Below are 57671 nucleotides of genomic sequence, written 5' to 3'. Positions count from 1 at the left end.
GGCTGAATTGCGCCGGTGGTTCGTTGCGCGAGCAGCGCGGCCGGGTCGTGGCGCTGGCCTTCGTCAACGGCGCCTCGCTGTGGTGCCGGCAACGCCTGCTCGAACTCGAGCATTGGCGCGTGCGCCACGCCGGGCGCCTGCAGCCGATCGCGGTCCACGTGCCGCGTTTCGATTGCGAGCGGGAACCCGAATTCGTGCTGAAGCTGCTGCGCCGCCACGGCATCTCGATGCCGGCGGCGCTGGACCGCGACTGGGTCGCGTGGCAGCAGTTCGGCATCCGCTCGTGGCCGACCGTGCTGCTGATCGACGCCGAAGGGCGTCCGCAGGCCGAAGCGGTGGGGCAGGACGGCATCGCCGAAATGGAGAAGGCCGCGGCCCTGCTGTGCGATGCGCTGCCGCCGCCGAACGAGGACGACCTGCGCGCGCCGGCGGAAACCCGGCCGGAGCCGCGCCTGCCGTTGCGCTTCCCGGTCGGGCTGGCGGTCGGCGGCGACCGCCTCTTCGTCGCCGACAGCGGCAACCACCGCGTCCTCGAATGCACCCGCGCAGGCCGGGTGCTGCGCCAGTTCGGCACGGGCGCGGCCGATTTCATCGACGGCGAAGGCGAACTTGCCGCGTTCCGCCACCCGCACGGGCTGGCGCTGGCGCGCGAGTCGCTGTACGTGGCCGACACCGGCAACCACGCATTGCGCCGGATCAACCTGCGCAGCGGCCACGTCGACACCTTGTGCGGCAACGGCCGCGCCGGCCAGCCGGTCGAAGGCGTGGTGCGCGCACCGCGCGACGTGGCCCTGAACCAGCCGGCCGCGGTGGCCGCCACCGACAAGCAGCTGTTCCTGGCGCTGGCCGGCGACAACCGCATCTGGGGCTTCGACCCGGGCAAGCACAAGCTGGAAGCGCTGGGCGGTTCGGGCCAGCTCGACCTGCGCGACGGCACCGGCGCGATGGCGGCGTTCGCGCAACCGGCGTCGCTGGCGGTGGTGCAGCAGACGCTGTACGTCTGCGATGCGCTGGGTTCGGCGGTGCGTTCGCTGCAGGTGCGCTCCGGGCTGGTGCAGACGCTGGTGGGGCAGGGGCTGTGGGAATCCGGCGATGCCGACGGTCCGCGCGAGCGGGCGAGACTGCAGTATCCGCAGGCGATCGCGCTGGACGCGGCGGGTTCGCCGCTGCTGTGGATCGCCGATACCGGCAATGGCCGCCTGCGCACGCTGCGCCTCGGCGGCGGCGAGGTCGCGACGGTGGAGCTGCCGCGCCCGCTGAACGGCCCCGCCGGACTGGCGGTGGCCGACGGCAAGGTGTGGATCGCGGAAACCAATGCGCATGCGGTGCTGAAGTTCGATCCGGCGACGGGCGAACTGGAGCGCGTGGCGGTGGATGAGTGACGATTCCCCTCCCCGCAAGTAGGGGGAAGGATCGCGGGTTCGGTCGTGAGCAAGCCGCCACCGACTAGAATTCCGCCATGAGCCGTACCGATGCCCCGGCCTTCGACGGCAAGGCCTTCGCCGCCGAACTGAGCACCGCCCCCGGCGTGTACCGCATGTACGCCGCCGATGGCACGCTGCTGTACGTCGGCAAGGCCGGCGCGCTGAAGAAGCGCGTCGCCAGCTATTTCAACACCTCGCCGAAGGCGCCGCGCACGCTGGCGATGCTGGCCCAGGTCGCGCGGATGGAAGTCACGGTCACCCGCACCGAGGCCGAGGCGCTGCTGCTGGAGAACCAGCTGATCAAGTCGTTGGCGCCGCGCTACAACGTGCTGTTGCGCGACGACAAGAGCTATCCGTACGTGCTGCTGACCAGCGAACAATGGCCGCGGATCGCCGTGCACCGCGGCCCGCGTGCCGTGCCCGGCCGCTATTTCGGCCCGTATCCCGGCGTGACCGCGGTGCGCGAAACGCTGAACCTGATGCAGAAGCTGTTCAAGATCCGCAACTGCGAGGACAGCGTGTTCCGCAACCGCTCGCGGCCGTGCCTGCAGTACCAGATCGGCCGCTGCACCGCGCCGTGCGTCGGCCTGGTCGACGAAGCCGAGTACGCCGAGTCCGTGCGCCGCGCGTCGCTGTTCCTCGACGGCCGCAGCGACGAACTCACCGGCGAGCTCGGCGCGCAGATGGAGGCGGCCAGCGCGAAGCTGGAATTCGAGCAGGCCGCGCGCCTGCGCGACCTGATCGCGTCGATCCGCTCGCTGCAGGCGCGGCAGTACGTCGACGGCCATGCCGCCGACCTCGACGTGCTGGCCTGCGCGATGCAGGGCAGCGCCGCCTGCGTGGTGCTGCTGGCGTTCCGCGACGGCCGCAACCTCGGCACGCGCGCGTTCTTCCCCAGGACCAACGGCGAGGAAAACGCGGAAGAAGTGCTGGCCGCGTTCGTCTCGCAGTATTACGCCGAGCAGACCCCGCCGCGCGAGATCGTGCTCGACCGCGAAATCCCCGAAGCCGCGCTGATCGAAAGCGCACTCGGCGACTCGGCCGGGCGCAAGGTGCAGCTGAAGTGGAACGTGCGCAGCGAGCGCGCCGGCTACCTCGACCTGGCCAGGCGCAACGCCGAAATGACCCTGGCCACCGAACTGACCAGCCGCAACGCGCAGCAGGCGCGCAGCGAGGCCCTGCGCGACCTGCTCGGGCTGCCCGACGTGGCGAAGCGGATCGAATGCTTCGACATCAGCCACACGATGGGCGAGGCGACCGTCGCCAGCTGCGTGGTGTTCGACGCCGCCGGCCCGGTGCGCGCGCAGTACCGCCGCTTCAACATCGCCGGCATCGAACCCGGCGACGACTACGCGGCGATGCGCCAGGCCATCGAGCGCCGCTTCCGCCGCGCGGTGGAGGAGGGCGGCGTGCTGCCCGACGTGCTGCTGATCGACGGCGGCGCGGGGCAGCTGGCGCAGGCGCAATCGGCGCTCGCCGACCTCGGCGTGGACGGCGTGGTGCTGGTCGGCGTGGCCAAGGGCGAGGAACGCCGCCCCGGGCACGAGGCGCTGGTGTTGCCGGATGGCCGCGAATTGCGTCCCGGCGCCGCCTCGCCGGCATTGCAACTGGTCCAGCAGGTGCGTGACGAAGCGCACCGTTTCGCGATCACCGGGCATCGCGGCAAGCGGCAGAAGGCGCGCATGACTAGCAAGCTCGAGGACATCGCCGGCATCGGCCCGCGCCGCCGCGCCAGCCTGCTCAAGCATTTCGGCGGTTTGGCGGGGCTGAAAGCCGCAGGCGCCGACGAGATCGCCCGCGTGGAAGGCATCAATGCCGCGCTGGCCGAGCGAATCTACGCTAATCTTCACGGGTTGGAGCCGTCCGGCGCTTCCCCCACGTCCGGCAACGAATAGGTTCGATGAAGCTCACCATCCCTACCTGGCTGACCCTGCTGCGCATCGTGCTGATCCCGGTGCTGGTGGTGGTGTTCTACCTGCCGTACCGATGGACCAACTTCGCCGCGGTGATCGTGTTCGTGCTGGCCGCGGTGACCGACGCGCTCGACGGCTGGATCGCCCGCCGCTACAACCAGTCGTCGGCGTTCGGCGCCTTCCTCGACCCGGTCGCCGACAAGCTGATGGTGGCGGTGGCGCTGTTCCTGATCGTGCAGGGCCACCCGACGTCGTGGATGGCGTTCTGGGCGGCGGTGATCGTCGGCCGCGAGATCGCGGTGTCGGCGCTGCGCGAGTGGATGGCCGAGATCGGCCAGCGCGCCAAGGTCAAGGTCGCCACGATCGGCAAGGTCAAGACGATCGTGCAGATGGTGGCGCTGTCCTGCCTGCTGTACTCGGTAACGCCGGCGCACCAGCTGCGGCCGGGGACCGGCATATGGCTGGGCGGGCCGGTTTTCCACCTCGGCGACTGGCTGCTGGCGGGCGCGGCGCTGTTGACCCTGTGGTCGGGCGTGCAGTACCTGGTCGCGGCATGGCCCAGCCTGCGCGCCAATGAACGCGCAGCTGTTGACAGTGCCCGGCGGGATGCTAAAATTTCCTCTCTCTCGACGCGGGAATAGCTCAGTTGGTAGAGCACGACCTTGCCAAGGTCGGGGTCGCGAGTTCGAGTCTCGTTTCCCGCTCCAAATTATTTCCTCCGGGACTCCCGGAAGAAGCGAAGACGAAACCCCGGCAACGGGGTTTTACTTTGTCGGGCGCTTGAAATGCCGCCCGCTTTGCGCCAGTCTCGGCGCAGTCCACCGGCCTGGTGGCAGAGTGGTTATGCAGCGGACTGCAAATCCGCGTACGCCGGTTCAATTCCGACCCAGGCCTCCAACATCTGCAGGAAGTCGGCCCGCGAAAGCGGGCCTTTGCGTTTGCGCCTGGCTCCGGCCACGGGTCGCGGAAAAAGCGCCGTTCGGCTGCAGGCGGTTTGACCCGCAGTGGCGGCGCGACAGGCCCTGAACATGGGGCAGGGAAGGTAAAGGCGACGAAGTGATCCTGCGGCGCGTGTCGGGAATGCATGCGGGCGCAGGCGACTGGCGCCCGAACCGCTCCGCTCGAACCTGCATCGCCAAGCGTCTTCCGCAAGGCGAATGCGGCCGCGCCTGAACGTGCGTGCGCAGTCGTCCGCAGGGATGATTGCGAGAGGACATCGGTAAATCGCTGCACTTTCGCCAAGAGGAAAATATCGCCTCTTGATTGTGCCTTGCAGCATAAGTTTTCGTGTTCGAAGCCTTGCAATGAGGCATTCCACTGCTTTATGGTGCAATCGATTGCATCGAGGCGAATCTTCAAGGTTTCGTGCCGATTGGGAGGCCGTGGGATGGAGGGTTGTCTGTTCGATCGGATCGGCATGCCGCATCGGCGGCCGGCGTGTTCCACGTGGCGGGGGCGATGCCCCGACGATTCGCATGGGCCGCTTTCTTGCGTGGCATGAGGATGCCGCGATGAGCTTCCCGGATTCCAGGTTCACGAGGCGAAGCGCGCTGCGCGCCGCGGTGTTGGGCGGCATCGGGCTGGCTGCCGCCGGAGTGGCGCCCGGCTTCGCCACGGAAAAGCCGCTCGCGCTCAAGGGCAACCTGAAGCATTCCGTCTGCCGCTGGACGCTCTCGCAACAGTCGCTCGCGCAGCTATGCCGGACGGTGAAGGGGATTGGTTTTGCCGCCATCGACCTGGTCGGCCCGGAAGACTGGCCGACCCTGAAGGCGCATGGCGTGTACAGCTCGATGTGCAATGGCGCGGAGTTGGGCCTGACCAGGGGTTTCGCCGCCACCGAATTCCACGACCAGTTGGTCGAACGCTACACCCGCCACATCGACCTGGTCGCCGATGCCGGCTACCGCAACCTGATCTGCTTTTCCGGCAATCGCAACGGCATGGATCCCGCGGAGGGAATGGCCAACGCCGAGGCCGGGTTGAAGCGCATCCTGGGGCATGCCGAGAAGCGCGGCGTCGTGCTGGTGATGGAACTGCTGAATTCCAGGGTCGACCACCCCGACTATCTCTGCGACCGCTCCGCATGGGGCGTCGAGCTGTGCAGGCGGATCGGGTCGGACAACTTCGGCCTGCTGTTCGACATCTACCACATGCAGATCATGGAGGGCGACATCATCGCCACCATCCGCAAGCACCACGCCTGCTTCAGGCACTACCACACGGCGGGCGTGCCGGGCCGGCACGAGATCGGCGACAACCAGGAACTCAACTACCCCGCCATCTGCCGCGCGATCCGCGATACCGGCTTCGACGGCTACGTGGCGCAGGAGTTCGAGGCCGAAGCGGCGGATCCCGTCGGTTCGCTGCGCGAGGCGATACGCCTCTGCGACGTCTGAAACACACATCCACCCAGGTGAAGAAACCCATGGCAGACAATCACTACGACGCGATCGTCGTCGGCTCGGGGATCAGCGGCGGATGGGCTGCCAAGGAGCTGACCGAGAAGGGGCTCAAGGTCCTGATGCTGGAACGCGGCCGCAACATCGAGCACGTCAAGGATTACGTCAACGCGATGAAGGAGTCGTGGGATTACCCGCATCGTGGCCGGCCGACCCAGGCGATGAAGGCGGATTATCCGGTGCTGAGCCGGGACTACGGCCTGTCCGAAGAAACGTTCGGGATGTGGGCCAACGAAAAGGACTGCCCCTACACGGAGACCAAGCGGTTCGACTGGTACCGCGGCTACCACGTCGGCGGCCGCTCGCTGATGTGGGGCCGGCAGAGCTATCGCCTGTCGGACCTGGATTTCGAGGCGAACCTCAAGGAAGGCATCGCCACCGACTGGCCGATCCGCTATGCCGACATCGCGCCCTGGTACGACCACGTGGAGAAGTTCGCGGGCATCGCCGGCACGCGGGAAGGGCTGGACGTCCTGCCGGACGGCGAATTCCTGCCGCCCATTCCGCTGAACATCGTCGAAAAGGACGTGGCTGCGCGGATCAAGCAGGCATTCGGCGGCACGCGCCACCTGATCCACTCGCGTACCGCGAACATCACCCAGCCCAAGCCCGAGCAGGGCCGGGTCAATTGCCAGTACCGGAACAAGTGCATCCTGGGTTGTCCCTACGGCGCCTATTTCTCGACCCAGTCGGCGACGCTGCCGGCGGCCATGAAGACGGGCAACCTGACGCTGCGCCCGTTCTCGATCGTCAAGGAAGTGCTCTACGACAAGGACCGCAAGCGCGCGCGGGGGGTGGAGATCATCGACGCCGAGACCGGCCAGACCTACCAGTACACGGCCAGGGTCGTCTTCCTCAACGCATCGGCCTTCAACTCGACCTGGCTGCTGATGAATTCGGCCACCGATGTCTGGGAAGGCGGGCTGGGCTCTTCTTCCGGCGAGCTGGGGCACAACGTCATGGACCATCATTTCCGCGTCGGCGCGTCCGGCCGGGTCGATGGCTACGAAGACAAGTACTACTTCGGCCGCCGCCCCTGCGGTTTCTACATTCCGCGCTTCCGCAATGTCGGCGGCGACAAGCGCGGTTATGTCCGCGGATTCGGTTACCAGGGCGGGGCCAGCCGCTCCGGGTGGTCGCGCGAGATCGCCGAGCTCAACGTCGGCGCCGAACTGAAGGACGCGTTGACCCTGCCGGGCGACTGGTCCATCGGCATGACCGGTTTCGGCGAGATGCTGCCCTACCACGACAACCGGATCAGCCTGGATCCGCACCGCAAGGACAAGTGGGGGCTGCCGGTGCTGGCGATGGACGTGTCCATGCGCGAGAACGAGCGGGCCATGCGCAAGGACATGGGCGCGGACGCCGCCGAAATGCTGGAGGCCGCGGGCGTCAAGGACGTCAAGGTGCACGACAACGACTATGCGCCGGGCATGGGCATCCACGAAATGGGTACCGCGCGCATGGGGCGGGACCCGAAGAATTCGGTCCTGAACATGCACAACCAGGTCTGGGATGCGCCGAACGTCTACGTGACCGACGGCGCCTGCATGACTTCCAGCGGCTGCGTGAATCCGTCACTGACGTACATGGCGATGACGGCGCGGGCGGCGGACCACGCCGTGCGCGAACTCAAGGCGGGGAACCTGTGATGGAGCGTCGCGAACTTCTGAAGATGATCGCCGCCGCCACCGGCGCGGCCATGATCGGCATACCGGCCTTCGTCTACGGGCAGGAACCGGTTCCGGCCGCGAACAACGCCTTCTCCGGGGCCGATGTGGCTAAGCTGGACGAGATCGCGGAAACCATCCTGCCGCGGACCAGCACGCCGGGCGCGAAGGACGCGGGAGCAGGCCTGTTCATGGCGCAATTCGTCACCGACTGCTACGTCCCCGGGGATCAGGCGGTGTTCCGCGCAGGCCTGGCCGACATCGACAAGCGCGCGGGCGGCAGCTTCGTGGCGCTGGCGCCGCGGGACCGCATCGAACTGCTGCGCACCCTGGATGCCGAAGCCAGGAAGCAGGCCGGCGGCAACGACGGGAAGAAGCCGGAGAAGCCGCACTACTTCACGATGATCAAGCAACTCGCCATCTTCGGCTTCTTCACTTCGCAGACGGGGGCGACGGAGGCGCTGCGATACGTCGCCGTGCCGGGCCGCTACGACGGCGACATGGCCTACGTGCCGGGCACGCCTGCGTGGGCGACCAACTGATGGGCGCCAACGGTCCGCTCGCGCCCATGCCGCGCTTCCGGGAGACATGATGAACAAACCGATCCTGATGACGGCCTGCCTCGTGGTCGCGACCCCCGCGCTCGCGCAGACAGGCGGCGATCCCTCGCGCGATCCCGCCCGGACCGAAGTCTGGAAGCCGGTTCCGGCGGTCGTGGCCACGCCCCGGGATGCCGCGCCCTCCGACGCCGTGGTGCTGTTCGACGGCAAGGATCTCTCGGCTTGGGAAGGCGAGCAGGGCGGGGCGGCGCCCTGGGCCGTGGCCGATGGCGCGTTCACCGTGGTGCCGGGCAGCAAGGGCATCCGCACGAAGCGGCGCTTCTGCGACATCCAGCTGCATGTCGAGTGGCGCACGCCCACCGAAACGAAAGGCTTCGACGGCCAGCAGCGCGGCAACAGCGGCATCTTCCTGCAGGAGCTCTACGAGCTGCAGGTGCTCGACAGCTACGACAACCCGACTTATTCCAACGGCCAGGCCGCCTCGATCTACAAGCAGTCCATCCCGCTGGTGAATGCCTCGCGCGCGCCGGGCGAATGGCAGGCGTACGATATCGTCTGGAAGGCGCCGCGCTTCTCGGAAGGCGGCGGCCTGGTTTCGCCCGCCCGCATCACCGTGCTGCACAACGGCGTCCTGGTGCAGGACGACACCGTCCTGTCGGGCAAGACCGAATACATCGGCGCGCCCTCGTACTCGCCGCATGGCTGCGCGCCGATCTACCTGCAGGACCACGATTCCAGGGTCAGCTACCGCAACATCTGGGTACGCGAGCTGTAAGCGTCTTCCTGATCGTCGGGGCGACGCCCCAACAGATCGAGGAATGCAATGGCCAGCGACTTCAGCCGCCGCGATTTCATCAAATCCACTTCACTCTTCGGTATTTCCGTCGCCATGTCGGGACCCGCGAAAGCGCTCCTGTCGCGCGACGGCGTTTTCGCGATAAGGAACCGGTTCTTCACGGCCTCGTTCGACACGACATTGGGCACGTTCGATGTCCGCAGGATCGATGGCAAACCGCTGCTGACCGGCGGAACCTGCCGCATCAATTTCGATGTCGGCCCGGACGGCGCGAACGCGGCGCCGCGCATGCTCTCCGGAGGAGGTTTCCGCCATTCGGCCACGGTCGCGGCGTTCGAAGACCGGCTCGGCCGGGGCGAGCGGCTTACAGTGCGTTGCGTGGATGCCCGCGGATCGACCGACGTCGACGTTCACCTGTCGCTGTACAACGGCCGGCAGGCGATCGTGTTCGAGGCGGTGTGCACGAACGCATCGACGGGCGAAATCGCCATCCACAGCATCGAACCGGTGCGCGTGGCGAAAGCGGAAGGCGGGATCCTGCATGCGCCCGGCGTATCGAAGTGCCTGACCAATGGTGAAATGTATTACGACGCCGGTTCCGTCCACGTCTTCGGCAATCGCGAAGGGGCCGTCTCGTCCGCGAACCTGAAGGGAGTGACGCTCGCCAACGAGCCTTTCGCCGGCAGTGCCGAAACCATCCACAGCTGGTGGAACGCGGGCCTGTACAGCGGCCACGACCAGGAGGGAATCGCGCTGGGGTACCTGCAGAACGACCTTTGCCTGGGCAATCTGCTGATCTCCCGGGCAGCCGAAGGCGAGATTTCATTCATCGCCGAATCGGTCTACGCACCACGGCTGGTTCTTCCGCCCGGTCGCTCGATCAGTTCCAACCGGTTCATCCTCGGAATCGCGGAAACCCCCCACCGCGCACTGGAGCACTACGCCGCCGCGGCAGGCACGGCCAACAACGCACGGTCGAGCCAGTCGCTCGACGGCTGGTGCAGCTGGTTCTACACGCTGTCCCGCGTGTCGGCGGACGAGGTGATTGCGAACACCGAATTCGCCGCCAGACACCTCAGGCAATACGGGCTGGAATACATCCAGATCGACGAGGGCTTCCAGCGGTGGCACGGCGATTGGGAGGGCAACGAGCGGTTTCCGCAAGGCATGAAATGGCTTGCGGACCGCATCCGGAGCCATGGTTTCAAGGCGGGTATCTGGATCTCGCCCTATGTCATTTCCGAGTCCACCCGGCTATTCCAGGAGCACCCGGACTGGCTGGTGCGGCGGCGCGACGGAAGCCTGCAACGCATCGGCAACTGGCCCGCGGGTACCGAGCCGCCCGCCGACGAGAACCCGAAACGGTATTGCCTGGACATCACCCACCCGGAGGCGGCGGCGTGGCTGCATCGACTGATCGACACCATCGTCAACGACTGGGGCTACGAGATGATCAAGATCGACTTCGTCGCCTGGTCGATACTCGCCGCCGAGAGTTTCCGCGACCCCACCCGTTCGGCCGCCGACGTGTACCGCAAGGGCATGGAAATCATGCGCCGCGTGGCCGGGGAAAAGTGCCACATCCTCGACTGCGGGCCGGGCGCGATCACTACCGGCCTGATCGACAGCATGCGTATCGAAGCCGATGTGTACTACGGCTTCCGCGAAGCGGCGTGGGAGACGTATTTCACCCATCCGGCCAGCAGCGCCTCCGCCGCGGCGAAGCGCTACTACTTCCACAAGCGGACATGGGTGAATGACGTCGACCACCTGTGCATGGACCTGCTGAACCGCTCGCAATCCGAGGCCGCGGCCACGCTGATCGCATTGAGCGGCGGGAACACGATTTCCGGCGACCGACTCACGCAGCTGGACGATTCCGGTCTGGATATCCTGAAGAAGATCCTGCCATCGCTGGGCGAAGCGGCCGCTCCGGTGGATCTGTTCGACCAGGACCTGCAGCATGCTTTCGTCCTCGACGTGGAACGGCCGTTCGGCCGCTGGACGCTGCTTGCCGTGTTCAACCCGGACCTGGCCAGGGTCGTCACGCGGAAACTTCCGCTTCGAAGGCTGGGGCTTGATCCGGCGCGTACCTACGTCGCATTCGACTTCTGGAAGCGGCAACTGGTCGGCGAGGTGACGGGCGAACTGGAGGTCGTCGTGCAGCCGGGCAGCGTGACCCTGCTGACCCTGCATGAGCGGTCGGGCAAGCCGCAATTCGTTTCCACCGATCGCCACGTGTCGCAAGGCGCGGTGGAAATCGACGATATCGATTGGAACGACGCGACCGGGACGCTTTCCGGCACGTCAACCGGACCTTTGCATTCCGCCCACCAGGTCTTCGTGTACATGCCCGACGCGCTCGACTGGACCTGGGATGGCAGTGCGCTGTTCCGCGACCGCGATTCCTACAGCCTGAAGCTGGTGGACCGCCACCTGGTCCGCGTGCATGTCCGCTTCGATGCAGGCGACAAGGTGCGCTGGGAGATCCGGCGGGACGAGTTCCCCGGAAACCAAAGGGGGAAATGATCGGGCCGGCCGCCTCGGCGCCCTCCACGGGCGTCCTCTGCGGACGCCGTGGTCGTAAACGCCGTGGCGAGGAAACGCGGGGCCGCAGCCGGGACGGTTTTCAACATGGATTCCGCCGGGTATCAGCGATTCATGCTTGCAGGAAGGTGTTCGCGCAGGTAATCCGCGCCGGTCTTGATGGCCGCGGCCGGATCGAGCGGCTGGTCGTGCTCGATGATGTACCACTGCACGCCCGCCTTCGCGGCGGCGGGGAGGATCGCCTCCCAGTCCAGGACGCCCTGGCCCAGGGCGGCGAAACCGCCTTCGTCCCGGGCCTGGCCCTGCGGCGCATTGTCCTTGGCGTGTACCGCGAACACGCGTCCGCCGAACTTGCCGAGCATCGCCGCCGGGTCGTGGCCGCCCCGCGCCACCCAGGCCAGGTCGAGTTCGGTCTGGAGTTCGGGGCCGGCCGCTTCGAACAGGAGCTCGAGGCCGGTCTTGCCGTCGAAATCGACCAGCTCGAAGTCGTGGTTGTGGTAGGCCAGCGTCATGCCCCTGGCCTGGACCCGCCTCGCAAGCTCACCCAGTTCCTTGCCCAATGCAGTCCAGCCCGCGGCATCGGCCGGGCGATCCTTCTCGCTCAGGTAAGGCACCACCAGCGTGGCGTTGCCGATCGACTTGTTGAAGGCCACGACGCCATCGAGGTCGTTGCGCAGGTCGGCCAGTTGCGCGTGGGTCGAGATGGCCCTGATCGAATACTTTTCCAGCAGCCGCTTCAGTTCTTCGGCCGACACATCCTGCGTGCCGACCGTCTCCACGGCGTGGACGCCCGCATCGTGGACGATCTTCAATCGCTCATCGAGCGAGGCGATGTTGCGCAGCGTATACATCTGCACCGCGATGGGCCTGGCCTCGGCGTCGGTGTCTTTTGCGAAGCCGGGCAGGGCGGCGAAGAACAGAAGCGCGGCGGTCGCGATCTTGCGGGAGTGGGTGCTCATCGTGGTGTCCTCTCGTGATTCCGATGATTGCGAACGGGAGTGGAGCCGGGCGCGTCGCCCTTCGCTCAACCGATGGGGGTCCAGGCGCGGGTCCTGGCCGATGCGATGACGCGATCGACGATCAGCGCCGAGCGCAACCCATCGTCGAAGGTCGGCAGGCCTTCCGGCCGTTCGGCCCCGATGGCGCGATAGGTGTCCGCGACGAACGCCTCGAAGCAGTTGCCGTAGCCTTGCGCGTGGCCGACCGGCAATATCGAGAGCCGGCGCTGCTCGGCACTTCCCGCGCCCGGGCCGCGCACGAAGATCTCCTCGCGCTGGTCGGGCAATCCGATCCAGAGCCGTTCGCAATCTTCCTGGTCGAACGCCACGCTGGCCCTGGCGCCGTCGATCTCGAACCAGAGGCGATTCCTGCGCCCGGCCGACACCTGGCTGACGGTCAACGAAGCCAGGGTGCCGTTATCGGTCTTGAACAGGGCCGCGGCGACGTCTTCGCTGGACACCGCCTGCATCGCGGCCCCCGCCGCCGGCGTGGCGAAACTCTGGCCGGTCGCGGCGGCGCGCTCGGCGATCACCGTTTCGAAGGCGGCGCTGACGTCGACGAAGCGTTCGCCGCCGACCCACTCCACCAGGTCGCACCAGTGCGAACCGATGTCGGCGAACACGCGGGATGCGCCGCCCAGTGCCGGATCGACGCGCCAGTTGTTGCTGGCCGGATCCAGCAGCCAGTCCTGCAGGTAGCTGCCGTGGATCAGGCGCAGCGGTCCTAGCTCGCCCTGCGCGATGCGCGCGCGCGCTTCGCGTACGACCGGGTGGTAGCGGTAGACGAAGGGCACCGTGGCCACCCGCCCGCTGGACGCGGCCAGCGCCGCCAGGGCCCGGGCGTCTTCCAGCGTCGTGGCCAGCGGCTTTTCGCAGACCACGTGCTTGCCGGCCTCCAGCGCGGCCTGCGCCATCGGCCGGTGCAGGTGGTTCGGGGTGCACACGTGCACGACCTGCACCTGCGGATCGGCGATGACCTCTTCGATATCGCGATAGGCGCGCGGAACATTCCAGGCCTGCGCCACTTCGCGGGCGCGCTCCGGCGACGACGCGCTCACGCCGCGCACGACGGCGCCGGCCAGCAGCGCCGCGCGGCGATGCACGGCGCCGATCATTCCGGTGCCGACGATGGCGACCCCTAGCTTGCTCATCGGTCTGGACCCTCAGTGCGCGGACGACGCGGCGACGGCGGTCGGCCGCTCGCGGAACAGGAACAGGAAGGCGACCAGCACGACCAGCGCGACGCCCGCCGGGAACAGCCAGATCTGCCGCCAGTCGGGACCGGCCGCCGTGGTGTAGTGCTCCACGACCGCGCCGGACAGGAAGGTGCCGATCAGCATGCCGACGCCGTACGTCGCCAGGGTGATGAAGCCCTGCGCGCTGCTGCGCGCGTCGGGCCCGGCATGGGCATCGGTGTAGATCTGGCCGGTGACGAAGAAGAAGTCGTAGCAGATGCCGTGCAGCACGATGCCGATCACCAGCAACGCGAACCCGCTGCCGACATCACCATAGGCGAACATGCCGTAGCGCAGCACCCAGGCCGCCATGCCGACCGCCAGCATGGTCTTGACCCCCAGCCGCACGAACAGGAACGGCATGGCCAGCATCAGCAGCACTTCGGACGCCTGTCCGAGCGATTGCAGTCCGGCCGCGCCGCGCACGCCGAGGTCGTTGAGGAAGGGGTTGGTGAAGTTGTAGTAGAACGACAGCGGGACGCAGATCGCGATCGAGGCCAGGAAGAACACCAGGTAGGCACGCGATTTCAGCAGGCGCAGCGCGTCCAGTCCCAGGATCTGTCCCAGCGTCGCATTGCGTTGCTGCGCCAGCGGCGGCGTGTGCGGAAGGGTCAGCGCATACAGGCCGAGGGCCAGCGAGGCCGCCGCGGCCATGCGGAAGGTGAGCTCGAGCCGATGCGCCTGTTCCCAGCCCAGCCAGCCGATCAGCACGCCGGCGACGATCCAGCCGATGGTGCCGGCGACGCGCACGAACGGGAACTGCTTTTCCGGCGACTGCATGTGCCGCATCGCGATGCTGTTGACCAGCGCCAGCGTCGGCATGAACAGCAGCATGTAGGCCATGACGCAGGTCGCGAACGTGTTGAAGCCGCTGGCCGTGGAGGCGACCCACATCAGCGCCGCGCCGGCCAGGTGCAGCACCGCCAGGATGCGCTGCGCCGCGAAGTAGCGGTCCGCGACCAGGCCGACCAGGAACGGCGCGACGATGGCGCCGATGGACTGGCTGAGGTAGGCCGTTGCGACCTGGCTGGCGCTGGCCTGCAACGGCCCCTGCACCAGGTACGTGCCGAGGGTCACGAACCACGCGCCCCAGATGAAGAACTGCAGGAACATCATCGCGCCCAGGCGCGACATGGTGAACGTCATGACTTCCCCTCCCAGGTCGGTATCGGTTCAAATTCCCAGCATGCGGCGCAGCGTTTCCGGATCGGCGCCGCTGTCGGCGAAATCGTCGAAGGCGCGTTCGGTCACGCGGATGAGGTGGTCGCGGATGAAGGCGGCGCCCTCGCGCGCGCCGTCTTCCGGATGCTTCAGGCAGCACTCCCATTCCAGCACGGCCCAGCCGGGGAAGTCGTACTGGGCGAACTTGGAAAAGATCGCCTTGAAATCGATCTGGCCATCGCCCAGCGAACGGAACCTGCCGGGGCGATCGATCCAGTTCTCGTAGCCGCCATAGACGCCGCTGCGCGCACTGGCGCGGTACTCGGCGTCCTTGACGTGGAAGATGCCGATCCGGTCGTGGTAGCGGTCGATGAAGCCGAGGTAGTCCATCTGCTGCAACAGCAGGTGGCTGGGGTCGTACAGGATCTTGGCGCGCGGGTGGTGGTCGACGGCGTCGAGGAACCGCTCGAAGGTCGCACCGTCGTGCAGGTCTTCGCCCGGATGGATCTCGTAGCACAGGTCCACGCCGCAGGCGTCGAAGGCATCCAGGATCGGCCGCCAGCGACGGCCGAGCTCGGCGAAGGCCTCTTCCACCAGTCCCGGCGGCCGTTGCGGCCAGGGGTAGAAATACGGCCAGGCCAGCGCGCCGGAAAACGTGGCATGCGCCGTGAGCCCCAGGCGCTGGCTGGCCCTGGCCGCCAGCATCAGCTGCTCGACGGCCCAGGCCTGCCGGGCCGCCGGATTGCCGCGCTTGTCCGGCGGGGCAAAGCCGTCGAACAGGACGTCGTAGGCCGGGTGGACGGCAACCAGCTGCCCTTGCAGGTGGGTGGACAGTTCGCTGATCCGGATGCCGTGCCGCGCCAGCATGCCGGTGAGGTCGTCGCAGTAGGCCTGGCTCTGCGCGGCCTGGACCAGATCGAAAACGTGGGGCGTGCTCGTCGGCACTTGTACGCCAGAATAGCCAAGCCCGGCGGCCCATTCGGCCAATGTGTCCAGTCGATCGAACGGCGGCTTGTCACCGATGAACTGCGCGAGGAACAGCGCTGGACCCTTGAGCGTTTTCATGCCGATCCGTCTCGATGCAATCGATTGCATAATCTAGCATGGGAAAGCCGCGACAATCGTTGTGCAGCGCATCGAAGGAAGCCGGACCAAGCCATGCCCACCATCTACGACATCGCGAAGCAGGCCGGGGTCTCGGCAGGCACCGTGTCCCGCGCGCTTTCCCGGCCGGAGAAGGTCCTGCCGGCCACGCGCGAACGCATCGAGCGGGCCGTCGCCGAACTGGGCTATGTCCCCAACGTGGCGGCCAGGACGCTCAAGACCCAGCGAAGCGGCAAGATCCTGGTCACGGTGCCGGACATCGCCAATCCCTTCTTCGCCCAGATCCTGCAGGGGGCCGAGGAAGCCGCGCAGGCTGCCGGCTACGCCGTCCTGCTCGGCGATACCCAGCACCAGCCGGAGCGGGAGGAGCGTTACGCGCAGATGCTGCGGCGTAACGAGGCCGACGGCATGATCGTCCTGGGGCACCGTCTTCCGCCAACGGCGTGGAAGATCGTCAAGCAATTGGGCGCTGCCGCGCCGGTCGTCAACGGCTGCGAGTTCGACCCGACGCTGGGTATTCCCAGCGTCCACATCGACAACGCGGCTGCGGCACGCGCCGCGATGGAGCACCTGTATGGCCTGGGGCACGAGCGGATCGCCGTGGTGGGCGGCCCGCCCGACAATCCCTTGCACCAGCAGCGGCTGGAAGGGGCCAAGGCCGTTGCCAGGGCGCGGGGGCGCCTGCGCCTGCTGAGGATCGCGCCGGGCGACTTTTCGCTCGAATCCGGTTATGCGGCGGCGAGGAAGCTGTTGAGCGATGCGTCTGCGCCCACCGCCGCGTTCTGTTTCAGCGACCAGATGGCGCTGGGCGTTCTCGCCGCGTGCAGGGATTTGGGAATCCGCGTGCCGGAGGACTTTTCGGTCGTCGGCTTCGACGATCTGGCCTCGTCCCGCTATCTCAGTCCGCCGTTGACGACCATCAGCCAGCCCATGCGGCAGATCGGCATCCGCGCGGTCAACCTCCTGCTGGCCATCATCGAGACCGTGGAAGTGCCGCGCCAGCAGACGCTGGATTTCAGCCTGATGCTGCGCGGATCGACCGCAGCGCCTGCGCCGTAGGAAGCGCCGGGGCAGGTCCGCCCGATTGCGCCCGGTCCGGCTCCCGATGCGAAAAGGCCCGCTTGCGCGGGCTTTTTCGCTTCATCGCGGCGGGCGCCGGTTCAGAACCGCGGCAGTGCCTGCTTGTCGCACAGTCCCGACAGCGAATACAGCAACCGGCCGCCGGCGTCGGTCTTGTCCAGTTGCAGTTCGCCGGTATAGCGGTCGATGGTGGCCACGGTACGCGGCGTGGTGCTGTCCTGCTGCGCCGGCGCCAGGACGAAGGCGATGGTGCTGTCGCTGGTGGACAGCGTCGGGGTCAGCCCGCTTTGCGGGTCCGGCGTGTTCAGCTGCGCCCGTTCGACGATCTTGCGCATCGATTCCTGCCAGGTCGCAAGGCCGTCGAGGTAGCGCAGCTGCACGTACTTGCCGACGAAGGGCTTGGCCGACTTCGATGCTTCGTGCTCGGCGAGCAGGCGCTCGTTGTTGAGCGCGAACACGCGATCGACGCCGATGGTGCGCGAGTAGCGGGCCGACACCGTCTCGAGGATGGGCCTGAGCTCGGGCCGCGCGCGCACGGCGTCGTTGAAGCTGCGTTCGACGAAGCGGTCGAACTCGGTGACGCTGATGCTGCCGTTCTCGCGTTCGCGGCTCTTGTCGCGCAGCGATTTCTCGAACTGGTTGACCAGCTTGCGATCGTCGTCGCCGAGCCGCGCGCGCGCCGAGTCGGTACTGGAAACGAACGGCGGTGGCGACCAGTCCTCGATGTGGCAGACCAGCGAAAGGTCGTTGCCGGACGGCGTGGCGGCGGCGGTAGCCAGCGCCAGGGCGATCAGGCTCGATAGCATGGGGATTCCTGTTGCGGTTGCAGTGGCCGGACGCGATGCCCCTCCTGTCCGGTGCCGGAATCTTACCGGAGCGGCCGGCGCATTCGCCGCCCGTCGCGGACCGGGGTTCAAGCTAGGCTCAGGCCCGCGCCGCGCTGCCGTATCATTGCCGGTGCACGACCGCCCGGGTGGCGAAACTGGTAGACGCAAGGGACTTAAAATCCCTCACCCGAAAGGGAGTGTGGGTTCGATTCCCACCCCGGGCACCAGTCGATGCGACGCACGTCACGATTCGAAGCGAGGAACGGATGCAGCGCTACTTGGCCTATGCACTCAGCATCGCCCTGACCCTGGTTTCGCTGGCGCTGGCCACGCGCTGGCCCGGCTGGATCTGGGGCGTTGCCGGCTTCGGCCTGTTGACCACGCTGGGCACGCTGGACCTGGCGCAGCGACGCAGCACCCTGCGTCGCAACTACCCGATACTCGCGCACTTCCGCTACGGGCTGGAGGCGGTCGGCCCGGAGATGCGCCAGTACTTCATCGAAGGCGATACCGCCGAGGTGCCGTTCTCGCGCCAGCAGCGTTCGTTGGTCTACCAGCGCGCCAAGGGCGTGATGGACGTGGTGCCGTTCGGCAGCCAGCAGGACGCGTATGGCGTCGACTACGAATGGCTGAACCATTCTCTGGCGCCGGTCGAAATCGAATCGCACGACTTCCGCGTCGACGTCGGCACCGCAGGCGGCACCACACAGCCGTATTCGGCCAGCGTGCTGAACATCTCGGCGATGAGCTTCGGCGCGCTGTCGGCCAACGCGATCCGCGCGCTCAACGAAGGCGCGCGCCGCGGCCGTTTCTACCACGACACCGGCGAGGGCTCGATCTCGCCGTACCATCGCGAGAACGGCGGCGACATCGTCTGGCAGGTGGCGTCGGGCTATTTCGGCTGCCGCGACGACAAGGGCCGCTTCGACCCGGAGAAGTTCGCGAACAACGCGCGCGACCCGCAGGTGAAGATGATCGAGGTGAAGCTGTCGCAGGGCGCCAAGCCCGGCCACGGCGGGGTGCTGCCGGCGGCGAAGGTGAGCGCCGAGATCGCGGCCACGCGCGGCGTGCCGATGGGCGTGGACTGCGTGTCGCCGGCGAAGCACTCGGAGTTCTCCACGCCGCTGGGCCTGTTGCAGTTCGTCGCGCGGCTGCGCGATCTGTCCGGCGGCAAGCCGGTCGGTTTCAAGCTGGCGATCGGCCACCCATGGGAATGGTTCGGCATCGCCAAGGCGATGGGCGAAAGCGGGTTATTGCCGGACTTCATCGTCGTCGATGGCGCCGAGGGCGGTACCGGCGCGGCGCCGGCCGAGTTCATCGACCACGTCGGCGTGCCGATGCACGAAGCCTTGATGCTGGTGCACAACACCCTGGTCGGGCTGGACCTGCGCGAGCGCGTGCGCATCGGCGCGGCCGGGCGCATCACCAGCGCCTTCGACATTGCCCGCACGCTGTCGCTGGGCGCGGACTGGTGCAACGTCGCGCGCGGCTTCATGTTCGCCCTGGGCTGTATCCAGTCGCAGAGTTGCCACACCGACAAGTGCCCGACCGGCATCGCCACCCAGAACCCGCGCCGCTGGAAGCACCTCGACGTGGCGGACAAGGCCGCACGCGTGCACCTGTACCACCGGAACACGCTGAAGGCGCTGCGCGACCTGCTCGGCGCGGCCGGGCTGGAGCATCCATCGCAACTGGGTCCGGAGCACATCCTGCGCCGGGTCTCGCCCACCGAAGTGCGCTCGCTGGCGGCGCTGTACCGCTCCGTCGCCCCCGGCGAGCTGTTGGCCGGGATCCCGGACCATGCGGTGTTCCGCGACTTCTGGGCCGAGGCGCGCAGCGACAGTTTCGCGCCGCCGGCGCGGGCTGCGGCCCTGTGCGCCTCGAAGTCGATCTGAAGGCGGCCGGGCGGGTCCGGCCTGGCTGCGGGTTTGACCGGAAACGCCGCTGCCATTACCATTTGCGCCCCGATTCGACCGGGCGATTAGCTCAGCGGTAGAGCACTGCTTTCACACGGCAGGGGTCAGTGGTTCGAAACCACTATCGCCCACCATTGGTTTCAGGTACTTGGGCCACCTTTGCGGGTGGCCTTCGTCTTTCCGCCCCGCGAAGAAGCGGCCGGCGAAGTCCTGCGGGCTGGCTGCAGGGGCGACGGGATTCGACGCGCCGGTCCTGGGCCTGCCATGGAATGGGGGCAGGGGGGGCGTTTCCGCGGTCCTACAGCCGCGTGCGCCTTCGCGGATACGGCCGGATGCGAAGGCGGTGTCCGCAGTTCGCGACGCCAGGCCATTGCCTGCCGAGGCGATGGCTGTAACCCCTTCCGTTGCGCTGGCCGAAGCGGCACCGTGTGCCACCGTGCGCGTGGTGAATTGCGAGCCGTGCCGGGAGCCTGTCCAGGCACGGCATCCCCGGACCGCGACGCGAACCTGGCGCTGCCTCGCCTGTACACAGGCCGCAGTCGCCAATCGACAGTGCGAAACGGACACATCGGCCGCGTACGGCGCGCGGGTCCGTCGATCGGGACGGCAAGGCGCCCATCCCCCCCCTTTTCAGGGGGTGGGATTCAACGGGGGGCTTGGTTCTACTCCACTCTTCTTCGGTGCTTCACATGGTGGCCGGTAACAGGCCGCGTCCGTGCAAGGGGAGAGTGTTCATGTCGTTGATGTCCAAGCTGTTTCCGCTGATTGTCATGACTGCGGCGGGTTGCAATGCCGCGTATGCGGCCAATCCGAACCATCCGGCCGCGGGCCGGGCCTTGAGCCTGATCCAGAATCATCGCGCGGCCATCCGCGCTTCGGCCGACGACCGCTACGTCACCCGCGACGTGATCGTGGATGCCGACGGAACGGAACACGTCCGCTTCGAACGTACCTATGGCGGCCTTCCGGTGATCGGCGGCGATCTGGTCGTGCATTCGCGGAACGGGAAGCTCAGGTCCCTGTCCCTGTCCCAGAAGAAGGTGCTGGGCCTGTCCACCCGTCCCTCGCTCAAGTCGGACGATGCGGTCGTTGTCGCCGGCACGGAATTCGGCTCCGACTTCGCCGGCACGCCGCAGAGCGGGCTGGTGGTGTATGCGCGCGGTCGTGGTGCCGCCCGGCTGGCATGGCAGGTACGCTTGTCCAACGAGGGCGCCGACATGACCTACATCGTCGATGCGCACGGCGGCAGGATCCTCGACAGCTGGAGCAACCGGCATACCGCGGCGGTCACCGGCTCGGCCAAGACCCTGTATTCGGGCAGCGTGTCCCTGGTCACCAACTCGGTTTCCGGCGGTTATGAAATGCGCGATCCGTCGCGCGGCGGCATGCGCACCATCGATGGCTCCAACAGCCGTACCTCGGGCCAGGTCTACAAGGATGCCGACAACGTCTGGGGCAACTTCTCCACGTCCGATCCGGCCACGGTCGTTGGCGACGCGCAGTACGGCGCGGCGGCCACGTGGGACTACTACAAGACGGTACACGGCCGCCTGGGCATCGCCGGCAACGGCAAGGGCAGCTACAGCCGCGTGCATTATGGCCGCCGTTACAGCAACGCCTACTGGAACGACAGCTGCTTCTGCATGACCTACGGCGATGGCGACGGGGTCGTGCTCGGGCCACTGGTTTCGCTCGACATCGCCGGTCACGAGATGAGCCACGGCGTCAACGCCCAGACCGCCAACCTGATCTACTCGGGCGAGTCCGGCGGCCTGAACGAGGCCAACTCGGACATCCTCGGCACCATGGTCGAGTTCCATGCCAACAACGCCCAGGACACGCCGGACTACCTGATCGGCGAACGGGCTTTCCTGGCCAACGTGCCCGGCAGCGCCGATCAGCGCGCCCTGCGCTACATGTTCAACCCGATCGCCGACGGCCGCTCGCCCAACTGCTACTACAGCGGCATCGGAAACCTGGACGTCCATTACTCCTCGGGCGTGGCCAACCGCTTCTTCTACCTGCTGGCCGAGGGCAGCGCCGCCAAGACCTTCAGCGGCGTCAAGCATTACGCGGCGACCTGCAACGGGGCGAGCGTGACCGGCATCGGCCGCGCCAAGGCCGAGAAGATCTGGTACCGCGCCTTGTCCGTGTACTTCACCGCCGACACCGACTATGCCGGCGCGCGCGCGGCCACCATCCAGGCCGCGAAGGACCTGTACGGCGCCACCTCGACGGAAGCGAGTCGGGTTGCCGCCGCCTGGTCCGCGGTCAAGGTGAACTGACCGCACAGGCATCGGACCGACGAAGCCGCAAGGAGCGCCCGCACGGCCGGGCGCTCCTTCGCGCAATACGCCTGTTGACAACAAACACATCCGCCCAGGGGAAGTAATGATCGGCTCTAACCGGAATACTGGCGCGCGCAAGGCGCGCACCCGCGCAACTCCCGAAGTCGCTCCCATCGCCCGAGCCGTGCGCCATGTGCTGGCGGTCTCGGCCACCGTGCTGTCGCTGTCGGTGCCTGCCGTCGGTTTCGCGGGCACCTGCAACTACAACGCCACGACCAACACGTATGCCTGCAATGGCGATTTCGCCCAGGGCATCCCGGAAGGCGCCTTCGTCCCGCCGGCCGACCTGACGGTCGTGCTGGGCGACGAGACGCCCACCAGCGTCATTCCGGCGGCTGGCGAAACCGGCGTGGACGCGTCGTGGGTCGGCGACATCACGATCGTCTCCCACATGGGCACCGGCATCGAAACCAGCGGCGCGGACGGCATCCGGGTTTCCGCCGCCAGCGGATCGGCGACGCTCGCGAACTACGGCAGCATCGCCACCGACGCGACGGCCTACAGTGCCGGGGCGCTGGATATCTATGCGGTTGACGACGTCACGATGGTGAACGGCGGCGATGTCTTCGCCGGCGCCACCAGCGGCTACAACAGCGTTGTCGCCGCCGTCGTGTCCGCGGGCAGCGGCGACATCAGCGTCGACAACCTGGCGGACGGCAGCTTCTCCGCCGGTTCGTTCCACGGCAGCGCCACCGCGCTGTCGGCCGAAGGCAATGGCATCGCGATCAGCAACGACGGCGTGATCAATGCCGACTCGGTCTACGGCAACGCCACCGGCATCGACGCGTACGGCACCGATGTTTCGGTGCAGAACAGCGGGGACGTCAGCGCGAGCGGCTACATGTCCGCGGCCGGCATCAGTGCGTACGGCAAGTACGCCGCCGTGGACAACAGCGGCACCGTCTCGGCCGACGCGGATGCCGACAACGGCAACTGGAACGGCGCCATCGGCGTGCGCGTCGCCGCCTACGACGCCGTGGTCCACAACGGCGAGGGCGGCCTGATCACCGCCTCGAATACGGCGACGAACGACTGGGCCTGGGCGCGCGCCCGCGGCGTCTACGCCACCGGCTTCTTCGATGGCGTGACGGTCGAGAACGAGGGCGACATCCAGGCCTACGCGCGTTCGGACAACGGTCGCGCCAACGCGGATGGCATCTATGCCTTCGGCTACGCCGGCCCGACGACCGTCACCAATGCAGGCGACATCGAGGCCCACGCGGTTTCGGCGAATGGCGGGGCCTATGCCACCGGCATCAACGCGATCGGCTATGCCTCCGGCGACAACGACTCCGTGGTCGTCAATGCCGGCTCGATCCACGCCCAGGCCGACGGTGCGTACGCCTATGCCTTCGGCGCGGTCAACCTGACCCGCCAGCGCTACGGCAGTGGCTACCTCGCCAACGACGGGGATATCCGCGCCGAGGCCACCGGCGGTTACGCCACCGCCACCGGCGCGATGAACCTGGCCCTGCGCTATGGCGACGCGACGGCTGCCAATACCGGCGCCATCGAAGCGATCGCCGATGGAACCTACGGCGCATCGGCGACCGGCCTCTACAACTACGCGCTGGTCTACGACGCCTTCGCCGACAACAGCGGCATGATCGACGCCACGGCCACTGGCGACGTGGCCATCGCCGTCGGCATCTACAACCACGCCGTGATGTATGGCAGCACGACCACCGTCAATTCCGGCGACGTCGGCGTCCATGCCGACGGCGATGCGCTGTTGGCCCGCGCTGCCGGCGTGGTCAGCACGGCCGAGGCGGCCTCCTACCTCACCAACTACGGCAGCATCGACGTCTCGGGCTCTTCCGTGGACGGCGACGCGACCGCAGCCGGCCTCTACGCGCTGAGCTACGAGCTGAGCACCGTGCGCAACTACGGCGATGTTTCCGCCGCCGCGGCGAGCACGAACGGCGACGCCAGCGCCTATGGCACGTTCGCATTCGGCGGATTCTCCGGAATCGGCCTGCTGATCAATGGCGGCGAGCTCGACGCCACGGCGTCGGCCGGCACCGGCGGCTATGCCTACGCAGCCGGCGGCGCGGTGATCGCCGACGTGGCCAGCATCTTCAACGACGTGTCGATGGGCGCCACGGCAAGCGCCGGCGAGGGCGGCATTGCGCTGGCCACGGCCGCGCGCGCCTACGGCCTCAACACCGCGATCTACAGCTACGGCGACCTCAGCGCCACCGCCATGGCCGACGGCGGGACGGCGCAAGCCATCGGCGCCTACAACTTCGGCTATACGAGTGGCGCGTTCTACAACGCCGGCAACATCGCCGTCGACGCCGCCGCGGACGGCGGCATGGCCGCGGCCTACGGTGCCTATTCGGTGGGCGTCTACTACGCCTACGCCGGCAACCTGGGCACGATTTCCGCCGAAGCGACCGGCGACCAGACCGTCGCCATGGGCCTGGTCAACCTGTCCATGCTGGATGCGATCACGGTCAATCAGGGCGACATCTCAGCTGTCGCCGTGGGTGGGCAGGCCGACTACGGGCAAGCGGAAGCCACTGCGTTCGGCATCTACAACATGGCGACGTACTACGCCTCGTCGGTCGACAACAGCGGGACGATCTCGGCGACTGCGCTGGCGCAGGAGGACTTGGCCGGCAGCTATGGCTTTCTGCAGGCCAAGAGCGTCGGTGTCGCCGCGTTCGCGGCCAACAGCTACTGGTACACCGACGTCGTCAATTCCGGCGACATCGCTGCCACTGCCATGACCAGTCAGGGTTATGCAGCGGCTTGGGGCGTGGCCGCCCAGGTGGGCGGAAAGTACGCCGGTGCGCTCACTATCGACAATACCGGCTCGATCCTGGGCTACGCCTCGGCCGACTTCGGCTCGGCAAGCGCCACGGGCGTCTATGCTTACAACCTGTTGGGCGATGTCGGCGTGACGAATTACGGCGACATCGACGCCGTCGCCCGTACCGAGCGCGGCATGCCCGAGCGGTATGCCGACACCTACGCCTATGCGACCGCCGTTGTGGCGGTGAGCCCGTTCGGCTACGGCGACGCAAGCGTGGACAACCACGGCAACATCCGTGCCCATGCCTCTGCCGAACGCGGCATTGTCGGGGCGACGGGCATCCAGGCCTTGGGCAAGTACGCCAATATCACCAACGCAGCAGATGCCAGCATCATCGCCACTGCCGAGACATCGGTGTATGGCGGCGGGTATGCGGCCGGCCTCGTGATGGCCGGGATATACGGCATCGACCTCGTCAACGACGGCCAGATCATCGCTTACGGCCACACCCACGGCCTCTCGGAAGACACCCATACGTTTATCAGCTTCGCCGCCGCCACAGGCGTCTATGCCGGGGCGGACTTCGGGAGCAGTACCTCGATCGCCAACAACGGCACTGTCGATGTCATCGCGATTGCCGAGGACGCCCAGAACTTCTTCAGCGGCCTGGCTAGCGCGACCGGCATCGGGGTGTACTCGCGGGGCGATGTCGCGATCATCAACTCGGGGAACGTCACCGCCTCGGCAGACACCAATCTGGGAGTTGCCATCGCCTACGCCACCGATGTCAAGGCCGGTCAATACGGCAGCTTGGTCAACGAAGCCGATGGAGCCATCGTCGCCCAGGCCTCGTCGGGCAGCCTGCACGGCGACTACAACGGTGGCGTCGCCCATTCCCAGGGCATGAAGATGCGAGGGGCCAGCTACGCCACGATCTACAACGCGGGCACGCTCGTTTCGCATGCCACGGTCACCGCCGACAGTGCGGCGTACGAGCGCCCCGCCATAGCGGGCGCGATAGGCGCTTCCATCGGCTACTACTCCAGCAGCGGGACCAGCGAAATCGTCAACGCAGGCGACATCGAAGCCGTCTCCAGCGCCGATTTCGGCTATGCGATGACCCACGGAACCTATATTCGCGCCCAGTGGAATGCCGACACTGCCAACACCGGCGCCATCCGCGCCAGTGCCACTGCCGTCGAGGGCGATGCCTGGGCGGTTGGCAGCTACGCGTACGCGCTGCACCAGACGGTCACCTACGACTGCGGCTACAAGGACGGCCCCTACGGCCAGTACTACACCTGCGACTGGGCGAACCCGAACCGGGTGACGGATGGTGGCACCACGACCATCGACAACGACGGCCAGATCCGCGTCGCGTCCAGCGCCGAGGGTGGCGTCGCGCACGGCTACGGCGCCGTGGCAATCGGCGCGCTCGAGGCGGGCATCACCAATGCCGGCCACATCAGCGTCGTCGCCGAGGCCGACGACGCGGTAGCGGTCGGCGCGCTCGCCAACAGCTTCTACGGCAGTGCGAGCCTGACGAACGGCGGCGACATCCTTGCCGTCGCCACTGGCCCGACCGCCAACGCCACTGGTGCGAACCTCCTCGCCGAAACCGGCGTCCAGGCCGACAACAGCGGCACGATCATCGCGGCCGCCTACGGCGACGACGCCACGGCCACCGCGGTGTCGATGCAGTCCTACGGCAGCAACGTGCTGACCAACACCGGCACCATCGCCGCCATCGGCGACGGCGCGCGGATCGCCATCTCCTCGAGTGCGGATGCGGCGGCCACGCTGGTCAACCGCGGTTCGCTCACGGGCGCGGTCGTCACCGGCGGCCTCGACGACACCCTGGAGAACGCGGCCGGCGCCACCTGGCGCGTCGTCGGCGAGTCGGACTTCGGCGATGGCAACGACTACGTCGTCAACAGCGGCACGATCCTCATGGACGACGCCTCGATCCTGATGGGCGCCGAAGTGGTCGATGCGGCTGCCGCCGACTTCGCGGCGTTCGCGGTTCCCGGCATCGATGCGTTCGCCAACAACGGCACGATCGTCGTGAATGGCGCCGACAACGCCATCGACGCCAACGGCGGCGCGTTCTACAACAACGGCGTGATCAGCTTCGTCGACGGCGCACCCGACGACGTGCTGACCATTACCGGCGACTTCTCCGGCGACGGCGCCATCAACCTGGACGTCAGCGGCCTGAACCAGGCCAGCGACCAGCTGTACGTCGACGGCAGCATCATCGAGCCGACGACGCAGACGCTGAACGTGAACCTGCTCGACCTGCCGACCGCGCCGAACATCGACGTTCCGCTGATCGCCACGAGCGGCACGCTCGCCGGCGACTTCGTGCTGGGCGGCGTGCGGTTCGCGCAGGACGGCTTCGTCACCATGGACTTCGGCCTGAACGTGTCCGACGACTCGGTGTCGCTGGGCGTGGACGTCGTCGGCCTGAACGCCACGGGTTCGCTCGCCGCGGTCGTCGCGCCGGGCGTGCAGAGCCTGGTCAACGCCCAGGTCGGCACTTTCCGCCAGCGCATGGGCGTGGTGCCGGAAGCGGGCCAGGCCGGGGTGGGGCCGTGGATGCGCCTGTTCACCGACAGCGGCGACGTGGACGCGCGCTACAGCGGCAATTTCGGTGCGGGCGGACTCGGCTTCCACCAGTCGAACCATGGCTGGGAAGCGGGCATCGACACCCGTCCGTCCGAGCACATCGCCTTCGGCGCATTCATCGGCAAGTCGGATGGCAGCCAACGCCTGCAGGGCGCGGGCAGCAACCGCCTCGACGGCAGCACCTTCGGCCTGTACGGCACCTGGTTCGGCGGCCACGGCGCCTATGTCGACGTGTCGCACCGCTGGACCGGCGTCGATGCGCGCCTGCGCTCGGCCTTGGGCGCGCACACGACCAAGGCGTCGGCGCAGTCGTTCAACGTGGAGGGCGGCTTCACCGCCTGGACGTCGACGGGCGGGCTCAACGTCGTGCCGCAGCTGCAGTACACCCACACCCGCATCGGCGACATCCGCACGCTGCACGCCAGCCAGGCGGAATTCGCCAACGATGGCGGCGTGTCCTCGCGCGCCCGGTTGGGCGTGGCCCTCGACCGGACGTTCCAGGGCGGCGGCTTCACCCTGATCCCGTATGGCTCGTTCAACGTCGTGCGCGAGTTCGACGGCGACTTCGACCATGCGGTCAACGGCGGCATCCAGGGCACGACCAGCACCGACGGCACCAGTGCCATGGTCGAGTTGGGCCTGGGCGCCCGCAAGGGCCGGTTGTCGGTCGCCGGCGGCGCGAACTGGATGGATGGCGGTGCGGTGGACAGCGTCACCGGCGCGCAGCTGACGGTGCGCTACAGCTGGTAAGCGGGTAGATCGGCCGGCCGGATTTTTTCCGCCGGCCGACCGGCGGCACGCCAACGCGTGGCTCCGGAGGAGTAGCCTCCGGAGCGCGCGTCGGTGGTGCCGGCGAATTTCAGCAAGTTGCGGTCGGGATCCCGGCCGGGTTCGAGGAGTGGCAGTAAGTGGCAAAGAAGAAAGCTCCCGGCACGAGCGCCGGGGAAACCAGCAGCCAGGTTGCCGGCGAGCCGGGGCAGGAAGCGGCCGAACCGATCCTGCAGACGGTGGAGCCTCCGCCTCCGGCGGCGCCCGCGGCGCCGCAGGCGAAGGCCGCCAAGCCGCCGCTGGACCTGATGAAACTCAAGGTCGAGAAGTCCTGTTCGCGCGGCTTGGCCGGCTGGCTCGCCGCCAACCGGATCTCGCTGGCCATCTCGTCCTACCAGAGCGGGCGCCTGTATCTGGTCGGCAGCGACCGGCAGGGGCGGGTGTCGTTCTTCGAGCGCATTTTCGAGCGCGCGATGGGCGTGGTCGGCAACGCCCAGCGAATCTACCTCGGAGGCCTCTACCAGTTGTGGCGTTTCGAAAACGTGCTGCGCCCGAACGAGGTGATCCACCAGCAGTTCGACAAGTGCTACGTGCCGCGCAACGCCCAGACCATCGGCGACCTCGACATCCACGAGCTGGGCATCCGCAGGAACGGCAAGGTGGTGTTCGTCAACACCAAGTATTCGTGCCTGGCCGAGCTGAGCCAGACCCACAGCTTCAAGGCGATCTGGAAGCCGGACTTCATCAGCAAGCTGGCGCCCGAAGACCGCTGCCACCTCAACGGCCTGGCGATGGTCGACGGCGAGCCGCGCTACGTCACCGCGGTCTGCAGGAGCGACACCGTCGATGGCTGGCGCGACCGGCGCCACGACGGCGGCGTGGTGATCGACATCACCACCAACGAGATCGTGTGCGAAGGCCTGTCGATGCCGCATTCGCCGCGCTGGGCGAACGGCAAGCTGTGGGTGCTCAATGCCGGCACCGGCCACCTGGGCTGGGTCGATTTCGAGACGAAGAAGTTCGTGCCGCTGGCGTTCGTGCCGGGCTTCGCGCGCGGCCTGTCGATCATCGGCAACGTCGCCGCGGTCGGACTGTCGAAGCCGCGCAACCAGCGCTTCGAGGGCCTGCAGCTCGACGAGGAGCTGAGCAAGCGCGACGCCGAGCCGTGGTGCGGCGTGCAGATCATCTCGCTGGCCAATGGCGACGTGAGCAACTGGATCCGCTTCGAGGGCGACATCAGCGAGATCTTCGACATCTGCTTCCTGCCCAACGTCCGCAATCCGATGGTGGTGGGGCTGCGCACGCCGGAAATCCGCGAGCTCATCACCTTCGAAACCGAGCTTGGCGCGGAGGCCGTGACCGCATGAGGACGAACACGTTCACCGCGACCGTCGCCGGACTGCTCATGGCAGCGGCCGCTGCTGCGCAGGCCGCGGTTCCCGCTGCGGGTACGCAGCCGCAGGCCGGGACCGGGGCCATCTTCGCCGCGCTCGACACCAACAAGGACGGCACGCTGTCGCGGCAGGAATTCCAGGCCGGCTATCCGGGTCTGGCGCGCGCGATCGCGCTCGAGTTGCGCCTGCGCGAGCAGTTCCAGGCGCTGGATGCCGACCATAGCGGCGCGATCGAGGCCGGCGAGTACGCCAACCTGGAACTGGTCAGGCGCGCGGGCAAGTCCGCGCCGGCGCTGGCGGGATTCGATGCCAACCACGACCAGAAGCTGGAATTCGCCGAGTACGTGGTGGCCGTGCGCCGGCTGGCCGCCCGGGCCGCAGCCGGGAAGAAGTGATTGGGCGGAGGGGCTTCGCCGAAGCCCGCCGCCGTCAGGGGATTGCCGAATTGAACACAGAAGTGCCGTTCGAAATCATTCCGGTCTGGAAGCAGGTCGATGCCGGACTCACGGCCGAGCTGGTCGAGCTGTGGGGACGTACCAACGCCGTGCCCGATCCCGAAAGGGCGGCGATACGCGCACGCCAGGCGGTATGCGTCGCCCGCAGCGGCGATGGCGCGCTCTGCGGCGTCGGCACGGCAGTCCTGAGCTTTCCCCGGCGCCTGCGCCAGCCGTTGTACTACTACCGGCAGTTCTTCGCCCCGGAATTCCGCGGGCACAAGCAGGCGGTTCCCTTCTTCAACCGCGCGCGGCAGGTGCTGCAGGACTACACCGCCGCGCAGGCGACGCCGGAGAGCATAGGCGTTCTGCTGGAGTTGGAGAACCAGCTGCTATCGGCGCGCTATACCCGCGCATTCGAGCCCGCGGCCGATTCGGCCTTCATCGGCTATTCGCCGAGGGGCCTGCAGCTGCGGGTGTCCTATTTCGAAGGGGCGACACTGCATCCATTGCCGCCCCGGCCACGGCCCGGCGCACCCGCATGACGCCGGAAGGGCGTGCCGGCCGTCAGTGCCGCACCAGGCCAAGCAGGCGCGCGCGGTCGATCGCATGCCGGCGATTTCCCGCGGAGAGCTTGCCGAAGATGTTCTTGAGGTGCCATTTCACGGTTTCGTCGCTGATGCTCATGTGATTCGCGATCAGCTTGTTGGGCAGGCCCTGGGCCAGGAGCTGGAGGACATTCGCTTCTTTCGCGGTGAGCAAGCCGTGGCCGGATGACGCCGGGGCCGGGGTGGCCGTGGCGCCGCGATTGGCCGACGCCGGGAGAGACGGCGCGCCGGCTCCCTCGGGCCCATCCGGATGGCGCAGTTCGCGGGCCATCCGGGCGGCCAGCGGATGAGTGTCTTCCGCCAGCCTGGCGATGCCCCCGATATCCGCTAGCCCCAGCGCCTCCGCCAGCAGGGGCAGCGCATCGGCGGACTCGAGTTGCCTCGACACGACGGCCCGAAGCGCCTTGATCGTCAATGCCTCGCGCCCGCAATTGAGCCTGTCCGCAATGGCGGCGGCCGCTTCCAGCTGCAGCCGGGAGGCATCGGGGTCCTTCCGGGCCAGTGCGATGTATGCCTGCGACATGCGCGAGGCCAGCTGGTGCTGCGCAAGGAACGGCTGGAATTCGCGCGACTGGAAGCGGGGCGAAAGTTCATCGAGCGCGCAGGCGAGCTTGGCCGCGGTTTCGATGCGCGCGCGCATCGCGTGGATCCGGATCCGGTCCGCAAGGCTGTGCATGCACAGGCGGGGCATGTTGCGGCCCTTGCCGATCGCATGCAGGCTCGAGAGCAGATTGAGGGCGCGCCGGTCGTCGCCCTGGCGCATCGCGATGCGGGCGAGGGCGCGATACGCGGCAAGGATCGTGTCGGGGAAGCCCGACCGCTCGACGACGTCGAGTCGATTCGCCATCAGCATCAGCGCGGCCTGGGGCCGGTCGCGCTCGGTCTGTACCGCGGTCAGAACGGCGGCGAGGATGCAGGAAATCATGCCGCGGCGGCCTTCTTCCCTTTCGGCTTGGGCGAGGGCTTCTTCGAGCCCTTCTTCCGCCAGGCAGGCATTGCCGTCCCATAGATGGCTCAGGCACGACATGGCCCGGCCGAGCGCGGCGGCCAGCCGGAGCGACCCGGACGATCCGAGGGCCGACCACCGGGCCAGCAGTTCGCGTACGTGCCCACTGGCGCCGGCATGCAATGCGACGAGCGCCTGCGCGTTCAATGGCGCCGCCTTGTAGAGAGGGTCGTCCGCTTGGTCGGGCGCGTCCGGCCAAGCCTCGATGATCCCCGGCAGCAATCCCACGCGATCGGAATACGCGGCCGCTCCGCCCGCCACCCTGAGGGCGGTCATGCGCAATTGCGGGACGGTTTCCGGATCCTCGGCAACGCCGCGCGCGACACTCATTGCGGCTTCGTTCCGTTCGCCCAATGCGTCCAGCCAGGCCGCCTCGAGCCTGAGCCGGGTGTCCGCGGCGAGGATGAGGGAGGGAATGCGTTCCACCAATTCCCGCGCTTCGGCCAGCCTTCCCTGGGTCCCCAGCGCCCAGAGGGAGCGCGCCACGCAGGCATGCGCGAGCGGTTCGTCCCCGGACGCAAACGCATGGCGCGCCGCGCTGTCGAATCGACCGTGGTCGGCAAGCCAGCGGGAGGCGCGGGCATGGGTTTCGATCTGCTCCCGCTGCGGGAGCTGCTTGAACCTGTCGTGCAGGAAATCGCGGACCAGCGGATGCAATACCAGCGAATCGTCCTCGCCGAGGACCGTCGTGGGCACTTCATCGACGACCTGCCGGATCAGCGGGCCGCACGGACCGGCAACGGCCTCGCAAAGGCCCGGGTTGATATGGTCGAGAACGGAAATCCGGACGAGGAAAGACGCCAACGGCTCGCGAAGCCGGGAAAACATGGACCTGACCAGGTATTCCTGAAGGTTGCCGTGCCTGGTCGACAGCGACCTGACGGCGTCGGCCATGTCCGGTTGGTGCTCGACCGCCGAGATGGCCAATTGCAACCCGATGGGCCAGCCTTGGGTGATTTCGTGCAGATGCACCTGTTCGTTCGCGCCCGCTTTCCGCCCAAGACGCCGCTTGATGACTTCCAGGGATTCTTCCAGGCGAAGGCGGAGGTCTTCGTGGTTGAGAATGGCCAGATGGCCCTTGGCGGCCGATTCCGTGGCGCTGATGGGGAGCGGCTTCCGGGAGCCGATGAGCAGGCGGAAGTTGGCCGGCGCATTCAGGAAGAGGTACTGGACCAGTTCGTGCGTCGCCTCGGGCAGCCGTTCCGCGTCGTCGATGACGAGCACGGTTTCGCTGTCCGAGCGGGCGATCTCGGCCAGCGCCCCCGTCATGGCCTCGATTTCCTGGCCGGGCCTGCTGCCGTACATCGTCGCCAGCGAATCGAAGGGAGCGGAGTCGGGCGCGTGTGCATGCGCCAGCGCATGGAGCAGGATCGAGGTGAACCTCGCGGGGTCGTCCTCGGCGTCGGCGCCAAGCCAGGCGACCGTGGCATTCCGGTTCGACCACAGTTGCCGCCATTGCAGCAGGAGCGTGGTCTTGCCGAAGCCCGCGGGGGCGATCACCGCAACGGCGCTGCGATCGGCGAGATCTTTCCAGCGCTGGGTCAGCCGCTCGCGCTTGAGCGAGGATTCAGGCAGTCGCGGCGGAGCCGTTTTCAGGACGGCGTCGAATTCTAGCATCGCTGATGAGGCATGACTGATTCAGAAAGTAAGGGCGACACCGGCGATCTGTTGCATGGATGATGATACGGCGAACGAAGGGCGATGGAAACGAAGGGCAGGGCGCGAGGAAGGGTGATCGGTGGAGCGCGCCCTATGAAGAAAGGCCACCGTGCCTCTCTTTGGCGCGCCGGCGGTATTCGGTGGGAGTCACTCCAATGGCGCGCCGGAAGGCGCGGCCGAAGTTCGCCGAATCGCTGAAGCCAAGCCGCACGGCGATCTGCGAAACGGTGGTGTCGGAGCCCAGAAGCAGTTCGCAGGCGCGCTCGAAGCGCACCTGCTGCAGGAGTTCCCGGAAGCTCAGGTTCTCCCGCCGCAAATAGCGGTCGATGGTACGCGGGGAAACCCTGTTGCTCTGGGCAATGCTCTCCAGCGTCGGCGCCTGCCCGTCGGACTGCCGGATCATCATGCGCAAGTATTCGACCCAGTCCTGGCTGGTGCTGCGTGGCCGCTGGCCCATGGCCTCGCAACGCCGGTCGATTTCCCGCATCTGGTGGACGTCGGCGAACGGCAATGGGTGGTCGAGGACGTCCGGTCCCATGACCACGCGCACGCTGGGCAGGGAGCCCTCGTCGAAATGGAACCGCGTCGGCGCCAATGCGCGATAGCGCGCGATGTGCGGAGGCGGCGGCATCGATACGAAGATGTCGAGTCCGCCGCCGCTGCCGCCCAGCATCGAGCGCAGCTGGTTGTCGTGCGCGACCGCCAGGGTCTCCAGGTAGAAGCGCAGCATCTCCAGCGGCATCGCGATCGTCGGTGCGTAGACCACTTCGCCCGCGCCCGCCGGCTCGCGCTGGTAGCGAAAGGAGAAGGTCTCGGTCATGAGGTGGTAGTGCCGCATCACCAGGCGCATCACCTCGTCGATGTTCCGGCAGCTGAGCATGCCGTAGCCGAGCAGGTCGTGCGAGGTCATCTTTATCAGCCGGCCGAGCTCGAAGCCGAGATCGCTGTGGCCCGTCAGCTGGCGCGCGCTGGCGATGAAAGCCTCCACTTCCATCGGTTCCAGCGCGGCGTCGCGCTGGTCGAACTTTGCGCTGGCGATGTCCGCCATGCGCAGCAGGGCGACCGTATCGACTCCATGGGCCTGGAGCCAATCGCGAAGCAGGACCAGGTACCGGACTGGAACCCTGCGCGCTGTGTTCATGGCGGTCTCCCCCTTGCTTGTCCGGAACTTCGCGGCTGTCGAGAACTGACAGGAAGATGTCGTTACCGGACCTCGCGCAACTCCGATGCTTCCGCTGACCATGGTACTACCGGTGTATCCCGGCCCGGGTTTTCCCGGAAAGACATAGCCCGCTGCCGGCGGATTCTAGTCGGCGGCAGCCACGCATGCCACAGGAGGGATTCATGTATCACGAGCAGGTCCATGTTTCGGTAATGGACGACGAAGCGCTGCCCTGGGTGCCCTTCGCGCCCTATACGAACGACGTCTACCTGAAGTATTTCAAGCTCGATCCGATCCGCGGCGAGATGATCGTGCTGATGAAGGCGCCAGCGGGCATGGAACTGCCGCGCCACCACCATTCTGGCACCGTCATCGTCTACACGATCGAGGGACGCTGGAAGTACAAGGAGCACGACTGGATCGCCGGCCCGGGCAGCGTCGTGTTCGAAACCGCCGCGTCCAGCCACACGCCGGAAGCGGTCGGCGACGAAGGCCAGGTCGTCGTGCTGAACATCGTGGTGGGCGACCTGATCTTCCTCGATGCGAACGGCCAGGTGCTGGCCATCGAAAACTGGAAGACCGGGCTGCAGCGCTATCTGTCCTACTGCGAGCAGGCCGGCATCACGCCCCGGGACCTGACGGCTTTTGGCTGAGGCCGCAGGCATGCGCAGGGGAGAGTGCGCGGGCTGGGTCCTCGTGACGGGAGCCGCTTCCGGCATCGGTCGCGCCACGGCCCTGGCGTTCGCCAGGGCCGGCGCCAACCTCGTGCTGGTCGACATCGACGATCGGGCGCTGCAGAAGGCGTGCGACGAGGTGCTGGCGCTGGGGCGGGATTGCGCCACCCGGGTCGTGAACGTTGCCGATGCGAAGGCGATGGCGGATCTGGCCCGGTGGGTGCGCAGCGAAATCCGCATCCCGGCGCTGGATGTGCTGGTCAACAATGCCGGCATCGGCTACCTCGGCTCGTTCATGGACACGCCGGTCGAGGCCTGGGAAAGGGTGTTGCAGGTCAACCTCATGGGCGTGGTGAACGGTTGTCGCGCCTTCTTGCCCGACATGGTCGGCGCAGGGGGAGAGCGCCGCATCGTCAACGTCGCGTCGCTGGCCGGATTGGTGGCTGCGCCCAACATGAGCGCGTACGCCGCGGTGAAGCATGCGGTGGTGGGCCTGGGCGAAAGCCTGTGCCTCGAGCTGAAGCTCAAGGGTGCGCAGGTCGGGGTGACGACGGTCTGCCCCGGCATCATCAATACCCAGATCACGAAGGCCCGCGCCAGTGTCGCCGCGTCGATCGGCGATGCGCAGTACGAGCGCCTCACGGCGTACTACGCGAAGCAGGGCGGCCGGCCCGACGTGGTCGCCGATGCGATCGTGCGCGGCGTGCGACAGCGGCGCGAGCTCGTGCTGGTCGGCCCATTCGCGGCTCCCCTCTACTACTTGCGTCGCTGCTCGCGACGACTGGCGCAGCGCCTGATGTTGCAGGACGCGCGCCGCGTCGGCTTCGTCTGATTCCGGAACCCCACACCGGCTCCGCTACAAAACAACCACAGGAGTTCCCGTGATCCCCAACGATCGCCATTTGCGTTTCCCGAAGATCCATCGCCTGTCGCTCGCGGCGGCCATCGCCCTGTCGTTCGCTCCCGCGGCGCAGGCTGCCGAGATCGGCACCGGCAACCCGGATGTCGTGGTGCGCTGGGACAACACCATCCGCTACAACCTCGGCATCCGCACCGAGAAGCAGGACGGCGCGATCCTGGCCAATCCGAACTACGACGACGGCGACCGCAATTTCGATCGCAACAGCCTCGTGGCCAATCGCCTGGACCTGCTCAGCGAATTCGACGTGACGGTCCGCGACAGCTTCGGCTTCCGCGTCAGCGGCACCGCCTGGTACGACCATGCCTACCAATCGCTGGACAACCGCAACGCCGCCACGGCCAATACCCTGGATGACGGCGGCGCTCCGGTCGCCGGCGAACTGTCGTCTTATGCCGACCGCTATGCGCGCGGCGCTTCGGGCGAACTGCTGGACGCGTTCGTATTCGCGCACGGCGACATCGGCAGCGTGCCGGTCAGCCTGCGCGCAGGCCGCCACACCGCGTACTGGGGCGAGAGCCTGTTCGGTGGCGGCGCCATCCACGGCATCTCCTACGGCCAGTACTCGCTCGACCTGTGGAAGGCGCTGGCCACGCCCGGCATCGAGGCGAAGGAACTGTTCCGCCCGCGCACGTCGGTGACGCTGCAGGTGCAGCCGACGACGCAGCTCACCATCGGCCTGCAGGCCTTCTTCGACTGGGAAGAAGCCCGCTATCCGGAATCGGGCAGCTACCTGACGGTCAACGACGCGCTGCTGCGCGGCGGCGACTCGCTGGTCATCGGCCCTGGCCAGCGCCTGCTGGCGGGCGATATCCACGAGCCGAAGAAGCACGGCGACTGGGGCCTGATGGCGCGCTGGAGCCCGGAATGGCTGGGTGGCGGCACCACCGGCCTGTACGTGCGTCGCGCCACGGACATCCAGCCGCAGCTGACGGTGACGCCGGCGGTGGCGGCCGTGCCCGCCGCGACGTGCAGCGCCGTCGGCCTGACGCCGCTGGCTCCCAACACCTGCTACATCAACCCGGCGGCGGCCAGCGTGCCGCAGATCCTCGCCGGCCAGGTCGGCCGCTACGACGTCTACTTCGGCCAGGACATCGACATCTACGGCTGGAGCCTGAGCAGGCAGGTCGGCTCGCTGAGCCTGGGCGCCGAACTGAGCTATCGCCGCAACATGCCGCTGCAGAGCGTGCCGGTGACCGTGCTTCCCGCGCCGCTGGTCAATCGCGCCGCCGGCCAGGTCGCCATCGACGACCTCGACGGCAACGCGCCCGGTGCGCGCGGCAACACGCTGCACGGCGTGGTGAACCTGCTGGGCCTGGTTTCCGAAACGCCGCTGTTCGACTCCGCGTCGTGGGGCGCCGAACTGGCGTGGAACCGCTGGGACAAGGTCACGCACAACCCGGGCGCGTTCAAGGGGTCGGCTGCGTATCGCGGCAATCCGGCGAACATCGACGCGGTCAGCAAGGACTACTTCGGCATCAACCTGACCTTTACGCCCACCTGGTACCAGGTCATGCCAGGCGTGGACCTGTCCATGCCGACCGCGTGGTCGGCGGGCCTGTCGGGCAACTCGGCCGTGCTGTCGGGCGGCAACGAGCAGGCGGGTTCCTTCTCGGTCGGTATCGCCGCCGACATCCAGGCGCGCCACAACGTCGCGTTGCGCTATGTCGGCTTCTACGGCGACTACACCCGTACGGCATCGGGCGCGATGAACGTGCCCAACGGCACCAACGCGGTGCTGTCGGATCGCGACCATGTGCTGCTGACCTACAAGACCACGTTCTGATCGAACCGCGGAGAGACGAAATGAACCAATTCCGATACCTGTGCGCCGGCCTGCTGGCCGCGCTCGCCTCCGGCAGCGCCCTGGCCGCCGTGAGCGCCGACGAAGCCCAGCGGCTGGGCACCACGCTGACCGCCGTCGGCGCGGAGAAGGCGGGCAACGCCGAGGGCACCATTCCCGCCTACGAGGGCGGACTCGCCCGCGCGCCGGCGGGTTACAAGGCCGGCTCCGGCGTACGCCCCGATCCCTGGGCGGGCGAGAAGCCGCTGTATTCGGTCCACGCGGCCGATCTGGCGAAGTACGCGAAGTTCCTGACCGCCGGAACGCAGGAGATGCTGCGCCGCTATCCCAAGACCATGCGCGTCGACGTCTATCCGACGCATCGCTCGATGGCGTTCCCGGACTTCGTGCTGGCCAACACGCGCAGGAACGCCGAATCGGTGAGCACCACCGACGGCGGCCTGGGCCTGCAGGGCACGTACGCGGGCTTCCCGTTCCCGATCCCGAAGACGGGCCAGGAAGTGATGTGGAACCACCTGCTGCGTTTCAACGGATCGACGTACTTCACCAAGTACGACTCGATCAACGTGAATCCGGCGGGCAAGGCGGTGCTGGCCACGACCGGCGAGATCTACGTCGACTATCCGTACTACGCGCCGGATCGCAAGGGACAGTCCGCGCCGAACGACGTCTACTTCCGCACCAAGATCGCCTACACGGCGCCGGCGCGCCGCGCGGGCGAAGCGCTGCTGGCGCAGGACTACATCAACCCGACGAAGTTCGGCCGCAAGGCCTGGCAGTACCTGCCGGGCCAGCGCCGGGTCAAGCTCGCGCCGGAAATCGCCTACGACACGCCCAACCCGGGCGCGATGGGCCGTTCGACCTACGACGAAGCGTGGGTGTTCAACGGCGCCATGGACCGCTACGACTGGAAGCTGCTGGGCAAGCGCGAAATGCTGATCCCCTACAACAGCTTCAAGCTGGTCTACGCCAAGGATCCGTACGCGGCGACCACGCCGGGCCACGTCAATCCCGATAACGTGCGCTGGGAACTGCATCGCGTGTGGGTGGTCGAGGCCACGCTGAAGCCGGGCAAGCGCCACATCTACGCCAAGCGCGTGTTCTACATCGACGAGGATTCGTGGATCGCGGTGGCCTCCGACCAGTACGACGCCCGCGGGCAGCTGTTCCGTTCCGGCTTCGTCTACACCAATCCGTCGTATGACCTGCCGGCGCCGTCGGCGTCCGCGCAGTCGTTCCACGACTTCATCGGCGGCGGCTACAACATCACCGGCCTGCTGGGCGCCTACGACGTCGGCCTGAAGTTCATCAAGCCGCTGTCGAACTCGGCCTGGACGCCGGACGGATTGGCGGGAGCCGGCATCCGGTGATCGTCGTGCCGCGCCTTCTGATTGCGACTGCGGGGGCGGTAGTCGCAGGGCTGCTGTTCGCCGCGCCGCCGGCCGCGAACGCCGGATCGGATCCGCTCGATCGCCCGGCGCGCATCAGCCCGCTCGCCCCGCGGGCGCTGGTGACCGGCATCGCGTCGGCGGGCGAGCGGCTGGTGGCCGTGGGACAACGCGGCCACGTGCTGGTCTCCGCGGATTCCGGGGCAACCTGGGCGCAGTCGGAGGTGCCGGTCTCGTCCGACCTCACCGCCGTGCAGTTCGTCGACGCGCGCGTCGGCCACGCCGTCGGGCACGACGGCGTGGTGTTGCGCAGCGAAGACGGCGGACAGTCATGGAAGCGCGTGCTCGACGGCCGGCAGGCGAACCGCCTGCTGGTCGACTACATGCAGGAACGCGTTGCGGCGGATCCGTCCGACGCCAACCAGGCGCTGCTGGACGAAGCGAAGCGCAATGCCGGGCTCGGCCCAGACAAGCCCTTCCTCGACGTCTGGTTCGACAGCCCCGACGAAGGCTTCGTCGTCGGCGCCTACAACCTGATCTTCCACACCGCCGACGGCGGGCGCAGCTGGCAGCCGTGGTTCGATCGCACCGACAACCCGCGCCTGTTCAACCTGTATGCGATCCGGCCGGTCGGTGAGACGCTGGTCATCGCGGGCGAGGGCGGCCTGCTCCTGCGGCTGTCGGCCGAACAGCAGCGCTTCGTCGCGCTGCCCTCGCCGTACGAGGGCAGCTGGTTCGGCCTCGTCGCCACGCAGGACAACCTGCTGGCGTTCGGCATGCGCGGCAACGCCTGGCTCAGCACCGACCGCGGCGACACCTGGCAGCAGGTCGACTCTGGCCTGCACGCCAGCATCACCACCGGTGTTCGTACCGAAGACGGCGAGGTCTGGCTGGCCGACCAGAGCGGAGCGGTTGCCCGCAGCACGGATGGTGGCCACGGCTTCCACGCGCAGCCGCTGGCGGCGGCGCTACCGGCCGCGGCGCTGGCACTGCAGGGCCAGGCGATCGTGCTGGGCGGGCCGCGCGGCCTGCAGCGTTTCGACAGGGAAAAGGCCCGATGAGCATCAAGCCGAACGACCACGACACCATGCCGGTGGTGCGCTCGCTGGAAGACTTCCCGCGCAACTCCGGCAACCTGCTGGAGCGGCTGGTGTTCAACCACCGCATGGCGTTGCTGCTGTTCACGGGTTTGCTCACGCTGGTGCTGGGCTTCATGGCCACCGGCGTGAAGCTCAACGCCAGTTTCGTGAAGATGATCCCGGTCGATCATCCCTACATCCAGAACTTCCTCTCCAACCGCGACGAACTGCGCGGCATGGGCAACACGCTGCGCATCGTGGTGGAGAACCCTGATGGCGACATCTTCGATCCGCGCTATCTCGAAACGCTGCGCCAGATCAACGACGAACTGTTCCTGACCGAGGGCGTCGACCGCGCCTGGGTGAAGTCGCTGTGGTCGCCCGCGGTGCGCTGGACCGAAGTCACCGAGGAGGGATTCCAGGGCGGCCCGGTGATGCCCGACAGCTACGACGGTTCGCCCGAGAGCATCGAGCAACTGCGCCTGAACATTACCCGCGGCGGGTTGGTGGGCAGCCTGGTGGCGGGCGACCTCAGGTCGAGCGCCATCGTGCTGCCGCTGCTGGAGCAGGATGCGGAAGGGCGGCGGCTGGACTATCGCGCGCTGTCGACGGCGGTCGAGAAGATCCGCAGCCGCTACGAACAGGGCACGGCGAACGACGGCAAGTCGCGGGCAGTGCGCATCCACGTGGTCGGCTTCGCCAAGATCGTCGGCGACCTGATCGCCGGCCTGCTCAACGTGATGGCGTACTTCCTCGCGGCGATCCTGATCGCGGCGGCGCTGCTGTACTGGTATACGCGCTGCGTGCGCAGCACCCTGCTGGTGCTGGCGTGCTCGCTGCTCGCGGTGCTGTGGCAGTGCGGACTGGTCGCGCTGGCCGGCCTGGAAATCGACCCGTATTCGATGCTGGTGCCGTTCCTGATCTTCGCCATCGGCGTGAGCCACGGCGCGCAGAAGATGAACGGCATCATGCAGGACATCGGCCGCGGCACCCACCGCCTGGTGGCCGCGCGCTACACGTTCCGACGCCTGTTCCTGCCCGGCGTGACCGCGCTGCTCAGCGACGCGGCCGGCTTCGCGCTGCTGGTGCTGATCCCGATCCCGGTCATCCGCGAGCTCGCGCTGACCGCGAGCCTGGGTTTCGCCGCGCTGGTGTTCACCAACCTGCTGCTGCTGCCGGTGCTGCTCAGCTACTTCGGCGTCGGCGCCAGGGCGGCGCAGCGCAGCCTGGAGGTGGAACGGCGCGACGCGCTCGGCGAAACCGGCCGCATCTGGCGCTGGCTCGGCTACTTCGCGTCGCGCCGGCGCTGGGCGGCCGCGGCGCTGGCGGTCGCGGCGGTGCTGGGGGCGGGCGGCTACCTCGCGAGCCTGCGCCTGCAGACCGGCGACCTGGATCCGGGCGCGCCGGAGCTGCGCGCGGACTCGCGCTACAACCGCGACAACGCCTACATCACGCGCCACTACGGGCTGACCAGCGACGTGTTCGCGGTGATCGTGAAGACGCCGCCGGAAGGCTGCCTGAAGTACGAGACGCTCGCCCACGTCGACCGCATCGCCTGGGAGCTGAAGCAGGTGCCGCAGGTGCAGGCCACGCTCGGCCTGGCCGACGTGGTGCGCCAGATCACCGCCGGTTCGTTCGAAGGCAACCCGAAGTGGCTGACCATCAGCCGCAACCAGGACATCCTCAACTACGGCGCGCAGCAGGCGTCGGTGAACAACCCCGAGCTGTTCAACACCGATTGCTCGGTGATGCCGCTGATCGCCTTCCTCTCGGACCACAAGGCCACCACGCTGCAAAGCGCGCTGGGCGCCGTCGAACGCTTCGTCAAGGAGAACCCGACCGACCCCGCGCAGTTGCAGGTGCTTCCGGTCGCCGGTTCGGCGGGCATCGAGGCGGTCACGAACATCGTCGTGCGCAAGGCCAACCGCAGCATCCTGTTCTACGTGTACGCCACGGTGATCGTCCTCTGCCTGGTGACGTTCCGCTCCTGGCGCGCGGTGATCGTCGCGGTGGTGCCGCTCGCGCTCACCTCGATCCTGTGCGAAGCGCTGATGGTCTGGCTCGGCATCGGCGTCAAGGTGGCGACGCTGCCGGTGATCGCGACGGGCGTGGGCATCGGCGTCGACTACGCGCTGTACCTGCTGTCGGTACAGCTGGCGGCGCAACGCCGCGGCCTCGACCTGGCGCAGGCCTATCGCGAAGCGCTGCGCTTCACCGGCCGCGTCGTCGCCCTCGTCGGCGTGACGCTGGCCGCGGGCGTGGTGACGTGGGCCTTCTCGCCGATCAAGTTCCAGGCGGACATGGGCGTGCTGCTGACCTTCATGTTCCTGTTGAACATGGTCGGTGCGCTGGTGCTGATCCCGGCGCTCTCCCACTTCCTTCTCAATCCGACACCGGCCGTCCGTGCCACGGCGCAGGTCGCAGGAGCACAAGCATGAAGAAGACCCCGATTTCGCTGGCCATGCTGGCGCTGGGTTCCGCCGCCGGCACCGCCAGCGCGCAGGCAACGCTGCCATTCCCGCCCGAGCCTTCGGCCAGCCAGGCCGGCCGCACGCTGGCCGAATCCAAGCACCAGTGGCGGCCGCAGGTCTCGCGGCTGCCGGCGGATGCGCCGAACATCGTCGTCATCATGCTCGACGACGCCGGCTTCGCCCAGGCCGACACCGTCGGCGGACCGATCCACACGCCGACGCTGACGCGCATCGCCGACAGCGGTATCCGCTACAACGCCTTCCACACCACGGCGATCAGCTCGGCGACGCGCGCGGCGCTGCTGACCGGGCGCAACCACCACCGCGTCGGCAGCGGGACGATCACCGAGCTGGCCAGCGACTTCGACGGCTACACCGGCACGATCCCCAAGAGCAGCGCCACCGTCGCCGAAGTGCTGAAGGACTACGGCTACAGCACGGCCGCGTTCGGCAAGTGGCACAACACGCCGGCCAATGAAACCGGTGCGACGGGGCCGTTCGACCACTGGCCGACGTCCTATGGTTTCGAGCACTTCTACGGCTTCCTCGGCGGCGAGACCTCGCAGTACGAGCCGCGCCTGTTCCGCGACCACACGCCGGTCGAGCCGCCGCGCGACGCGGGCTACCACCTGACCGAAGACCTGGCGACGCAGGCCGTGGACTGGTTGCGCCGCCAGCACAGCGAGGCGCCGGGCAAGCCCTTCTTCCTGTACTGGACGCCGGGCGCGGTGCACGGCCCGCACCAGGTGTTCAGGAGCTGGACGGAGAAGTACAAGGGCCGGTTCGACCGGGGCTGGGACGTCTACCGCGAAGAAACGTTCAAGCGCCAGAAGGCGCTGGGCTGGATCCCGAAAGACGCCAAGCTGACGCCGCGCCCCGATTCGCTGCCGGCCTGGGACAGCCTGTCGGCCGAGGAGCGCAAGTTCCAGGCGCGGTTGATGGAGGTCTACGCCGGCTTCCTCGAACACACGGATACCCAGGCCGGCCGCATCGTCGACGAACTGGAGCGCCTGGGCCTGCGCGAAAACACGCTGATCTTCTACGTGTTCTCCGACAACGGCGCATCCGCGGAGGGGCAGTCCGGCACGATCAACGAGCTGCTGACGCAGAACGGCATTCCGGTAAGCACGGCGCAACAGATGGCCGTGCTCGAGCGTGACTATGGCGGGCTCGACGCGCTCGGCACGCCGCTGCTCGAGTCGATGTACCACGGCGCCTGGGCCTGGGCCGGCATGACGCCGTTCCAGGGCACCAAGCTGGTCGCCGGCTATTTCGGCGGCACGCGCGCGCCGCTGGCGGTGTCGTGGCCGCGCGCGATCAAGCCGGACGCGAAGGTGCGCACGCAGTTCCATCATGTCAACGACATCGTGCCGACGATCTACGACGTCGTCGGCATCGTGCCGCCGGAGGCGGTCGACGGCATCGCCCAGGACCCGCTCGACGGCGTCAGCATGCGCTACAGCTTCGGCAACGCGCGCGCCGCCGGCACCAAGCCGGCGCAGTACTTCGAGGTCTTCGGCAGCCGCGGCATCTACGCCGACGGATGGATGGCTTCGGTGTTCGGTCCGCGCGTGCCGTGGAAGCCCGGATCGTTCGAGGCGCTGCGCACGTGGAATCCCGACGAGGACGTCTGGACGCTGTATCGCCTCGACGGCGATTATTCGCAGGCGGTCGACCTCGCGGCCGCGCAACCGCAGAAGCTCGCCGAGATGCAGGCGCTGTTCGACCGCGAGGCGCGCGCCAACAAGGTTTACCCGATCGGCGCCGGCTTCGTCCCGTTCCTGTACCCGGGCCAGCGCATCGGCAGTGGCCTGAAGGAGTGGCATTTCAGCGCGTTGACGCAGCGCCTGCCCGAGTTCGCGGCGCCGAATCTGCGCGCGCGCAACAGCGTCGTCGCCGTGGACCTGGACGTGCCGGCGCAGGCCAGCGGCGTCGTCTACGCGCTCGGCGGGCGGTCCGGCGGCGTCGCGCTGTATTTCGACGGCGGGTACGCCTTCTACGAGTACAACGGCATGGTGGTCGCGACGACGAAACTGCGTTCGCCGCAGCCCCTGCCTGCCGGCCGGCATCGCATCGAGGTCGAGACGGCGATGACCGCGGCCAAGCTCGCCGCGCCCGCGCAACTGACGTTGCGCATCGACGGCATCGAGGTCGCGACGGCGACCACGCCGTTCACCGCGCCGCTGGCGTTCACCGCGACCGAGACTTTCGACGTCGGCGCGGATCTCGGTTCGTCGGTGTCGCTGACCTACCTCGAGCGCGCTCCGTTCGCGTTCACGGGCAGCGTGCACGACGTGCACGTTCGCTACGCGCCGTAGGAGAACGCGCATGTCCGAGCCCGTGGAGCAGGGCCTGCACCTGATGGCCAAGCCGGTCGGGCCGGTCTGCAACCTCGACTGCGACTACTGCTTCTATCTGGAAAAGGAGCGGCTGCACGCGCCACGCACGAAATTCCGCATGTCCGGCGAGACGTTGCGCGCATACGTGCGCAGCTACATCGCCGCGCAGCCAACGCCGGAGGTCGAGTTCACCTGGCAGGGCGGCGAGCCGACGCTGATGGGGCTCGGGTTCTTCGAGGAGGCGGTTCGCCTGCAGCGCGAATACGCCGGCGGCAAGACCGTCCGCAACACGCTGCAGACCAACGGCACGCTGCTCGACGAAGACTGGTGCGCCTTCCTGGCGCGCGAGCGCTTCACCGTCGGGGTCAGCCTGGACGGCCCGCGCGAGCTGCACGGCCTGCACCGCTACGACAAGCGCGGCCGTTCCAGTTTCGACGATGCGATGCGCGGGCTTGCGTTGCTGCAGCGGCACGGGGTCGACTACAACGTGCTGGTCACCGTATCGCGCGAGGCCTCGCGGCAGCCGCTGGAGGTCTACCGCTTCCTGAAAGAGCAGGGCGTGCGCCACATCCAGTTCAATCCCGTGGTCGAGCGCCTGCCGACGCCGGCCGACCGGCAGCGCGGCCAGACCTTCGCGACGCCGCCGGAAGCCGGCGGGGCGGCCGGCGCGCCGCCGGAGCTGACGCCGCAGAGCGTCGAATCCGCCGCCTATGGCGATTTCCTGATCGCGGTCTTCGATGAATGGGTGCGCCGCGACGTCGGCACGGTGCACGTGATGAACTTCGAATGGGCGCTCGCGGCCTGGTGCCAGCTGTCGGCGACGGTCTGCCTGTTCGCGCCGCGTTGCGGCAAGGCGGCGATCGTCGAGCACGACGGCAGTGTGTATTCCTGCGACCACTACATGTATCCGGAATACCGCCTCGGCAACCTGCGCGAGACCGACGCGGCGGCGCTGATGGCCTCGGCGAAGCAGCGCGACTTCGGCGCGGCGAAGGAAGAGGCGCTGCCCGGCATCTGCCGGCGCTGCGACTACCGTTTCGCCTGCAACGGCGAATGCCCGAAGAACCGCTTCCTCGCATCGCCGGACGGCGAGCCGGGATGGAACTATCTGTGCGCGGGCTACCTGAAGTATTTTCGCCACATCACGCAGTACATGAACGCGATGGCGCAACTGCTCGCGGCGGGCTTGCCCGCGTCGGCGGTGATGGACGCCTTCGACGGTCCGCTGGTCGTGCGGAAGCGACCGGCCCCGCACGCCCCCGGGACACGCTGACATGAACCAGACGAGGACATATCGATGAACGGCCTGATGATGCAGCAGCCGCTGCTGATCTCGGCATTGCTCCGGCACGCGGAGCGCCATCACGGCGAACGGGAAATCGTGTCGCGCCGCGTGGAAGGCGACATCCATCGCTACACGTACCGCGACCTGGCCGCGCGCGCGCGGCGCATGGCCAGGGCCATGGAGGCGCTGGGCGTCGCGTCCGGCGACCGCGTGGCCACGCTGGCCTGGAACGGCTACCGGCACATGGAGCTGTACTACGCGGTTTCGGGCTCCGGCGCGGTGTTGCACACGCTCAATCCCCGCTTGCATCCGGACCAGCTGGCCTGGATCGTGGGGGATGCGCAGGACGGGGTCCTGTGCTTCGATTCGACCTTCCTGCCGCTGGTCGAGGCGGTGGCCGCGCGGTTGCCGAGCGTCCGCCACTTCGTGCTGATGAGCGACCGGGCGCACATGCCAGCGGAAACCGGCATTCCCGGGTTGCTGTGCTACGAAGACCTGTGCGACGGCCACGGCGACGACTACGCGTGGCCCGAGTTCGACGAGAATCGCGCGTCGTCGCTCTGCTACACGTCCGGGACCACGGGCAACCCGAAGGGCGTGCTGTACAGCCATCGTTCGACCGTCCTGCATACCATGGCCGGCGCGTTGCCGGACGTGCTGGACATGTCCGCGCGGGAAACCGTGCTCCCGGTGGTGCCGATGTTCCATGTCAACGCGTGGGGCATCCCCTACATGGCATGCATGGTCGGAGCGAAGCTGGTGTTCCCCGGCCCGGCGCTGGACGGCAAGTCGCTGTACGAGCTGTTCGAAGCCGAAGGCGTGACCCTGACCGCCGGCGTGCCGACGGTCTGGCAGGCGCTGCTGGCGCATGTCGAAGCCAACGACCTGCATTTCTCCACGATGCGCCGCACCGTCATCGGCGGCGCCGCGTGCCCGCCGGCCATGCTCGACGCATTCCAGGAACACCATGGCGTGGAAGTCCTGCACGCATGGGGCATGACCGAGCTGAGTCCGATCGGGACCGCGTGTTCGCTCAAGCCGGAATTGGCTGCGCTGGGTGGCAAGCAGCGCCTGGCCATCCAGTCCAAGCAGGGCAGGGTGCCGTTCGGCGTGGACATGAAGATCGTCGACGCCGACGGCGGGGAGCTGCCCTGGGACGGCAAGACCTCCGGCGAGTTGCTGGTGCGCGGGCACTGGGTGCTCGCGAAGTACCTGCGCGGCCCCGACCCCTGCATCGACGGCTGGTTTCCGACGGGCGACGTCAGCACGATCGACGCGTACGGCTACATGCAGATCACCGACCGTGCCAAGGACGTGATCAAGTCCGGCGGCGAATGGATCGGTTCGATCGACCTGGAGAACATCGCCATGGCGCACCCCAAGGTGGCGATGGCCGCGTGCATCGGCGTGCCCCATCCGAAGTGGGACGAGCGGCCGCTGCTGGTGATCGTCCCGAAGCCGGGCGAGGAGCCCGGCCGCGACGAGATGCTCGCGCATTTCGAAGGGAAGGTCGCGCGCTGGTGGATCCCCGACGACGTCGTCTTGGTCGACGCCATTCCGCTGGGCGCGACCGGCAAGATGCAGAAGAACCGCTTGCGCGAGCAGTTCAGGCAGCACCTGATGCCCAATGCCTGAGAAGGTCGGCGCCGCTTCCGTCCGACGGGGCCGATCGGCGTGATCGAAGCCGGACACCGGGCCGTCGAAGCTGGTGAAAACGCTGCATGCCCTGTGCCATGAAGCGACGCATGCGCCGGAAAACCGGGGGGGGATTCGATCGGGCGGGGGCGAATATATGTGATGAATGTCACAAAAAACGCGCGGTGTGGCTGGATACTTGGCCCGTATCTAGTCCCAGCTAAGACTTTTCCCGATATCGCGAGTCGACCAAGGGGATTAGGGTGTCTCGTGCGTCGCTCCGGTCTTGGGCTAGTGGGGGAGAGGATGGAAGCGCCTGCAAGCCCGACAAGAAAGCCCGAATGAGCATGCCCCCCCTGTTTCAGGGGGGGGCAAGGCTCGTGGTTTCGGGTTAACGAAGCGGTGCGGTGCGTGCCGTTCGTCCTTCGTGGCGGCCGGGCAGCAATCAGTGATCCAAACAGGGGGGGCAGGGAAGATGAATCGCGTATTCCGCATCGTTTGGTCGTACGCCTTGCGGGCTTGGGTGGTGGCTTCGGAATTGAGCAGGCGCCGCGGCAAGCGCGCCAGTGCGGTCGACACGCGTGTCGCTGACCAAGGCAGGGGAGGCGATCACGACATTGGCGGAGCCTCTCCGCCCACGGCGTGGCCGTTGCGGCTGGCGATCATGCTTGCACTGGTTGCGCTTTACGCACCGGCGCACGCCGCGGACCGTTACTGGGATGTCAACGGCAATACGGCCGGGCTGGGCGGTACGGGCACCTGGAACGGCAGCAACCTGTTCTGGAACAGCAATTCCACCGGTACTGGTGGCTCTGTCTTCGCCTGGGACAATGCGGCATTGGACGATGCCTTCTTCGGCGGCACCGCCGGCACGGTTACCTTAGGGTCGCCGATCACAGCTCACAGCCTGAACTTCCTCGCCAACGGTTACACGATCACCGGCAACACGTTGACTCTGGCCGGTACCAACCCGTTCATCAGCACTACCGGCGGAAACACGGCGACGATCAACTCGGTCCTGGCCGGCAGCAATGGCCTGACCGTGAACGGCACCTCCACCAACGGCTGGATTGCGCTGGGCGGCAACAACACGTTGACCGGCGGCATTACCGTCAACGGCAACGCGCGTCTGGTGGGCAGCGGCAGCAACAGCTTCAACGGCGCCGCCAACGTGGTCACCGTCAACAGTGGCGGCGTGCTGCAGGTCAACAACGCCAGTGCCTTCGGTGGCAACACCGCGGCCGCCAACCTGGTGCTCAACAACGGCGGCAACCTCTGGTTGGGCGGCATCAGCCTGACCCACAACATCACCGCTGCCGGCGGCGGCACCATCAACATCAACCAGCCATTCGCCAATCTCACCAGCACCTGGAACGGCAATCTGGTCCTGACGGCCAATACCACGCTGCAGGTGACCAATACCGGTGCCAACGGCAATACCGTCTTTGCGGGGAACCTCACGGATACCGGCGCCAACAAGCTCAGCCTGGTACTGAACGAAGGCGGCAGCGTCGACAGCAGTCTCTATCTGGACGGCACTAACAGCTTTACCGGCGGCATCACGGTGAATGCCGGTCAGCTCTTCATGAGGGGCACCGATGCGGCCGCTGCCGCCGCCGGCAACGTGGTCACTCTCAACGGCGGCTATCTCCGTGTGGAAGGCGATGCCTTCGGCGGGGATACGGACGCCGCGCAGTTGATCCTCAACGGCGGCACCCTGCGCGTGGAGACCAACAACACGCTCAACCACGATGTGACCCTCACCGGGGGCGACCGCTACATCGATGGCCTCGGCAACGCCACCTGGAGCGGCGCCACGGTGCTCACGGCCGACACGCTGCTGCACCTGGGCGTCGGCGGCCACAATCTGACCGTGCGCGGACCGTTGCAAGATACCGGCGCCAACCAGCTTTCGGTGCAGACGCAAGGCGGGAATGTCCGTTTCAACGGTCCGCTGAGCTTCACCGGCGACCTGACCCTGGCCAGCGGCACCACCTGGTTCGACGGCGGCGCTTATACCTACAGCGGCGACACCATCATCAGAAACGCCGCGCAGTTGATACTGAACAGCACCAGCCTGTCGCCAAACAGCAACATCCGCTTCGAGGGCCTGAACAACGGTAGCAATACCCTCATCTACGGCACCAATGCGGAACCCAGCATCACCATGCCCAACGGCACCGGCGGCGGCGAGCTGTGCTGGGCTGGCACCGGCGGCTTCTATGCGCTGAACAACCAGTCGGACGTCACCGTCAACCTGGGCGGAGCCGGCGCCACGCTCACCTGGAACGACGGTCTCTTCGTGCCCGACGGCCACGCGTTGATCCTGGGCACCAATGTCACCGGCGGCGACGCCCGCCAGGTGGATTTCCAGAACGGTATCGACCTGTCCGGCGGACTGCGCGAGGTGCGCGCAGACAACGGCAACGTCAACGACCACGCAATGATCAGCGGCGCGCTGGTGGGCAGTGGCGGCCTTCACGTGCTGGGCAACGGCGGCCTGGAGCTGACCGCTACCAACACCTACTCGGGTGCCACGGTCATCGGCGATGGCACCGCAGGCGTTGGCCATCTGATTCTCGGCAGCGCAGGGGCCAACTCGGCCAACAGCAACATCCAGTTCGACGGTCCCGACACGATCAACAACGGTGGCATGCTGCTGCTGACCGCTGCCTACGGCGATTTCACCGAGTCTCTCGGGGCCGGCGGCAACCAGATCCAATGGACCGGCTCCGGCGGCTTCGGCGCCATCGGTGGCGAACGGCACGTCAATATCGGCGGTGCCGGCGCGACCCTCACCTGGGGTGCCGGCGGCTTTGTGCCCGATGGCCAGATGCTGCGTTTCGCCGGCCGTTTCGCCGACTCCACCGTGGTGTGGGACAACGGCATCGATCTGGGCGCAGCGGCGCGCGCGATCAATGTCAACGAGGGCAACAATCTCGATCGCGATGTCCGCCTGCAGGGCGTGATCCAGGGTGTGGGTGGCCTGGACCTGATGGGGCAGGGCGATATCGACCTGTTCGGATTGAACACCTATTCGGGAACCACGCGGATCAACGGCGGCGACATTACAAGCGCCACCGATGGCATGTACGTCTACTTCAACACCTTCACGGACATTGGCACGGCCAGTTCGTTCGGCACCGGCGCCACCATTGAATTGGGAAGCCACAACGGCGCCATGGTGTACACCGGCGCCGGCCCCGCCAGCGGCAACCGCAATATCGGCCTGTCCGGACGTAGCGGCGCACTGCTGCATCTGTTCAATCGTGGGGGCGGCGCACTGGAGATCGGCGGTGACATCGCCACGACCGTCAGCGGCGCGAGCAACGAACTGCGCGTCGGCGGCACTTTCGTCAGCACGGATGCGAACGGCGATGGTGTGGCCGACGATCCGAACATCCTCTCGGGCGTCATTTCCGACGGCGCGGGTACGACCTCGCTCATCGGCACCCAATGCGCCGCCGGCAGCGTGTGGCGCCTGGGCGGCGCCAATACCTTCACCGGCCGCTTCAATCCCAATGGCTGCACCTTCGAAGTCACCTCGATCGCCAATGCGGGCGACGCCTCCGCTGTGGGCGGCGGCGACCTAATCGCCGACTTTCGCGGCGCTGGCGGAACGGTGCGCTACGTCGGCAGCGGGGATACGACCGACCGCCTGTTCTGGTCATGGGGCAACGCCCACTTGGAATCCTCCGGCTCCGGTGCCTTGGTGCTCACCAACACCGGGCTGATCGTCGACCGCAATGGCGGCTTCACGCAGTTCCTGGGCGGCACCAATACCGGCGACAACCTGTTCGCGCCGACGCTGGTCAACGGCCTCACGCCGGCCGAGTTCCACAACCCCAACAACATCTTCAATCTCATCAAGGAGGGCCCCGGTCTGTGGGCCCTGGTCACCGACAACAACGCGCATGCGAATGCCTACGCGGGCCTTACCCGCATCTTCGGCGGTGCGTTGCGCGCGGACGATGCCGGCGCGATCACTGGCGGCTTCGGCGTCATCAGCAGCCATGGCACGACCGGCTCCAGCGAACGCAGCAGCCTGATCCGCTTCGAAGGCACCGCCGATGGCACCGGTGGCGTGCTGGGCCTGACCGCCGCCAGCGGCGGGTTTTTCCGCGGCACCAGCACCCGAGGGCTCGCCTTCATCGACAACAACGGCACGACGGTTGGCGTCGATCCGGATGGGGCGACGGGGCCGCTGCCGGCATACGGAACCGAAGTGCTGGACGACGACAACTATGAGCAGGGCGTGCGCTGGATCGGTTCCGGCGGGTTCGCAGCGTGGGACGGCACCCAGGTGGTCAACCTGTTCGGCGACGGCCGCGAGCTGACCTGGGGCAGCGGCGGCTTCGTGCCGACCAGCCACGAACTGGTGTTCGGCTATGTCACCGCCGACGGCACGGTCGATTTCCAGAACGGCATCAACCTCGGCGCCTCCGGCCGGACCGTGCACGTGAACAACGGCACCGCCGGCCGCGACGCGATCATGAGCGGCGTGCTGCGCAGTACCAGCGCGCTCGGCGGGTTGACCAAGACCGGTGCGGGTTCGCTGACGCTGACCGCCAACAACACCTATACCGGTACCACCAACGTCAATGCGGGCACGCTGGAACTCGGCGACGGCGGCACCACCGGCAGCCTGGGCACCGGGGCAACGGCACTCGTCGCGGCGGGCGCCACGCTGGTATCGAACCGTTCCAATGCATACACGCTGAGCCAGACCGTCATCGGCGACGGCACCCTGGTACAGCGCGGCACCGGCACCACGACAATGACGGCCAACAGCGACATCGACCACGTGGTGCTGGAGCAGGGCACGCTGGTGACGCCGGGCACGCTGCTGACCGAGGACGTGACCTTCACCGACGACGGCGGTGCCACCTTGCAGGTGACCGGCACGCTGCAGACGGCGGCAGCGGGCGCCACGCTGGTGGCGGGCGGCATCGGCAACGACACGATCCGCATCGATGCGGCGGGAGCCGTGCTGGCCAACGGCAGCCTGGGCGATGGCAACGACACGCTGGACGTGGCCGGTACGCTGGACACGATGGGTGGGGTGTTCGACCTGGCCGCGGGCGACGACAGCTTCGTCATCCACGACAATACCAACGTGCTGGGCACCGTGGATGGCGGCGCCGGCATCGACACGCTCGACGCGACCATCGCGACCACCGCCAACCTGGGCGTAGTGCTCAACTTCGAAACGCTGGACAAGAACGGCGCCGGCACGCTCAACATCAACGGCCCGGGCACGTCGGACTTCGCCACGGTGAATGTCAATGCCGGCACCCTGAATGTGGTGGCGGGTGCCGATGTCGCGGCGGCTACGGGCGGCACGATCGACACCATCGTCGCGACCGGCGCCACGCTCAATATCGATGGCGCCTTCGGCTGCGGCGACGGCACCGACACCATCACCATCGCCGGTAACGTCACTGGCACTGGCACCATCGACCAGTGCGGCGGCGACGACCTGCTGACGCTGCAGGATGGGGCGAATGTCGACGGCTACACCGGCGTGTTCGACGGTGGCGACGGCATCGACACCGTGCAACTGGATATCGCCACCAGTCTCGACTTCGCACAGGGGACGGTCACCAACTACGAGAACCTGATCAAGAGCAACGTCGGTACCGCGACGCTGAGCGGCGACCACGCCTACGACAACACGACGATTGCGGGCGGCACGCTGGACGTGGACGGCAGCCTGACCACGCCGGCCATCGCGATGACCGGCGACGGCACCACGCTCAACGTGGATGGGCTGGTGCAGGCCGCTGGCGCCACCCAGACCACGATCACGGGCAGTGCGGGCACCAATACCGTCAACGTCAACGCCGGCGCCACGCTGCTGGCGAGCGCCGACCTGGGCGACGGCGCCGACATGCTCGACCTGGCCGGAGCGCTGGATACCGGCGCGGACGTGTTCGCGCTCGGTGCCGGTGACGACACGCTGATCCTCAACGACGGCGCCGACCTGAGCCAGGCGAATGCGATCGACGGCGGCGACCACGGCCTTGGCGATACGGTGGTCCTCAACAACGCACTGGCGATGACGCTGGACGCGAGCGAGACCGTCAACTTCGAGTTCCTGGTCAAGAACCAGGCGGGCGAGGCCACGCTCACCGGCGCGCTCGACTTCAGTGGCGGCACCGCGCTCAACGCCGGCACCCTGACCGTCGACGGCACACTGGAAACGCCGTCCGTCGCGCTGGCCGACGATACTGTGCTCAACGTGGATGGCACGCTGCAGGGCAATGGCGGCGGTTATGCCGCGCTCACCGGCAGTGCCGGGACCAACACCGTGACCGTGGCACAAGGAGCGCTGCTGCAGGTCGGTGGCGATCTGGGCGATGGCAACGACGTGCTCGACGTGGCCGGCACGCTGGACACCAACGGCGGTGCATTCGGCCTGGGTGCAGGCGAAGATACCTTCGTCATTCACGACAACACCGTGGCGCTGGGGACTGTCGACGGCGGCGACGGCATCGACCTGCTGGACGTCGTCATCAGCAGCGGCAACACCGCGTCGCTGGACAGCCTGTTCGGCTTCGAATCGCTGACCAAGGACGGCGACGGCACGTTGCAGATCGATGGCACGGCGGAGTTCATCGACGTCGACGTGCTGGCAGGATTGCTGGACGTGACCGGCGACGTGACCGCGCAGAACACCACGGTGGAAGCTGGGGCGACCCTGCAACTGAGCGGCAACTACAACGGCACCGCGGGCGACGACACCTTCGTGGTCGCCGGCACGGTCGCCAGCAGCGGTGCGCTCGACCTGGGCGATGGCAACGACATGCTCGACGTGTCCGGCGTGCTGGACACCGGCGGCGGCACGTTCGCGCTGGGCAACGGCGACGACAGTTTCGTCGTGCACGACGGTACGGTGGTGCTGGGCACGGTGGATGGCGGCGATGGCCTCGACACCCGCGTCTACGACATCAACCTCAACGCCGACGTGGGCGCGCTGCTCAACTTCGAAGGCATCACCAAGACCGGCACCGGCACGTTGAACATCACCGGGCCGGCCGCGACCGACCTGCAGGAAGTGCAGGTGCTCGGCGGCACGCTGAACGTCGGCGCAGGCGCCAGCGTGATCGCGACTCCCGGCACCACGCTCGACACCCTGGTGGCCACGGGCGCCACGCTGAATGTGGATGGCAGCTACGGCTGCGGCGACGGCAACGACACGATGAGCGTGTCGGGCACGGTGTCGGGCAGCGGCACGGTCGACCTGTGCGGCGGCGACGACCTGCTCACGCTCAGCGACGGCGCGGACCTGTCGGGCCTGCTGAACCCCATCGACGGCGGCGCGCACGGCACCGGCGATACGGTGGCGCTGAACTTCAGCGGCGACTACACCTTCACCGACAGCCAGACCGTCAACTTCGAGAACCTCAGCAAGCAGAACAACGGCACCGCGACCCTGACCGGCATCCAGACCTGGGAGACGGTCCAGCTCGACGGCGGCGCGCTGACGGTGGATGCGTCTTCGACGCTGTTCGCGCCGAGCCTGACGATGGCCAACGGCACCACGTTCCAGGTCGACGGTTTCGCCAGCGGCGGGCCGCTGTTCATCGACTCGATGACGATCACGGGTAGCGATGGCGTGAATACGGTGCTCGTGTCCGAAGGCGCGATGCTGCGCGCCGGTGGTGGCCTGGGCGACGGCGACGACGTCCTCGACGTGGCCGGTGTCCTCGACGTAGGCGGCGGTATCTTCGATCTGGGCGCGGGCGATGACCGCTTCATCGTCCATGACACCACCACGATGCTCGGTACGGTCGACGGTGGTACCGGCACCGACCTGCTGGAGGTCAACGTCAGCAACGGCAACACCGTGCCGCTGGGCACGCTGCTGGGCTTCGAGTCGCTGGGCAAGTCGGGCGAGGGCACGCTGCAGATCAATGGCGTGTCCGAATTCATCGATGTGGACCTGCTGGCCGGCACGCTCGAAGTGACCGCCGGCGCCAGCGTCGCGGCGCAGAGCACCTCCGTGGCCGCAGGGTCGACCCTGCAGCTCGACGGCAGCTACACCGGCACCGCGGGCAGCGACACCTTCGTGGTGGCCGGCGCGGTCACCGGCACCGGAACGCTCGACATGGGCGATGGCGACGACAGCTTCACGATCCAGGACGGCGCGGACTTGTCGGGGCTGCTCAATCCGGTCGGCGGCGGCGGCGGCATCGACACCTTCGTCGCCGATATCGCCGGGGATGCGACCCTCGGCGGCGCGGTCGACTTCGAGACGCTGGGCAAGACCAACACCGGCACGCTGCATATCGACGGTTCCGCGCCGTCGTCCTTCGACACCGTCAATGTCGAAGCGGGCACGCTCGACATCGGCGTTGGCGGAAGCGTGGCGGCATCCCCCGGCAGCACGCTCGACACGGTGGTTGCGGCGGGCGCGACGCTGAACATCGACGGCAGCTATGGCTGCGGCGACGGCAACGATACGATGAGCGTTTCCGGCACCGTGTCGGGCAGCGGCACGATCGACCTGTGCGGTGGCGACGACACGCTGACGCTCAACGACGGTGCGGTGCTGGCCAACGTGATCGATGGCGGCGCGCACGGTACGGGCGACACGGTGGTGCTCAACAACGCCGGTGCGTTGAGCTTCGATGCGTCGAACACGGTGAACTTCGAGTACCTGCAGAAGGACAACGTGGGCGAGGCGACGCTGACCGAGACGCAGGGCTTCACCGGCGGAACGACGATCAACGCCGGCGCGCTGACCGTGGCCGGGACGCTGGAAACGCCGACCGTCGTGCTGGCCGACGACACGGTGCTCAATGTCGATGGCGCGCTGCAGGCGGCTGGCGGCACGGCGACGATGCTCACCGGCAGCACTGGCACCAACACGGTGACCGTTGGCGCCGGCGGCACCCTGCTGGCGACGGGCGACCTGGGCGGTGGCGACGACGTGCTAGATGTGGCGGGCATGCTCGACACCGGCGGCGGCGTGTTCGCGCTCGGCGACGGCGACGACAGCTTCGTGGTCCACGACGGCACGGTGGTCGGCACGGTGGACGGCGGTGCCGGCATGGACACGCGCGTCTACGACATCAACCTCACCGCCGACCTGGGGGCGCTGGTCAATTTCGAAGGTGTGACCAAGACCGGTACCGGCACGTTGAACATCAACGGTCCCGTCGCTACCGATCTGCAGGAAGTGCAGGTGCTCGGTGGCACGCTGAACATCGGTCCGGACGGCAACGTGGTCGCGACCGCCGGCGGCACGCTCGACACCGTGATCGCGGCGGGCGCGACGCTGAACATCGACGGCAGCTATGGCTGCGGCGACGGCAACGATACGATGAGCGTTTCCGGCACCGTGTCGGGCAGCGGCACGATCGACCTGTGCGGTGGCGACGACACGCTGACGCTCAACGACGGTGCGGTGCTGGCCAACGTGATCGATGGCGGCGCGCACGGTACGGGCGACACGGTGGTGCTCAACAACGCCGGTGCGTTGAGCTTCGATGCGTCGAACACGGTGAACTTCGAGTACCTGCAGAAGGACAACGTGGGCGAGGCGACGCTGACCGAGACGCAGGGCTTCACCGGCGGAACGACGATCAACGCCGGCGCGCTGACCGTGGCTGGGACG

General features: G+C 67.6%; 32 protein-coding genes, 4 tRNA genes and 1 pseudogene (1 of these 37 running past the window's edge). 30 read left to right on the top strand and 7 right to left on the bottom strand.

From position 1 onward, the window contains the following. From CSC71_RS11545 to CSC71_RS11500, 10 genes are all read left to right on the top strand, one after another. On the top strand, positions 1-1382 hold the 3' portion of the coding sequence (locus tag CSC71_RS11545; RefSeq protein WP_162374526.1) for a hypothetical protein. 46 nt of this gene lie to the left of the window's left edge; 1382 of the gene's 1428 nt are visible here — the last part of the coding sequence; its start codon lies off the left edge, out of view; it ends in the stop codon at positions 1380-1382. A 77-nt stretch (positions 1383-1459) separates the two neighbouring features. Beyond that, positions 1460-3319, top strand: a complete 1860-nt coding sequence (uvrC, locus tag CSC71_RS11540; protein ID WP_162374525.1) for an excinuclease ABC subunit UvrC — start codon at positions 1460-1462, stop codon at positions 3317-3319. 5 nt (positions 3320-3324) lie between these two features. Further along, positions 3325-3978, top strand: a complete 654-nt coding sequence (pgsA, locus tag CSC71_RS11535) for a CDP-diacylglycerol--glycerol-3-phosphate 3-phosphatidyltransferase (protein ID WP_162374524.1) — start codon at positions 3325-3327, stop codon at positions 3976-3978. Continuing rightward, positions 3969-4044 (top strand) — tRNA-Gly (locus tag CSC71_RS11530). The genes pgsA and CSC71_RS11530 overlap by 10 nt, the downstream gene beginning before the upstream one ends. Before the next feature lie 116 nt (positions 4045-4160). Beyond that, positions 4161-4234 (top strand) — tRNA-Cys (locus tag CSC71_RS11525). A 614-nt stretch (positions 4235-4848) separates the two neighbouring features. Further along, complete coding sequence (locus CSC71_RS11520; protein ID WP_211368010.1) at positions 4849-5733, top strand: hydroxypyruvate isomerase family protein; 885 nt, start codon at positions 4849-4851, stop codon at positions 5731-5733. 29 nt (positions 5734-5762) lie between these two features. After that, positions 5763-7448, top strand: coding sequence for a GMC oxidoreductase (locus tag CSC71_RS11515; RefSeq protein WP_162374523.1), 1686 nt, complete (start codon positions 5763-5765; stop codon positions 7446-7448). Continuing rightward, a complete protein-coding gene (locus tag CSC71_RS11510) occupies positions 7448-8008 on the top strand; it encodes a gluconate 2-dehydrogenase subunit 3 family protein (protein ID WP_162374522.1) in 561 nt (186 codons plus the stop codon). Before CSC71_RS11515 ends, CSC71_RS11510 begins: the two co-directional genes overlap by 1 nt. A gap of 49 nt (positions 8009-8057) precedes the next feature. Further along, positions 8058-8801, top strand: a complete 744-nt coding sequence (locus tag CSC71_RS11505; protein ID WP_211368007.1) for a 3-keto-disaccharide hydrolase — start codon at positions 8058-8060, stop codon at positions 8799-8801. A 48-nt stretch (positions 8802-8849) separates the two neighbouring features. Next, on the top strand, positions 8850-11351 hold the full coding sequence (locus CSC71_RS11500; protein ID WP_162374521.1) for a glycoside hydrolase family 36 protein: 2502 nt from the start codon (positions 8850-8852) through the stop codon (positions 11349-11351). Between the two features lie 122 nt (positions 11352-11473). Here the strand turns inward: CSC71_RS11500 and CSC71_RS11495 are convergent, their stop codons facing one another. From CSC71_RS11495 to CSC71_RS11480, 4 genes are all read right to left on the bottom strand, one after another. Continuing rightward, positions 11474-12328 (bottom strand): sugar phosphate isomerase/epimerase family protein, encoded by an 855-nt coding sequence (locus CSC71_RS11495; protein WP_162374520.1) that lies wholly within the window; start codon positions 12326-12328, stop codon positions 11474-11476. 65 nt (positions 12329-12393) lie between these two features. Then, positions 12394-13518: a Gfo/Idh/MocA family protein gene (locus CSC71_RS11490; protein WP_162374519.1), complete on the bottom strand. Its 1125-nt coding sequence runs from the start codon at positions 13516-13518 to the stop codon at positions 12394-12396. A gap of 12 nt (positions 13519-13530) precedes the next feature. Then, entirely contained in the window at positions 13531-14748 is a 1218-nt protein-coding gene (locus CSC71_RS11485; protein WP_162374518.1) for a nucleoside permease, read from the bottom strand. Positions 14749-14775: 27 nt separating this feature from the next. Beyond that, positions 14776-15828: a sugar phosphate isomerase/epimerase family protein gene (locus tag CSC71_RS11480; protein WP_162374517.1), complete on the bottom strand. Its 1053-nt coding sequence runs from the start codon at positions 15826-15828 to the stop codon at positions 14776-14778. A gap of 93 nt (positions 15829-15921) precedes the next feature. On the opposite strand from CSC71_RS11480, the gene CSC71_RS11475 reads away from it, so the two are divergent. Beyond that, positions 15922-16926 carry a LacI family DNA-binding transcriptional regulator gene (locus CSC71_RS11475; protein WP_162374516.1) on the top strand — a complete coding sequence of 335 codons (1005 nt, stop codon included), beginning with the start codon at positions 15922-15924 and terminating at the stop codon, positions 16924-16926. Positions 16927-17027: 101 nt separating this feature from the next. On the opposite strand, the gene CSC71_RS11470 is transcribed toward CSC71_RS11475, so the two are convergent. After that, on the bottom strand, positions 17028-17753 hold the full coding sequence (locus CSC71_RS11470; protein WP_162374515.1) for a hypothetical protein: 726 nt from the start codon (positions 17751-17753) through the stop codon (positions 17028-17030). 161 nt (positions 17754-17914) lie between these two features. Between CSC71_RS11470 and CSC71_RS11465 the strand changes: the two genes are divergently transcribed. The 8 genes from CSC71_RS11465 (at position 17915) to CSC71_RS11430 (ending at position 30565) form a co-directional block, all read left to right on the top strand. After that, positions 17915-18001: transfer RNA gene (locus CSC71_RS11465), tRNA-Leu, on the top strand. Between the two features lie 39 nt (positions 18002-18040). Next, positions 18041-19669 carry an FMN-binding glutamate synthase family protein gene (locus CSC71_RS11460; protein ID WP_162374514.1) on the top strand — a complete coding sequence of 543 codons (1629 nt, stop codon included), beginning with the start codon at positions 18041-18043 and terminating at the stop codon, positions 19667-19669. Positions 19670-19749: 80 nt separating this feature from the next. After that, positions 19750-19824, top strand: a tRNA-Val gene (locus tag CSC71_RS11455). Positions 19825-20433: 609 nt separating this feature from the next. Next, a complete protein-coding gene (locus CSC71_RS11450) occupies positions 20434-21975 on the top strand; it encodes a M4 family metallopeptidase (RefSeq protein ID WP_162374534.1) in 1542 nt (513 codons plus the stop codon). A 187-nt stretch (positions 21976-22162) separates the two neighbouring features. Next, positions 22163-28174, top strand: coding sequence for a hypothetical protein (locus CSC71_RS11445; RefSeq protein WP_162374513.1), 6012 nt, complete (start codon positions 22163-22165; stop codon positions 28172-28174). A 158-nt stretch (positions 28175-28332) separates the two neighbouring features. Further along, positions 28333-29559, top strand: coding sequence for a TIGR03032 family protein (locus tag CSC71_RS11440; protein ID WP_162374512.1), 1227 nt, complete (start codon positions 28333-28335; stop codon positions 29557-29559). After that, positions 29556-29981 carry an EF-hand domain-containing protein gene (locus tag CSC71_RS11435; protein ID WP_162374511.1) on the top strand — a complete coding sequence of 142 codons (426 nt, stop codon included), beginning with the start codon at positions 29556-29558 and terminating at the stop codon, positions 29979-29981. The genes CSC71_RS11440 and CSC71_RS11435 overlap by 4 nt, the downstream gene beginning before the upstream one ends. A 50-nt stretch (positions 29982-30031) precedes the next feature. Next, entirely contained in the window at positions 30032-30565 is a 534-nt protein-coding gene (locus CSC71_RS11430) for a hypothetical protein (RefSeq protein ID WP_162374510.1), read from the top strand. Positions 30566-30587: 22 nt separating this feature from the next. Here the strand turns inward: CSC71_RS11430 and CSC71_RS11425 are convergent, their stop codons facing one another. Together CSC71_RS11425 and CSC71_RS11420 are read right to left on the bottom strand one after the other, a co-directional pair. Continuing rightward, positions 30588-33251 carry a LuxR C-terminal-related transcriptional regulator gene (locus tag CSC71_RS11425; protein ID WP_162374509.1) on the bottom strand — a complete coding sequence of 888 codons (2664 nt, stop codon included), beginning with the start codon at positions 33249-33251 and terminating at the stop codon, positions 30588-30590. Positions 33252-33384: 133 nt separating this feature from the next. Then, entirely contained in the window at positions 33385-34434 is a 1050-nt protein-coding gene (locus CSC71_RS11420) for a helix-turn-helix domain-containing protein (protein ID WP_162374508.1), read from the bottom strand. Between the two features lie 203 nt (positions 34435-34637). On the opposite strand from CSC71_RS11420, the gene CSC71_RS11415 reads away from it, so the two are divergent. The 11 genes and pseudogenes from CSC71_RS11415 to CSC71_RS11370 all read left to right on the top strand — a co-directional run. Further along, a complete protein-coding gene (locus CSC71_RS11415; RefSeq protein WP_162374507.1) occupies positions 34638-35108 on the top strand; it encodes a 2,4'-dihydroxyacetophenone dioxygenase family protein in 471 nt (156 codons plus the stop codon). Positions 35109-35118: 10 nt separating this feature from the next. Further along, positions 35119-35961, top strand: a complete 843-nt coding sequence (locus CSC71_RS11410; protein WP_162374506.1) for an SDR family NAD(P)-dependent oxidoreductase — start codon at positions 35119-35121, stop codon at positions 35959-35961. A gap of 49 nt (positions 35962-36010) precedes the next feature. Then, complete coding sequence (locus CSC71_RS11405) at positions 36011-37834, top strand: DUF1302 domain-containing protein (protein WP_162374505.1); 1824 nt, start codon at positions 36011-36013, stop codon at positions 37832-37834. A gap of 20 nt (positions 37835-37854) precedes the next feature. After that, positions 37855-39222 carry a DUF1329 domain-containing protein gene (locus tag CSC71_RS11400; RefSeq protein ID WP_162374504.1) on the top strand — a complete coding sequence of 456 codons (1368 nt, stop codon included), beginning with the start codon at positions 37855-37857 and terminating at the stop codon, positions 39220-39222. A gap of 5 nt (positions 39223-39227) precedes the next feature. After that, positions 39228-40301 carry a WD40/YVTN/BNR-like repeat-containing protein gene (locus CSC71_RS11395; RefSeq protein ID WP_211368004.1) on the top strand — a complete coding sequence of 358 codons (1074 nt, stop codon included), beginning with the start codon at positions 39228-39230 and terminating at the stop codon, positions 40299-40301. Continuing rightward, complete coding sequence (locus tag CSC71_RS11390; RefSeq protein WP_162374503.1) at positions 40298-42757, top strand: efflux RND transporter permease subunit; 2460 nt, start codon at positions 40298-40300, stop codon at positions 42755-42757. Before CSC71_RS11395 ends, CSC71_RS11390 begins: the two co-directional genes overlap by 4 nt. Beyond that, the gene (locus CSC71_RS11385) at positions 42754-45108 is read left to right on the top strand and encodes an arylsulfatase (RefSeq protein WP_162374502.1); all 2355 of its coding nucleotides are present in this window, start codon (positions 42754-42756) and stop codon (positions 45106-45108) included. Before CSC71_RS11390 ends, CSC71_RS11385 begins: the two co-directional genes overlap by 4 nt. Positions 45109-45118: 10 nt before the next feature. Further along, on the top strand, positions 45119-46402 hold the full coding sequence (locus CSC71_RS11380; RefSeq protein WP_162374501.1) for an anaerobic sulfatase maturase: 1284 nt from the start codon (positions 45119-45121) through the stop codon (positions 46400-46402). 24 nt (positions 46403-46426) lie between these two features. Next, complete coding sequence (locus CSC71_RS11375; RefSeq protein WP_162374500.1) at positions 46427-48049, top strand: 3-(methylthio)propionyl-CoA ligase; 1623 nt, start codon at positions 46427-46429, stop codon at positions 48047-48049. A 475-nt stretch (positions 48050-48524) separates the two neighbouring features. Continuing rightward, positions 48525-48623 (top strand): annotated as a pseudogene (locus tag CSC71_RS15760) (ESPR domain-containing protein); the annotation flags it as partial. 90 nt (positions 48624-48713) lie between these two features. Next, positions 48714-57671 (top strand): beta strand repeat-containing protein (locus CSC71_RS11370; RefSeq protein ID WP_246192181.1); only part of this gene is annotated, 8958 nt, incomplete at its 3' end.

Origin of the sequence: Pseudoxanthomonas sangjuensis, from assembly GCF_010211755.1 — a bacterium.
Taxonomy (GTDB): domain Bacteria; phylum Pseudomonadota; class Gammaproteobacteria; order Xanthomonadales; family Xanthomonadaceae; genus Pseudoxanthomonas_A; species Pseudoxanthomonas_A sangjuensis.
This window is presented reverse-complemented; position numbering and strand designations above follow the sequence as displayed.

Excerpts from the sequence above, each read along its gene's own strand:
- uvrC (WP_162374525.1), top strand. The coding sequence starts at position 1,460 with ATGAGCCGTACCGATGCCCCGGCCTTCGACGGCAAGGCCTTCGCCGCC.
- pgsA (WP_162374524.1), top strand. The coding sequence starts at position 3,325 with ATGAAGCTCACCATCCCTACCTGGCTGACCCTGCTGCGCATCGTGCTG.
- CSC71_RS11520 (WP_211368010.1), top strand. The coding sequence starts at position 4,849 with ATGAGCTTCCCGGATTCCAGGTTCACGAGGCGAAGCGCGCTGCGCGCC.
- CSC71_RS11515 (WP_162374523.1), top strand. The coding sequence starts at position 5,763 with ATGGCAGACAATCACTACGACGCGATCGTCGTCGGCTCGGGGATCAGC.
- CSC71_RS11510 (WP_162374522.1), top strand. The coding sequence starts at position 7,448 with ATGGAGCGTCGCGAACTTCTGAAGATGATCGCCGCCGCCACCGGCGCG.
- CSC71_RS11505 (WP_211368007.1), top strand. The coding sequence starts at position 8,058 with ATGAACAAACCGATCCTGATGACGGCCTGCCTCGTGGTCGCGACCCCC.
- CSC71_RS11500 (WP_162374521.1), top strand. The coding sequence starts at position 8,850 with ATGGCCAGCGACTTCAGCCGCCGCGATTTCATCAAATCCACTTCACTC.
- CSC71_RS11495 (WP_162374520.1), bottom strand. The coding sequence starts at position 12,328 with ATGAGCACCCACTCCCGCAAGATCGCGACCGCCGCGCTTCTGTTCTTC.
- CSC71_RS11490 (WP_162374519.1), bottom strand. The coding sequence starts at position 13,518 with ATGAGCAAGCTAGGGGTCGCCATCGTCGGCACCGGAATGATCGGCGCC.
- CSC71_RS11485 (WP_162374518.1), bottom strand. The coding sequence starts at position 14,748 with ATGACGTTCACCATGTCGCGCCTGGGCGCGATGATGTTCCTGCAGTTC.
- CSC71_RS11480 (WP_162374517.1), bottom strand. The coding sequence starts at position 15,828 with ATGAAAACGCTCAAGGGTCCAGCGCTGTTCCTCGCGCAGTTCATCGGT.
- CSC71_RS11475 (WP_162374516.1), top strand. The coding sequence starts at position 15,922 with ATGCCCACCATCTACGACATCGCGAAGCAGGCCGGGGTCTCGGCAGGC.
- CSC71_RS11470 (WP_162374515.1), bottom strand. The coding sequence starts at position 17,753 with ATGCTATCGAGCCTGATCGCCCTGGCGCTGGCTACCGCCGCCGCCACG.
- CSC71_RS11460 (WP_162374514.1), top strand. The coding sequence starts at position 18,041 with ATGCAGCGCTACTTGGCCTATGCACTCAGCATCGCCCTGACCCTGGTT.
- CSC71_RS11450 (WP_162374534.1), top strand. The coding sequence starts at position 20,434 with ATGTCCAAGCTGTTTCCGCTGATTGTCATGACTGCGGCGGGTTGCAAT.
- CSC71_RS11435 (WP_162374511.1), top strand. The coding sequence starts at position 29,556 with ATGAGGACGAACACGTTCACCGCGACCGTCGCCGGACTGCTCATGGCA.
- CSC71_RS11425 (WP_162374509.1), bottom strand. The coding sequence starts at position 33,251 with ATGCTAGAATTCGACGCCGTCCTGAAAACGGCTCCGCCGCGACTGCCT.
- CSC71_RS11420 (WP_162374508.1), bottom strand. The coding sequence starts at position 34,434 with ATGAACACAGCGCGCAGGGTTCCAGTCCGGTACCTGGTCCTGCTTCGC.
- CSC71_RS11415 (WP_162374507.1), top strand. The coding sequence starts at position 34,638 with ATGTATCACGAGCAGGTCCATGTTTCGGTAATGGACGACGAAGCGCTG.
- CSC71_RS11410 (WP_162374506.1), top strand. The coding sequence starts at position 35,119 with ATGCGCAGGGGAGAGTGCGCGGGCTGGGTCCTCGTGACGGGAGCCGCT.
- CSC71_RS11400 (WP_162374504.1), top strand. The coding sequence starts at position 37,855 with ATGAACCAATTCCGATACCTGTGCGCCGGCCTGCTGGCCGCGCTCGCC.
- CSC71_RS11390 (WP_162374503.1), top strand. The coding sequence starts at position 40,298 with ATGAGCATCAAGCCGAACGACCACGACACCATGCCGGTGGTGCGCTCG.
- CSC71_RS11385 (WP_162374502.1), top strand. The coding sequence starts at position 42,754 with ATGAAGAAGACCCCGATTTCGCTGGCCATGCTGGCGCTGGGTTCCGCC.
- CSC71_RS11380 (WP_162374501.1), top strand. The coding sequence starts at position 45,119 with ATGTCCGAGCCCGTGGAGCAGGGCCTGCACCTGATGGCCAAGCCGGTC.
- CSC71_RS11375 (WP_162374500.1), top strand. The coding sequence starts at position 46,427 with ATGAACGGCCTGATGATGCAGCAGCCGCTGCTGATCTCGGCATTGCTC.